Origin of the sequence: uncultured Porphyromonas sp., assembly GCF_938046015.1 — a bacterium.
Classification (GTDB): Bacteria; Bacteroidota; Bacteroidia; order Bacteroidales; family Porphyromonadaceae; genus Porphyromonas.
Window position 1 is genome coordinate 1 of the sequence record NZ_CALIXW010000007.1, and the last position, 57,671, is coordinate 57,671.

39 protein-coding genes (1 of these 39 running past the window's edge) are annotated in these 57,671 nt (G+C 61.1%); 15 read left to right on the forward strand and 24 right to left on the reverse strand.

The features are described 5' to 3' along the window. Nucleotides 1-308 precede the first annotated feature (308 nt). A complete protein-coding gene (locus tag Q0248_RS00790; protein WP_299318598.1) occupies nucleotides 309-785 on the reverse strand; it encodes a phosphohydrolase in 477 nt (158 codons plus the stop codon). A gap of 1,041 nt (nucleotides 786-1,826) precedes the next feature. On the opposite strand from Q0248_RS00790, the gene Q0248_RS00795 reads away from it, so the two are divergent. Further along, nucleotides 1,827-2,894: a hypothetical protein gene (locus Q0248_RS00795; RefSeq protein ID WP_299318600.1), complete on the forward strand. Its 1,068-nt coding sequence runs from the start codon at nucleotides 1,827-1,829 to the stop codon at nucleotides 2,892-2,894. A gap of 189 nt (nucleotides 2,895-3,083) precedes the next feature. On the opposite strand, the gene Q0248_RS00800 is transcribed toward Q0248_RS00795, so the two are convergent. The 16 genes from Q0248_RS00800 to Q0248_RS00875 all read right to left on the reverse strand — a co-directional run bounded on the left by Q0248_RS00800 (nucleotide 3,084) and on the right by Q0248_RS00875 (nucleotide 26,605). Further along, nucleotides 3,084-6,221: a TonB-dependent receptor gene (locus tag Q0248_RS00800; protein WP_299318603.1), complete on the reverse strand. Its 3,138-nt coding sequence runs from the start codon at nucleotides 6,219-6,221 to the stop codon at nucleotides 3,084-3,086. A 241-nt stretch (nucleotides 6,222-6,462) separates the two neighbouring features. Continuing rightward, nucleotides 6,463-7,008, reverse strand: a complete 546-nt coding sequence (locus tag Q0248_RS00805; protein ID WP_299318605.1) for a 30S ribosomal protein S16 — start codon at nucleotides 7,006-7,008, stop codon at nucleotides 6,463-6,465. Between the two features lie 312 nt (nucleotides 7,009-7,320). Next, nucleotides 7,321-8,442: a DUF4876 domain-containing protein gene (locus Q0248_RS00810; RefSeq protein WP_299318608.1), complete on the reverse strand. Its 1,122-nt coding sequence runs from the start codon at nucleotides 8,440-8,442 to the stop codon at nucleotides 7,321-7,323. A gap of 25 nt (nucleotides 8,443-8,467) precedes the next feature. Continuing rightward, nucleotides 8,468-9,877: a hypothetical protein gene (locus tag Q0248_RS00815; protein ID WP_299318609.1), complete on the reverse strand. Its 1,410-nt coding sequence runs from the start codon at nucleotides 9,875-9,877 to the stop codon at nucleotides 8,468-8,470. A gap of 36 nt (nucleotides 9,878-9,913) precedes the next feature. Continuing rightward, nucleotides 9,914-11,356 (reverse strand): hypothetical protein, encoded by a 1,443-nt coding sequence (locus Q0248_RS00820; protein ID WP_299318611.1) that lies wholly within the window; start codon nucleotides 11,354-11,356, stop codon nucleotides 9,914-9,916. 2 nt (nucleotides 11,357-11,358) lie between these two features. Beyond that, nucleotides 11,359-13,776 carry a TonB-dependent receptor gene (locus Q0248_RS00825; RefSeq protein WP_299318612.1) on the reverse strand — a complete coding sequence of 806 codons (2,418 nt, stop codon included), beginning with the start codon at nucleotides 13,774-13,776 and terminating at the stop codon, nucleotides 11,359-11,361. Between the two features lie 1,747 nt (nucleotides 13,777-15,523). After that, complete coding sequence (locus Q0248_RS00830; protein ID WP_299318614.1) at nucleotides 15,524-16,216, reverse strand: RNA pseudouridine synthase; 693 nt, start codon at nucleotides 16,214-16,216, stop codon at nucleotides 15,524-15,526. A gap of 10 nt (nucleotides 16,217-16,226) precedes the next feature. Further along, the gene (locus tag Q0248_RS00835) at nucleotides 16,227-17,024 is read right to left on the reverse strand and encodes a HEAT repeat domain-containing protein (RefSeq protein ID WP_299318615.1); all 798 of its coding nucleotides are present in this window, start codon (nucleotides 17,022-17,024) and stop codon (nucleotides 16,227-16,229) included. A gap of 19 nt (nucleotides 17,025-17,043) precedes the next feature. Beyond that, nucleotides 17,044-18,840 (reverse strand): chloride channel protein, encoded by a 1,797-nt coding sequence (locus Q0248_RS00840; RefSeq protein WP_299318617.1) that lies wholly within the window; start codon nucleotides 18,838-18,840, stop codon nucleotides 17,044-17,046. 18 nt (nucleotides 18,841-18,858) lie between these two features. Continuing rightward, entirely contained in the window at nucleotides 18,859-19,452 is a 594-nt protein-coding gene (locus Q0248_RS00845; protein WP_299318618.1) for an L-threonylcarbamoyladenylate synthase, read from the reverse strand. Continuing rightward, nucleotides 19,439-20,530, reverse strand: a complete 1,092-nt coding sequence (thiL, locus tag Q0248_RS00850; RefSeq protein WP_299318620.1) for a thiamine-phosphate kinase — start codon at nucleotides 20,528-20,530, stop codon at nucleotides 19,439-19,441. The genes Q0248_RS00845 and thiL overlap by 14 nt, the downstream gene beginning before the upstream one ends. A gap of 31 nt (nucleotides 20,531-20,561) precedes the next feature. Continuing rightward, nucleotides 20,562-21,668: a tetraacyldisaccharide 4'-kinase gene (lpxK, locus tag Q0248_RS00855; RefSeq protein ID WP_299318621.1), complete on the reverse strand. Its 1,107-nt coding sequence runs from the start codon at nucleotides 21,666-21,668 to the stop codon at nucleotides 20,562-20,564. A gap of 33 nt (nucleotides 21,669-21,701) precedes the next feature. Continuing rightward, nucleotides 21,702-23,465 carry a signal peptide peptidase SppA gene (gene sppA, locus Q0248_RS00860; protein ID WP_299318623.1) on the reverse strand — a complete coding sequence of 588 codons (1,764 nt, stop codon included), beginning with the start codon at nucleotides 23,463-23,465 and terminating at the stop codon, nucleotides 21,702-21,704. A 448-nt stretch (nucleotides 23,466-23,913) separates the two neighbouring features. Then, nucleotides 23,914-24,282 carry a DUF6122 family protein gene (locus Q0248_RS00865; RefSeq protein WP_299318624.1) on the reverse strand — a complete coding sequence of 123 codons (369 nt, stop codon included), beginning with the start codon at nucleotides 24,280-24,282 and terminating at the stop codon, nucleotides 23,914-23,916. A 361-nt stretch (nucleotides 24,283-24,643) separates the two neighbouring features. Further along, on the reverse strand, nucleotides 24,644-26,281 hold the full coding sequence (groL, locus tag Q0248_RS00870; RefSeq protein WP_299318627.1) for a chaperonin GroEL: 1,638 nt from the start codon (nucleotides 26,279-26,281) through the stop codon (nucleotides 24,644-24,646). Nucleotides 26,282-26,335: 54 nt separating this feature from the next. After that, nucleotides 26,336-26,605, reverse strand: a complete 270-nt coding sequence (locus Q0248_RS00875) for a co-chaperone GroES (protein ID WP_211788922.1) — start codon at nucleotides 26,603-26,605, stop codon at nucleotides 26,336-26,338. Nucleotides 26,606-27,189: 584 nt separating this feature from the next. Between Q0248_RS00875 and Q0248_RS00880 the strand changes: the two genes are divergently transcribed. The 11 genes from Q0248_RS00880 to Q0248_RS00930 all read left to right on the forward strand — a co-directional run bounded on the left by Q0248_RS00880 (nucleotide 27,190) and on the right by Q0248_RS00930 (nucleotide 45,423). Beyond that, entirely contained in the window at nucleotides 27,190-29,811 is a 2,622-nt protein-coding gene (locus tag Q0248_RS00880) for a valine--tRNA ligase (protein ID WP_299318631.1), read from the forward strand. Beyond that, nucleotides 29,811-30,683, forward strand: coding sequence for a 1-acyl-sn-glycerol-3-phosphate acyltransferase (locus Q0248_RS00885; RefSeq protein ID WP_299318633.1), 873 nt, complete (start codon nucleotides 29,811-29,813; stop codon nucleotides 30,681-30,683). The genes Q0248_RS00880 and Q0248_RS00885 overlap by 1 nt, the downstream gene beginning before the upstream one ends. Before the next feature lie 9 nt (nucleotides 30,684-30,692). After that, complete coding sequence (locus tag Q0248_RS00890; RefSeq protein WP_299318635.1) at nucleotides 30,693-31,691, forward strand: GNAT family N-acetyltransferase; 999 nt, start codon at nucleotides 30,693-30,695, stop codon at nucleotides 31,689-31,691. Next, the gene (locus Q0248_RS00895; protein ID WP_299318638.1) at nucleotides 31,649-32,059 is read left to right on the forward strand and encodes a YraN family protein; all 411 of its coding nucleotides are present in this window, start codon (nucleotides 31,649-31,651) and stop codon (nucleotides 32,057-32,059) included. The genes Q0248_RS00890 and Q0248_RS00895 overlap by 43 nt, the downstream gene beginning before the upstream one ends. Continuing rightward, nucleotides 32,060-33,028: a GSCFA domain-containing protein gene (locus tag Q0248_RS00900; RefSeq protein WP_299318639.1), complete on the forward strand. Its 969-nt coding sequence runs from the start codon at nucleotides 32,060-32,062 to the stop codon at nucleotides 33,026-33,028. It abuts the gene before it with no gap. Beyond that, nucleotides 33,025-35,526 carry a bifunctional UDP-N-acetylmuramoyl-tripeptide:D-alanyl-D-alanine ligase/alanine racemase gene (locus Q0248_RS00905; protein WP_299318642.1) on the forward strand — a complete coding sequence of 834 codons (2,502 nt, stop codon included), beginning with the start codon at nucleotides 33,025-33,027 and terminating at the stop codon, nucleotides 35,524-35,526. Before Q0248_RS00900 ends, Q0248_RS00905 begins: the two co-directional genes overlap by 4 nt. An 88-nt stretch (nucleotides 35,527-35,614) precedes the next feature. Next, nucleotides 35,615-37,852: a GH92 family glycosyl hydrolase gene (locus tag Q0248_RS00910; RefSeq protein ID WP_299318644.1), complete on the forward strand. Its 2,238-nt coding sequence runs from the start codon at nucleotides 35,615-35,617 to the stop codon at nucleotides 37,850-37,852. A gap of 483 nt (nucleotides 37,853-38,335) precedes the next feature. Beyond that, nucleotides 38,336-41,236, forward strand: coding sequence for an excinuclease ABC subunit UvrA (gene uvrA, locus Q0248_RS00915; protein WP_299318647.1), 2,901 nt, complete (start codon nucleotides 38,336-38,338; stop codon nucleotides 41,234-41,236). Between the two features lie 721 nt (nucleotides 41,237-41,957). Continuing rightward, nucleotides 41,958-42,662 (forward strand): succinate dehydrogenase/fumarate reductase cytochrome b subunit, encoded by a 705-nt coding sequence (locus Q0248_RS00920; protein WP_299318649.1) that lies wholly within the window; start codon nucleotides 41,958-41,960, stop codon nucleotides 42,660-42,662. 38 nt (nucleotides 42,663-42,700) lie between these two features. Further along, nucleotides 42,701-44,644, forward strand: a complete 1,944-nt coding sequence (locus tag Q0248_RS00925; RefSeq protein WP_299318652.1) for a fumarate reductase/succinate dehydrogenase flavoprotein subunit — start codon at nucleotides 42,701-42,703, stop codon at nucleotides 44,642-44,644. 23 nt (nucleotides 44,645-44,667) lie between these two features. Next, nucleotides 44,668-45,423, forward strand: coding sequence for a succinate dehydrogenase/fumarate reductase iron-sulfur subunit (locus Q0248_RS00930; protein ID WP_299318654.1), 756 nt, complete (start codon nucleotides 44,668-44,670; stop codon nucleotides 45,421-45,423). 483 nt (nucleotides 45,424-45,906) lie between these two features. On the opposite strand, the gene Q0248_RS00935 is transcribed toward Q0248_RS00930, so the two are convergent. From Q0248_RS00935 to Q0248_RS00965, 7 genes are all read right to left on the reverse strand, one after another. Further along, nucleotides 45,907-46,803 (reverse strand): lamin tail domain-containing protein, encoded by an 897-nt coding sequence (locus tag Q0248_RS00935; protein WP_299318657.1) that lies wholly within the window; start codon nucleotides 46,801-46,803, stop codon nucleotides 45,907-45,909. A 311-nt stretch (nucleotides 46,804-47,114) separates the two neighbouring features. Then, nucleotides 47,115-48,062: a tyrosine-type recombinase/integrase gene (locus tag Q0248_RS00940; RefSeq protein ID WP_299318660.1), complete on the reverse strand. Its 948-nt coding sequence runs from the start codon at nucleotides 48,060-48,062 to the stop codon at nucleotides 47,115-47,117. An 83-nt stretch (nucleotides 48,063-48,145) separates the two neighbouring features. Further along, nucleotides 48,146-48,796 (reverse strand): pyridoxamine 5'-phosphate oxidase, encoded by a 651-nt coding sequence (pdxH, locus tag Q0248_RS00945; protein ID WP_299318662.1) that lies wholly within the window; start codon nucleotides 48,794-48,796, stop codon nucleotides 48,146-48,148. 87 nt (nucleotides 48,797-48,883) lie between these two features. Then, nucleotides 48,884-49,516 carry an NAD(P)H-dependent oxidoreductase gene (locus Q0248_RS00950; RefSeq protein WP_299318665.1) on the reverse strand — a complete coding sequence of 211 codons (633 nt, stop codon included), beginning with the start codon at nucleotides 49,514-49,516 and terminating at the stop codon, nucleotides 48,884-48,886. A 60-nt stretch (nucleotides 49,517-49,576) separates the two neighbouring features. Further along, nucleotides 49,577-51,466 carry an amidophosphoribosyltransferase gene (locus tag Q0248_RS00955; RefSeq protein WP_299318667.1) on the reverse strand — a complete coding sequence of 630 codons (1,890 nt, stop codon included), beginning with the start codon at nucleotides 51,464-51,466 and terminating at the stop codon, nucleotides 49,577-49,579. Nucleotides 51,467-51,612: 146 nt separating this feature from the next. Continuing rightward, nucleotides 51,613-53,466, reverse strand: a complete 1,854-nt coding sequence (gene yidC, locus Q0248_RS00960; protein ID WP_299318670.1) for a membrane protein insertase YidC — start codon at nucleotides 53,464-53,466, stop codon at nucleotides 51,613-51,615. Between the two features lie 104 nt (nucleotides 53,467-53,570). After that, nucleotides 53,571-55,190, reverse strand: coding sequence for a CTP synthase (locus Q0248_RS00965; RefSeq protein ID WP_299318672.1), 1,620 nt, complete (start codon nucleotides 55,188-55,190; stop codon nucleotides 53,571-53,573). Between the two features lie 735 nt (nucleotides 55,191-55,925). On the opposite strand from Q0248_RS00965, the gene Q0248_RS00970 reads away from it, so the two are divergent. The 3 genes from Q0248_RS00970 to tpx form a co-directional block, all read left to right on the forward strand. Beyond that, nucleotides 55,926-57,218 (forward strand): hypothetical protein, encoded by a 1,293-nt coding sequence (locus Q0248_RS00970; RefSeq protein ID WP_299318674.1) that lies wholly within the window; start codon nucleotides 55,926-55,928, stop codon nucleotides 57,216-57,218. A gap of 23 nt (nucleotides 57,219-57,241) precedes the next feature. Continuing rightward, on the forward strand, nucleotides 57,242-57,400 hold the full coding sequence (locus Q0248_RS00975) for a hypothetical protein (RefSeq protein WP_299318677.1): 159 nt from the start codon (nucleotides 57,242-57,244) through the stop codon (nucleotides 57,398-57,400). A gap of 212 nt (nucleotides 57,401-57,612) precedes the next feature. After that, nucleotides 57,613-57,671, forward strand: the beginning of a protein-coding gene (gene tpx / locus Q0248_RS00980) for a thiol peroxidase (RefSeq protein WP_299318679.1). 448 nt of this gene lie beyond the right edge of the window; the window shows 59 of its 507 coding nt (coding positions 1-59); its start codon is at nucleotides 57,613-57,615; the stop codon falls past the right edge of the window.

The following is a 57,671-nucleotide window of genomic DNA, read 5'->3' on the forward strand; positions in this document are numbered from 1 at the left end:
CCTCGCTGCACTACCGCAGCGAGGGGGCGCTCCCCTTTTTCCCTTTCCTCCTTCTCCTTTTCTCCCTTCCCTCTCCACTCACCCTTCGTTCTCCTCGCTCCAGCGAGCTCTCCTCTCGCTATCTAAGTCGTTATCCCTTGGCTCTCCCTTATGAGGCGCAGTACTTCTTGTTTGCCCTTCGCTTGGCCATCAGTGCGCTCGGCGGAGGCACGGGCGGCGAGATCACCAGCGGCACCGTCCTCCGTCACATCTTCGCCCACTGCTGCATTGGTAAGTCTGGGGCAGCCGTTCAGCGGCGGAGAGACGTGCTAGCGAGAGGAGCGAGAGGATAGATAGTCGTACTCACGCTGATACCGTTCGCGTCTGGTGAGGTCCTTTGGTGAGGGGGAGGACAAGCGCGAAAGGTCCATATTGTGACGTAGGTCATGCAGCTTAACGGCTCTCGCTAGAGGATGCTCACCTATGGCCCGAATGTACGAGGCCCTATCGGGGGAATTATGATGATTGAGTAGGTGCAGAGCTGTGGCCAATTCCTCCCGGTCTTCTTTGCCTAATCGCTGTTGCGCCTCCTCCTCAAGTAAAGACAGGGTCTCCTCTACTGTGTGGGGCGTATCTTCACTGGCGTCATGAAGATAGCCCACCACGTGCTCTTGCCACGTCCTTCCCATAGAGGCAACCGTAGAGAGATGCCCCTCGAAGTAGTCCAGCCCAGCCTTATCGACCTGACCCTTATGCAAGCGCCTAGCTAGCGCTGCTGCTGATGTTATCCAAATGTTCTTCTCCATAGATCAACTTTTCTTAGGAAGCACCGCGATGAATGATGAGCAGGAGGCCTTAGGGATGACACCCAAGACTATTGCTTTTCTAGCGACAAAGGGTATCCCACTCATGTTGTAGGGCACCGAGTACTTGGGAGTAAAGCCAAGTATCTCCTGCTCGAGCTCGCTCAGAGGGCGCTATTGAGATTAGTTACCTATTCCTTGGGGATGTCCTAGGCTTAATGTGCGATGCTTATTCGTCGAGCCCCAGGGGAATTAACTTATCCTCTTGTCAGTGCTAGCAAATATAGGAATAGAAATCTATTACCTCCCCCGAGAAGGGATGTAGCCCCCAATCTACACCAGCGTTACACCCGAATAGCCAAACTTCTGGTCTTTACCTTGTATTATGCTCATCGACCAGTAGGAGCCAGCTAACAAGTAGCAGCGAAAAGGGGAAGACGCTCACCGCGAGCGTCTTCCCCTTTTCTTGGAGCCTTCTTCCTTAGCTGCATAAATGCCACCTATCCTAAAGGCTAGGCTCGTTAATACTGCATCTCTGCTACCCCTCTGAATCCCCATACACCGAAACCAGGATACGTACATGTCGAAGCGAAGCTAGCAAGGCAGCGCGAGACAAGCCCTGCGCCAATAAGCCCCGCACAGCAAGGGAAGGCCTCCGAGGGGTATCAGTCAGTGCGCTGAGTGCCGTCAGTCAGAGGCGTGAGGGATAGCAGTCAGCGAGCTGATGGATGCCCCTCGCGGAGCTGGAGCAAGGCAGTCAGGTCGCGGCGCGGCTGTTTACCCTTCGCTGTACTGCCTTTCTTCCTTTACTGAGCGACTTGGGGGAGCTTCGCAGCGTATACAGATCCTTGTTCGAGGTCATAGGTAAAGGTCGTTACCTTGCCTAGCACTGTGGTGCCCTTGGGTGAGGGGCGAGGGGCTCAAAGCTAGAGTACTCATACTTGTGACAAGTAGTCACACCACAGATGAGAACTAGAAGTCAAGAGATTTGATTACCTTCGAGACGTACATTCAACTTAATAGCTACTTATTCAAGACATAACTATGAAGCAACTCAAAGTACTAGAAAGCGACCTCGTAAATGAATGGTGCATGCCAGATGGGAGTCCTCTAGACGATAGCGATAGACAGCTGTTAGAACGCTTTATCGACAAGTACTATCGTGCTAAGTCTAAAGTAACAGTCTATCGAGGGACCTTTGATGTCAGTAGGTACGGTGTAGACTTAGATAATATCGGGCCATTATCTGATATGCTGTTCATGCTGGGGGAAAAGGCCAATCGCTACGCACGGGATAATGACTGGAAGTTTGATATAAACGATGTTAGCGACAACGTCTTCGCGGAGCTCTTCGACCGCTTACACGAGATTTTTACATCCTCAGCCGAGCCAGAAAGATATACCTCTAGAAAGGAATTCCTTAAGGAGAACCCAGGAATTAAAGGGTTCTTCGAGGCTCCTGGCAATAAAGATAAGTTTCTCAAGAAGATCAAGGGCTTAGCGTGTAGGGCAGATGTAAAAGACTATTACGTCGCACTGCTGCATGCCTTTGACGCAGGTAGGCAATTTCCTGCGTGCTATATGATCTCGACGAGCAAAAAGTATGAACAAGCTCTAAGCTTTCTTAGGGGGAAGACTAAGAAAGATGAAGGCATCCTTATCATTAGTTGGGTCCCAAGCTCAGAGCAGGATCGCTTCTTGAAATACCAAGATCTGAATGAATGCAACAAGCAGATCGAAAGCCTGGACTTACCTGTATACAAGTCTTCTCCCTTTCCCGAGGAAGACGAGATATGTATCAAGGCAATCATTCCTCCTCAGTATATACTTGGCTATATTCACACAGAGAAGAAGGCCTTTATCCCCAATCCTAACTTAATTGAGATGGTGAGAACATTATACCACCACCTTGATAGGAAATTAAGCAGAGCAGAAAGAGAAGATACGCCTAGAGGGAAAAAAGAAAGAGACCCCATAAGTGCTATAATCACTGAGGGTATACCCATTGATCAATCTGCCTTTATGAAGAGATTCGAGGAGGCAAAGTTCACAGGATATGCCTATATAGAAGGAGAGGGAAAATACAAGGAAGTTAAACGAGATCATAAATAAGCTACCCCTAAGTTCAAGACGTTTAGGGTATGCTTGCCTACCGTGCGAGCTTTGCCCTTGACGGGAGATAAGTAGCGCGGCGAGCAGCTAGGGCAAGCAGGACAGAGAAAGGCGTAGCGCCTCGTCCCCAGGTGGGGGCGAGGCGCTACGCCTTTTTGGGAGGCTCCCGCTGAGGGAGCGAGGGGAGGGCTAGAAGATGTACTTCAGACCGACCTGAGCACGCCAGCGAGAGTTGATGTCGCTGTAGCTCCAGGGCTGCTTAGTAGCGTGGTTGAACTCGTAGCTCCCGTCACGCAGCACGGTGATCGGCGTGATGCTGCTGTAGTTCACATAGGGCTCCATACCCCAGCCGCGGTTCAGCAGGTTCGTCAGGTTGATGACGTCGGCGTTGAGCTGCAGCGTGTGACGGCGGCCGCCTACGTTGACGAAGAAGTCCTGAGCGAAGTGCAGGTCTACCTTGTGGATGAAGGGAGCGACGAAGGCATTACGAGGTGCGATGCGACCTACGTACTGAGCGATGTCGGGATTCTCCTTGAGGAAGGTAGCGTAGTCCATCGCAGAGCGCGAGCTGGAGGCCATCGTCGAGGGCAGGTAGGCTAGGTCGTTGCTCGTACCATCGCCGTTGATGTCGCCATTGTAGAGGATAGAGTAGCGAGGACCCGACTGGCCGTTGTAGATGAGGCCGATCGTGGTGGCGAAGTGCTTGGCGTACTCGACGCGGTAGTTGAGCTGGGCGATCAGGCGGTGGCGAAGGTCGAAGCTGGAGTAGCTGACTTCGTCGGCGTTGATATCGTTCGAGTAGTTGAACTTCCAGTTCGACTCAGCCTGGCTGGAGAGCCCGTCATTGCCGACGACAGCCGCACCGTAGGTATAGGCTACCGAGGCATCGAGGCCGTGACCGAAGTCCTTGCTCAGCGTGGCGGTGAAGTTATAGGTGTAGCCCTTATTCGAGTTCTCCATCATGATGACGGAGGAATAGAGCTTGTCTTCGCGACGTGTATAGGTGGGACGCACCTGGCCAGGAGCGTGGGTGATCGCCTTGTCTGGGCTGAGGGCGAGGTTGCGGTAGCGGATGTTGTTCAGGTTCTTGGTGAACATCCCCTCGATCGACGCCTTGACACCCCAGGGAAGGTTAGCCTCGAAGGCGAGGTTGGTACGCCATACCTGAGGGTAGGTGAAGTTCTTCGCCACGAGGTCTACCTCAGTGGAGCCAGGGACGAAGTTAGCGTTGCTCTGGGCGCTACGTGGGTCAGCGCTGAAGCGGACAGAGCCGAGCGTCTTGTTGTTGCCCGCGTAGAGCGAAGTGCGCTCGACCTCGATGCCCGAGTTGGAGAAGCTATTGGAGATCCATACGAAGGGCACGCGACCGGTGAAGACACCCGTACCCCCGCGGATCGTGTAGCGGCGGTCCTCATCTACCGAGTAGCGGAAGCCGAAGCGGGGAGAGAAGAGGGGCTTGATGCTGGGGAGGTAGTGGTTGGTCACGTCGTACTCGCGAGCGATGTCGCCACTATTGAACTTCTTGTTCTCCGTAGGACGGTCGAGGAAGAAGGGAGCATCGACACGCAGACCGTAGGTCAGGCGCAGCTGGTCGTTGACCTTCCAGTCGTCCTGTGCATAGAGGCTGACCTGGCCAGCGTGGAACTGAGGCGACCAGAGGGGAGTACCCGTCACAGCGGTGTTGACGCGGGAGAGGTTGTAGGTCGAGGGACCCACTTCACCAGCCGTGCCTATGGTCATGAAGTCCACGAGCCCAGGCTGTACGATGGGACGGCCTCCGGCAGGGTTGGGAACCTCGCGGTTGCGGTACTCGTAGGTGCCGTAGAGGTTATTGATGAAGAGGTTGCGCATACGGAAGAACTCGTTATGCGTACCGAAGGTGAAGGTGTGGTTCCCAGCGCTGAGCGTGAGGTTGTCGGTCAGGGAGAAGATGTCCTGATCCAGCTCATTGGCCCCCGAGAAGGGGTCGGTACCGGCGAAGATACGACGGCCACCACTGAGGTTGATCGTCACAGAGGGGAAGGGCTTCCCAGGGAAGCTGCGCTTGTCACGGATACCGCTGTAGCTAGCACGCAGCTCGTTGGAGACGGTGCTGGAGAGGCGGGAGTTGAGCTCGGCGACGAAGGTGTTGGTGACGCTACGCTTGGTGTAGCCGTAGTTACTGAACTTGAGCTGCGTGGCGCTATTGCTGAAGACGTAGGGCTTGTCATCGATGTGGCTGTAGCGCAGGGTAAGGTGGTGGGCCTGGTTGATGTTCCAGTCCAGACGCAGCAGCCCCTTGTAGGTCTCCTCGGGGATATCCTGTGCCTTGTAGCCACCCGCGTCGTAGCCGAGCTCCTGGAGCTTCTTGGCTACCTGCTCAGCCTCCTCGACGGTGATACGGGAGAGGCCATCGCCAGGGATGAAGGTAGCGGGTGTGACCTTCTTGACGTACTCAGCGTTGGCGAAGAAGAAGAGCTTGTCCTTGATGATGGGCCCGCCGAGGGTGAAGCCGACGGTGTTCTCATACTGCTTGGACAGCTTGGTGCGCTTAGCCACATCCTTGCCTGCGGTCGATCCGTAGAAGTCCTGATTGTGGTAGAAGTCATAGACCGAGCCGTGCAGGCTGTTGGTCCCAGACTTGGTGATGGCGTTCATGCCGCCACCCGTGAAGCCCGACTGACGGACGTCGAAGGGGGCGATGACGACCTGTAGGGCATCGATGGCCTCGATGGAGATAGCGTTCTTGCCGCTCTGTCCGAGCCCGAAGACGTCGTTGTTGACAGCACCGTCGATCTGGAAGCTATTGAAGCGGCTGTTGGCGCCAGCGAAGGAGCCGTTACCGTTGGACTGCGGTGTGAGCCTGGCGATGTCCATGATGCTGCGTGATACGGTAGGCACGCGCTCGATGTTGCGGCGGGAGAAGCTCGTCCCAGCGCCCGTCTTCTGGAGGTTGAAGGCACTGCCCTTCTTCCCCGTGACGACGACCTCGGTGATCTGCGTCGCACCGTCCTTCAGCTTGACATTGATGGTCTCGGTCTCGCCGAGTGCGAGGCTGATGTTATTGAGGGTAAGGGCATCGTAGCCGATATAGGAGACGGTGATGCTGTAGGGGCCTCCAGGGCGCATCCCGACGATGCTGTAGTTCCCCTTGGCGTTGGTCACGGCGCCATAGGTCGTCCCCGAGGGGAGGTGCTTGGCGACGACACTTGCGCCGATGAGGAGTTCCTTAGAGGCCTGATCCGTGACCGTACCCGTGAGGGCCGAGGTCGTCACCTGCGCCCAGAGGCTGGACGAGGCAAGGCAGATCATCGCCAGGGCGAAGAGACGAAGTAGAGACTTCTTCATACGCTTGCTTTTGTGAAGTGGTGAGAGGTAAATTAGATGGTAGTGGCTACGCGCTCGCAGCCTATGCTAGGTGTGGGACGATGCGTCCTAGTCACTAGGAGTCATCGCCTGAGCCCCCGCCCTAGGACTAGAGGGGGGATAAGTAAAATACGGATACCCACACTCGTCTCCTAGTGGGGGCGAAGGTGTGGGTATCCGTCATATTAGATCGAGTACATCTCCGTGGAGCGTGAGGTCTCGATTATTCTGCGCTTGCTTCTTCCTGTGCGGGTGCTTCTTCCTGTGCGGGTTCAGCCTCTGCCTCGGCAGCAGCCTTAGCCTCAGCCTCAGCCTGCTTCTTAGCAGCTACGGCAGCAGCCTTAGCCTTGTTGGCAGCCTGCTCTGCCTCGAGGGCAGCCTTAGCAGCGTTCTCCTTGTTCTTAGCCAGGCTAGCCTTGACATTGCTCAGCTGGCCGTCCTTCTTAGCCTTCCAAGCCTCGAACTTAGCCTCTGCTGCTGCTTCGTCGAAGGCACCCTTCTGTACGCCGCCCTGGAGGTGCTTCTTCAGCAGGACGCCTTCGTGGGAGAGGATGCTACGAGCGGTGTCGGTGGGCTGAGCCCCCGTGTTGAGCCAATACAAAGCGCGCTCGAAGTTCAAATCTACTGTGGCAGGATTGGTGTTGGGGTTGTAGGTACCAATCTTCTCAATAAACTTGCCATCTCGTGGCGCTCTACTGTCTGCGACGACGATCTTGTAGAAGGCGTAAGCCTTACGACCGTGGCGCTGCAATCTAATCTTAGTTGCCATTTAGTTGAATCTAGGTTAGTAACTCTTGCTTACTTGCATTAGTCGCCGCAAAGATACTCCAAATACTGGAGATAGCAATACTCCCGTAGGGATGTGCCGCCGAGCTCCCGTGGCAAGGCCCCTTGGCTCGGGGGGCTGGGAATGGATAAGGCGCAGCGCAGCACCTAGCTAAGGGGAGCCGCCCTGAGGGATATCAGTCAGGTGACTGAGGGACGTCCGTAAAGCACGTGAGGGATACCAGTCAGAGGTACTGACTGGTATCCCTCACGGAGCGGGAAGCTAAGCGGGACGGTGAAGCCCCCTAGCTGCGGACTAGCGGATGATCTTGCCCTGGCTGTCCTTATTAGAGCGCGAGGCGACCTTGATCTCGAAGTCCGAGGTCGTATTGTCGTCGTCCACGAACTTACGCCCGTCCCAGCGGCGCGACAGCGCCAGCCCCGAGATACGGGGGTACTCGTTCTTCGGCGTATTGCGCGAGGCTACCTCCGTGACGGCGTTGTAGCCGCGGTCCAGCTTAGTGGGACGCATCTGGTAGAGGCGCTTGGGGCAGATGGTGATGCAGTCGATGACGTGGCTGAAGGGCACCTCGATGACGTAGAAGTCGGCGAAGCTGCTACTGGTGACGGTGATGTAGTGCAGGTAGCCGCGGTGTCCCTTGCTGTCCTTGTGGTTCTTGGCAAAGTCCTCCTTGGTCCACGGCAGGCGGATCAGCGCCAGCCCGCTACGCTCCGAGACGTCGTGGAAGTTGTAGGCGGGGGCGAGCTTCCCGTAGCTATCCGTATAGGTGTAGATAGCCTCGAGATCGGGTACCTTGGGGTTGTTCTTCCCCTTGGCATCACTGGAGAGGAAGGCGGCATTGGTCCACTCGAAGTCGGCCTTACTTAGGTCGAGGAAGGCCTCGTAGCCGTGGTACTCCTTGATGTCGAAGGGCTCATCGGGCTCGTCCTTGGAGGCCTCCTCGAGCTCGCGGACATAGTTCGCCTTGTGGTCGATGGCGTACTTGGCGATGACGACCTCCTGCTTGGGCTGGATGGGGTGGTCCTTGCCCGTGCCGGGGAAGCACATCATGCTGCCGACGCCGTAGTACTGGTTGACGAAGTTGTCCTTGGGGGCGAACTGCAGGCTCGTCGAAGGGTCGATGGCGTTGGAGCAGAGGGCCAGGCCGTCGAGGTACTTGACCTCGTCGGTGGGGTTGTAGATGACGATGTACTGATCGTCGTCGTACATCTGCTTGGGAGAGAGGTAGCCGTACTTCTTGGAGTCGCGCTGCCAGTAGTGCCCGATGTAGAAGACCTCCTTGATGATGAGGTGGTCGACACGGCTGCGGGCGTTGGATTGCTTCTTGGGCATCCCGTTGCGGGTACAGCTGCTGAGCCCTGCCACGAGGGCGAGCAGCAGGTAGAGGCCGTAGCGGGATAGGCTATGCTTGGTCATATATATACGGGGTTAGGGAGCTTGTCTAGAGGAACCAGTTGCCGAGGCCTGAGCCACCGCCCACGCCATGGGTCTGTACATTCTGCGCCGCCTCGAGGGCCTCCTCCGAGCGCAGACCGATCTCCTGCCCGAGGAAGTAGTAGAAGGGGTCGTTGGGATCGATCGTCGTCGGGTCGGTGTCGAAGCTGCTGCAGAAGACCTTGATCGGGATGTTGAAGCGCAGCACATCCTTCCACTGCGAGTCTGCACCGTACTCCTTCGCTTCGTCCGGGTTGTGCGCGTCGGCGCAGATGAACTTGCTGAGGAACTGGTAGGTCGAGTGGCGGCTGAGGTAGGTGTCGCGTGGGATGAGCGCCTTCTTACCCTTGGGACACTTCATGACACGCACGGAGAGGTAGAAGCGCGGCAGGAGGTAGGTGGGGCGCGTGTAGCGTCCGCCCTGCCCCGTTGTGGGGTCTACGCGGCGCGTGATCTCCAGCGGCCAGTCGCGGTGGGCGCGGTCGCTCTCGTCGGCCTCGATGTCGAAGTTGAAGTGTCCCTTCAGCCCGACGCGGTCCTGGTCGTAGGGGCCTACCGCCCAGTTGGCATCGTCCTTGGTCAGCGGCGGTAGGAGGCGCTGGTTGAAGAGCTCGCGCACACCGTCCCCCATGGCGTCATGCACCCAGGTATCGCGGTAGGTGTACTGGAAGATGCTGGGGGTCAGCTTCGCCCGATCCTGCCAGGTGGACTTACCCGCGAAGGTGGGTGAGGGGATGGGCTTGGGGTCGATCGTACCGCCCTTGACCCACTCGCCGAACTGGTCACGGCCTGGGCGCCAGGTGCCACGCACGTCCATCACCTCATAGGGCTGCCCCTTGTCGTCGACCTCACTGACGGTGAAGAAGATCTGGTACTGGTCGGACTGCTCGAGGATACGGTCGTTCATCAGGCGCCCCTCCTTATCGAAGAAGTAGAGGACGAGCCCCCAGCGCTTGAGCTTCCCACCTATGATGCGGATGTAGTCGGGGCCTTGCTTGCCCTCGCTCTGCTCGAGGTAGGTGACGGTGCTGCTGCGCTGGATATCGACCCGAGGCCAAGGCCCCATGCCGTTGTGGATGATGGCGAACTCCTCCTGACGCCAAGGGGCATTGTGGTAGACGAAGTTGCCGTGCACCATCCCTTCGCTGCCGTGGGAGTGGCCTTCCTTGAACATCACCAGGCAGGTCGCCCAGTCCTTGAAGGCGCCCTCAGGGTCGGGATTCTGCAGCGGCTCGCTGACCTTGACCTTCAGCAGGCTATCGACGTAGCGGTCGGCGCCGCTGTGCGGGACGGCCTTAGCATTGAGGGGGCTGTCCTCGTAGTCCACATGGACGTTGCCGAAGACGAAGCTATCGCAAGACGTGAGGAGGCTACAGAGCCCCAGCAGCGCCAGCGCGGATAGAAGTATTCTATTCATCTGATCTTCTCGGTATAGTGGGTGGAGGGGAGGTGACTACATGAGTACCACATTGTGCCGGTACTGCTGGAGGTAGCTCGCGGGCGAGGAGAGGAGCTGCCAGAGCTTCGTCTTGTCGACCTGGGGGTAGTAGCGCTTGACCGACTCGTAGCACTTCTCGGCTCCGTCCTTAGCGTCGGCGATCACGCGGATAGGCAGGGGGTAGTCGATGTCGAAGCTATCCCAGCCCGGCTGTAGCTGGTTGAAGTCCCAGAGGTAGCCTTCGTTGGAGTTAGCCACATTGCCGTACTTGGCGGGCTTCTCCGTCTCGCCGACGATGCGGGACACCTTATTCTGGATATGGCAGATACGCACCTGGAGCTGGAAGGCTAGGTTAGCCTTGCGGAACTGCATGACGCCCTTGAAGCCCAGTCGGTCGCGGGGTGTCCCCACGTCGAGGCTACGGCTCTGGCGCAGGAAGCCCACCGTCTCACCATAGCGCTGGCGTGGGGCGTCCGTGTCTGGGTCTACGAAGTCATCGCTGTAGCTGTCGGTGAAGGTCTTGCCCAGCTCCTCCTCTACGGGATCCGTGTCGCGGTACTCATAGGTGAAGAGCTCAGGGGTGAGCTTCCCCAACGTCTGTAGGTCGATGCCCTTGTAGAGGCGGTAGGTCTTGCCGTCCTTGGCCGTGTAGGGCTCGGCGTACTCAGGCTTGCCCGAGACCTCGATAGAGCGCCAGGCGAGCTCCTGGCTGTAGGGGACGAGGTTGCCGCCTAGGGTGTAGTTCTCTGGGGCAAAGATGTTGCTCGTGGAGAACTTAGAGGCGAGCTCGGCCTTCCCCCCCTTGTCGCGGAAGGTATAGCGGTCGTAGTACAGGGGTTGATCCCCGAGCGTACGGGGGTAGGCCAGGTAGGTGGCCTTGCGCGTCTCGGTCTTGCCGCCCGAGGTGAAGGCTTGGTTCAGCGAGCTATTACCTATGCCGAAGAAGTGCTGATGCACCAGCAGCGTGGCGTTATCCTCGTCAGGGATGGGATAGCCCTCCTTGCTGCGCTTGAAGGGATAGCCTGAGAACTGGTGGTTGATCAGCATCCCATTCTGGTCGTAGTACTTGAGCTCGAGGCCGTAGTAGAGGTTATCGGAGACGACGACGTCGAAGTGGTCACGCTCCGAGACGATGGTCATCTGTCCCTCATCGTCCTTGGCGATGTCGATCTCCTGCATCAGCGGGATGTTGTGCCCGTCGCCTACCACGTGGTAGCTGGCGTAGGTCTGGACCTGCTCGCTGCCGTCGGGGCCGACGCCGATGGTGGCGCCCTTGACCGCCACGCGCAGGATGGCATGGATGGCATAGATCTGCTCGTGGCCCTTGACATCACGCTCGATGGAGGAGGCGGGTGCCTGGATGAGGCCCTTGAAGAACTCATCCACGCGGTCCTCCGAGCAGCTCGTCAGCAGCAGTGCCCCGAGGGCGAGGAGCGATCCGTAGAGTGTCTTATTCATATCTAGAACTTGATGAGGGTACGTAGGGAGAGGTTGATACCACGCTCATGGGCGTAGTAGCGGAAGCGGTCGGTGTACTCCTTGTACAGCGCGTTGAGGATGTTGTCCCCGACGAGCATAAACTTGACCTCGCGGCGCTCAGGCAGTCGGATGCCGAACTCTAAGGTCCCGTTGAGCAAGAAGTAAGGGTCGGGCGAATCGGAGACCAGGTCCTTGTCGGGGTCGAAGCGCGTCTGCTTCGTCACGTAGAGCCCCGAGAGCGAGAGCGAGCCGTGGTACTTACCTCGCTGCCCGAAGCTCCGCTCGTAGGTCCCCGAGAGCCCATAGCGGTCGGAGGGCATGAAGGGCAGCCAGCCGCCACGCGTCCTATTGCGCGCTAGGATCCACTCGCCCTTGCCCACGAAGGTCAGCCCCGGCATCGCCTGCACCGTAGCCTCGATGTCGCCGCCGTAGAGGCGTACGTCATCCTGATCGTAGACGAACTTGGGGTACTTCCCGCTCGGGTGATTGTGATAGCGCTCCTTCCCCTGCCCTATATGGTCGTAGATATAGCTGTCGATGTGCTGGTAGAAGGCGCTTGGCTCGATGGAGAGCAAAGGCGTGCGGTAGCGTCCGCCGAGGACGAGCTTGTAGCCGCGCTCGCTCTCCAGGCTCTTATTCCCCACGACCCAGTACGAGCCTTCCTGCAGTCCGATGGCGTAGAGCTCGTTGATATCCGGTGGGCGCCACGACCAGCCGATATTGGCACGCACGTCCCAGTGGTCGTTGAAGGTATAGTGTGAGGCTAGGCTGCTGGTGAAGTTGCTATAGAGCTTGAAGTCGTCGTAGTAGGTATAGTTGCTGAGGCTCGTATAGCCATTGACGCTCATCACGCGGAAGTCGTAGCGCATCCCGAGGGCGCACTGCAGGGCGCCGAACTGTGCCTTGTGCAGCACGTGCCCACCCATGGTGAGGGCGGCGAAGTTCGGCACGAAGGCGGGCTGCTTCGTCCCTGGGTAGTTGTAGTTGGTCTGGTAGGTGCCTGCCGACCCTACATCGGTGGTCATGCCCCAGCGGTGCCAGCGTGCGTGCCAGCCTAGGTCGACCTTGAAGGTCTTGAGGATCAGGTCCTGCATCGGCACCCAGCTCCACTCGGTCTTCTTACGGTTCTCGAACTCCTGGCGGAGGTTCTCCTGGAAGGAGGCCGTGACGTCCACCTTGTGGTCATCATTGATCGTCCACTTCAGCTCTCCCTTGAGGGTGAAGTGCTGCGACTGCTGGAAGGGAGGCTTGATGGTATAGGAGAAGGGGTAGAAGCTCGAGGGATCGGGACGCCCGTACTCGAAGCGCTTGGTCAGCTGGTCCAGGTCCGACACCTTACTGGCGTAGTAGATGCCGCTGCGCTGATAGTAGAGGCTGGAGAGGAGCGTGGCGGTCACGCGGCTGCCGTGATAGCCGAGCTGCCCCGAGAGGCTGATGGTATTGTAGCCCGTATTGTTCAGTACATACTCTGCGGTGCTGTAGTCTCCGCCGCGCGTGTACATCCCGTGCAGGCGCAGCCCCCAGCGGCGGTAGCCCGTCTCGAGGGTCGTCGATCCGCTGAAGCCGCGGGCGTTGGTATCGTAGCCCACATTAGCCTTGCCGCTGAAGTGCAGGCGGTCCTGCCCATGTGGGAGCGGTGCGTCATTGAGCAGGACGACGCCCCCCATAGCCCCGAAGCCATAGCGTACACACTCGGCGCCCTTGACGACCTCGACCATGCTGGAGCTGGTGTAGTCGATCTCGGGGGCGTGGTCAGCGCCCCAGCTCTGACTCTCGAGGCGCACGCCATTATTCATCAGGAGGATACGGCTGCTGTGCATGCCCTGGATCACGGGCTTGGCGACCGTGCTCCCCGTGCTGATGGAGCTGACGCCTGGTATGGTCTCGAGCATCTTCGCCAGCGAGGTGGCGCCCCCCTTCTCCAGCTGCTCACTACTGATGCGTGCCGTCTGCTGGAGCTGGGTGGTATGGCGCTGTCGCGCCGTCACAGTGACCTTGTCGATCTCGCGTACATCTTCCTTGAGGAAGAGGGTGATGGGCTTGCCCTCGGTGGGCGTCAGGCTGCGCACCAGCTTCTTGTAGCCGACGGAGCTGACCTCTACACGGAGCGTCGTGGGGAGGCTGCGGAAGCGCAGCGTGCACTGCCCCTGCACGTCGGTAGAGTTGGGACTAAGCGCTCCAGAGCAGCGCACGATAGCGCCGATGATGGGCTCTCGAGTACGCTCGCTGCGTATGATGAAGGAGAGCTGGTGCTGCTCTGCCTTAGTCTCGAGGTAGCTCGCTGTCCCGGGGTCGGCTGCCAGAGGTAGTGGGCAGATCAGGGGCAGGGCTAGGAGCAAGCCACTGAGCCCGTAGAGACGAGTCCAGGGGATGCATTTAGGTACTTGTCTAGCTTGCATAGATATTCATTTCATGATGTTGCGACGATCGGTCCTGGTGGCTAGGGGCCAGGCGGTCTTGGTACGAGGGCAAAGATATCCCAAGGCTTTGAGCCGTTCAATACCCAGTAGTGGGTAATTTTGTCTCGCTTCCCCCCGCGGAGTACCAAGTAATGCCGATCCCCTGCGGCATTTTGCCCAAACAGCCCTCGCCGCCCCCTCCTCTAGCTCCCTTCCTTATCCTCCTCGCCAGCCCGTCTAGCCCCTACCCGCAGCCTCCGTCGAGGGGCGAGTGTGCTCCCTAGCGTGCCCAGACAGGGCAGCCCAGCACACCCTGCCTTCGCCGCCCCTCGGACACAGCGCGCGGACTGATATCCCTCACGAGGCTGAGGGACGTCCCTCAGCGTGCTGACTGACGACCCTCGTGAGGCTGACTGATATCCCTCAGCGCCCCTTCCCCGATAGACCAAGCCCCCGACAGCCTCAAGCTCCAAGCGGTATGACGCTACCCCACGGACGTTTTGAGGGTCGCCCCTGTAGGGCTTTATTCCTATTGATCTAACCTACCCAGGGTTTGGTCGCCCTTGCAGGGCTACGCACCCTGGGCTCTGATTGGGTCGCCCCGTTGGAGCTTCTCCAAACCATCTGAATAAGCCTTGTGCAGCTGTACAAGCCCCTAAAATCCGAAGCTATCCGAGAACTATCCCTAACGATCAGCTAAGGGCAAACAGCTGCGCAAGCCTCTGCGGGGCGACCCGTCCAGAGCCCAGGGTGAGGGAACGCTGTAAGCGTGACGGAACCCTGGGTAAAGCAGCCCCTTGCTTAATGAGCCCTACAGGGGCGACCCTCAAAAAAGTAAGACTAAGCTCCAAGCGGTATGACGCTACACTATGGACGTTTTGAGGGTCGCCCCTGTAGGGCTTTATTCCTATTTATCTAGCCTACCCAGGGTTTGGTCGCCCTTGCAGGGCTACGCACCCTGGGCTTTGATTGGGTCGCCCCGCAGGGGCTTCTCCAAGCCATCTGAATAAGCCTTGTGCAGCCGCACACACCCCTAAGATCCGAAGCTATTCGAGGACTATCCCTAACCATCAGCTAAGGGCAAGCGGGCCGCGCGAGCTCCCAACAGCATCAGCTCCGTCCGCAGAGTCTATCGGATGGCTAAGGGCAAGCGGCCGCACAAGCCCCCGACAGCCCAAGTTCCCTGCAGCCTATCCCTAACCATCAGCTAAGGGCAAGCAGCTGCGCAAGCCCCTGCGGGGCGACCCGTCCAAAGCCCAGGGTGAAGGAACGCTGTAAGCGTGACAGAACCCTGGGTAAAGCATTCCCTTATTCAGCGAGCCCTACAGGGGCGATCCTCAAAACAAGGAAGACCAAGCGCACAGCGGTATGATGCTACACCGCGGACGCTTTGCGGGTCGCCCCTGTAGGGCTTTATTCCTATTTATCTAGCCTACCCAGGGTTTGGTCGCCCTTGTAGGGCTACGCACCCTGGGCTTTGATTGGGTCGCCCCGCAGGGGCTTCTTCAAGCCATCTGAACAAGCCTTGTACAGCCACACAAGCCCCTAAAATCCGAAGCTATCCGAGGACTATCCCTAACTATGAGTTGAGGGTAAGCAGGCCGCGCGAGCTCCCGACAGCGGCGTCCCGCTCCGTCCCTAGTGGGGACGAAGCGGGATATAAGAAAAGCCTCGGGGGCTGACCGTACTGGTCAGCCCCCGAGGCTCGTAGTCTTAGGGCTAGGTCGAGACGAGGCAGGCGAGGCAGCTACTCGCCTGAGAGGGCGTGCCACAGCGGCTCGTCGGGCACGGGCGCCGTCAGATCCAGCGCTATCCCGCTGACGGGATGGACGAAGGTCGTGCGGCGCGAGAGCAGGCTGATGCTGCCGTCGGGATTGCTGCGCGCGGCCCCGTACTTGAGGTCGCCCCGTATAGGGCAGCCGATGGCCGCCAGCTGGCAGCGTATCTGATGGTGGCGGCCCGTATGCAGCTCGACCTCCACGAGGTGATAGCGATCGCCCGAGGCCAGCAGGCGGTAGCTCAGGCGTGCCAGCTTCGCCCCCGGGCGGTCGGGACGCTGCGCCACATAGCTCTTGTTCTGCTGCTCATTACGCACGAGGTAGTGCTCCAGCGTGTCCGACTCCTTCGGCGGGCGGGCGGTGACGATGGCCCAGTAGCGCTTCTGCACCTCGCCACGGCGGAAGAGCGCGTTCATACGGCTCAGTCCCTTGCTCGTCTTGGCAAAGACGACGAGTCCTCCGACGGGGCGGTCGAGGCGATGGACGACCCCGAGGAAGACATTGCCGGGCTTCTGATACTTCTCCTTGAGGTAGCCCTTGAGGGCTTCGCTCAGCGGTTCGTCGCCCGTCTTATCTCCCTGGACGATCTCGCCAGGGCGCTTGCTCACCACCAGCAGGTGGTTATCTTCGTAGATTAGGATAGGGGTGTATGGATGAGCCATAGGAGTGGGGTCATTTATGGAGACTACGTAGGGCGCGCTTGGTGATGTACCTTGTCTCGGGGCAGTCCTGCTCCTCGAGCCAAGCCGCGCATAGGCGCTCGACGAACTGCGGCTGGGTCTTGGAGGCATCGTTGAGCCAATTCCCCACACTATTCTGTACATAGCGCGAGGGGTCTCTACGCAGGGGTGTCAGGATGGGCAAGCCCAGCTCGGGCTGCTCCTTGAGCCGTGTGCTGTGTGCGCACCATACCCCACAAGGGCGCGTAGCCTCAGAGGCAAAGCGGCGAATATACTCACTCTCATCCGTCCTCGCCCAATGTGCTAGCGCGGGGATCGCCTCGTCCAGCTCGTCTATGATCTGCTGACGAAGGGCGAACCAAGCGACCTCCCGCACGCCGAAGTGTTCGTCTCGAGCGAAGGGGTATATATAGCGCAGGGCCTCCTGCAGACTCGTCGAGGGTTGGGCATAGGCCGCCCAGCAGCGGAGCATATCGGAGGGGTGTGCGGCCAGCTCCTGGAGTAGGGCTTTGTCTCCCTGCTGGCGAGTGAGCTGGCCGAGGCTACGACCTATCACGCTGCAGGTACTGTGGGTGGAGGGCTTCCTCTGGGCACGGATCTGAGCTAGGAGCTCAGGGAGATAGTCGCTCCGCCCGAGGAGGTGGAGCTGGTGCTCGAGTAGGGCTACCTGGTCTACAGCTAGCCACTCGGTGAGGTTGGCCGTCTCGGCCTCGCCTCGATTGATCTGCTCGAGTAGGTCTGTAGGGATCTGAGCGACCGAGCGTGCGCCTACACGTTTGGCTTGGGTCATGTATGGGTAACTACTGGGCTTAGTCGCCGATGAAGGTCGCATTGAGCACCTCGCGGTAGCTATTGAAGATGGCACTCTTGGAGATGAAGCCTAGGTAGTGACCCTCATCGTCGACGACGGGCATCTTCCACGCCTTGGTCTCGTCGAAGAGGCGCATTACCTTGGTCATTGGCATCGAGGCATAGACTTTGACCTCGGGCGTGACCATGAAGCGGCGCACGCGGTAGCGCTCGTAGAGCTCGGGGCGGAACATGATGTTGCGTACATTGTCCAGCTCCACGATCCCCACCAGCAGCCCCTGGCTATCGACGACGGGGAAGGAATTGCGATGGCTGACGCTGATGACGCGCACCATCTCCCCGAGGGTCATGTCGGGACTGACGCGCTCGAAGTCCTGCTCCAGCACGTGCTCGACATTCATCAGCGTCAGCACAGCCGTATCCTTCTGATGCGTCAGCAGCTTGCCCTGCTCCGCCAGGCGCAGCGAGTAGATACTGTGCGGCATGAAGATACGTATCGTGGCGAAGGAGGTCAGCGACACCAGCATCAGCGGCAGGAAGAGGTTGTAGCCGCCCGAGAGCTCGGCGATGAGGAAGACCCCCGTCAAGGGGGCATGCATCACCCCAGCCATCAGGCCCGCCATCCCGAGCAGGATGTAGTTCTTCGGCGAGATAAAGACCTGCAGCGAGGAGAAGTAATTGACAAGGTAGGAGAAGATAAAGCCCGTGAGGCCGCCAGCAAAGAGCGTGGGGGCGAAGAGACCACCGCAGCCGCCGCCCGAGTTCGTCGCCACCGAGGCGAAGACCTTGAAGAGCAGCGTCAAGAGGAAGAAAGCAAAGACGACCCAATAGGAGCCGGCGAAGCCCTCGAAGAGGCTCCCCTCGAGGAGCTCGATATACTGCCCGTCCAGCAGCGTATTGATCGCATCATAGCCCTCGCCATAGAGCGGAGGGAAGAGGAAGATCAAGAGGGAGAGGATGGCTGCGGAGATGAAGTAGCGACGGCGACGGCTCTCCACCCGCTTGAAAGCACCCTCGATGCGGAACATCGTCTTGGAGAAATAGAGCGAGATCAGCCCACAGAGGATCCCCAGAAGGATCATCAGCGGGATGCGCTCTATATGATAGGGGTCTGTGGGGATGAACTGGAAGAGAATCTCCTTACCCGTGAGGATATAGGCCACAGCGGCCGCGGAGACCGAGCTCACCAGCAGCGGCAGCACCGAGGCCATCGTCAGGTCCAGCAGCAGCACCTCGATGACGAAGACCAGCCCCGTGATGGGCGCCTTGAAGATGCCCCCAAGCGCACCAGCCACACCGCAGCCGATGAGCAGCATCAGGTTGCGCTGCTCGAGGCGGAAGAGGCGGCCGAAGTTCGACCCAATAGCCGCTCCCGTCAGTACGATGGGCGACTCTGCCCCGACCGAGCCCCCGAAGCCGATGGTGATAGCACTGGCCAGCAGCGAGGACCAGGTATTGTGGGGCTTCAGCCGACTCTTGCGCTGGGAGATGGCACTCAGTACCTTCGTCACGCCGTGACTGATGTCATCGCGCACTACGTAGCGGACGAAGAGCAGCGACAGCAAGATCCCCAGCGCGGGTAGGATCAAGTAGAGGTAGCTGTGCTCGTCGATACCGAGCAGCAGGAAGCGCTCTATATGATGGATGATGAACTTGAGGAAGGCCGCCAGCAGCGCCATCGTGACGCCGATGGAGAGGCTAAGCAAGAGGATGAAGTAGCGCTCGCTGATATGCTGCTCGCGCCAAACGATGAGGCGCTCCAGCAGTGTGCGGCCTGTGGCTAGTCCGAGCTTCATGAGGCGATAGCTAGCGGGCTAGGGACGGATGACCTTGACCTCTCCCGAGGGACCCAGCATGATGATCTGCGAGGGCTGGCTAGGGGTCTTATCCGTCTGACGATAGCGTACGACGTAGTCCACGCCCTCGCGGATCGCGGGGCTAATCCCGTCGAAGAAGAGTGGCGTAGGGTCGCCGCTGATATTGGCCGAGGTCGAGACGATGGGACGACGTAGGCGGCGACAGAGGGCGGAGGAGAACTTCTCCCGGCTCTGCCTAATGCCGAGGCTCTGCCCCTCGCCTAGCAGCGAGGGCGCCACCCCCTTAGCTCCCTGATAGATGATGGTGATGGGACGCACCGCCAGCTCCATGAGGTCGTAGGCCACATCGGGCACGGGACCGACGATGGACTCCAGTGGGTAGGTCTCGTCGATGAGTACGAGCATGCTCTTGCTATCGGCACGCTGCTTGAGCTCATAGATGCGGCGCACGGCCTCCTCATTGGTCGCGTCGCAGCCGATGCCCCATACCGTATCGGTAGGATATAGGATGATACCGCCGCGGCGCAGCGTCTCTACGGCCTGCGCTAGGTCCTCGGGGGCGTAGAGCTCCTCGTCCTTAGTCTTCTTCATGAGCCTTGTCTGTAGCTTGGTCCTTAGTATCGATAGCCGTCACGCCCGCAGCCTCCTCAGGCCAGCCCTGGGCGCGTAGCTTGATCTCTGCCCCATCGGGCGTGACGAGGTAGCAGCCTGCTGCAGCGTCCGTGACGTGCCCGATGACATGTACCCCCTCCAGCGTGCGGATGCGGTCCAGCTCGCCGAGCGGCAGGGTGAAGATGAGCTCGAAGTCCTCGCCGCCGCTCAGGGCGACGGTCGTCGTCGACATACCGAGCTCCTCGGCCATGCTGGCCGTCTCGACGTCGATGGGCAGGCGCTCCTCGTAAATGCGTATCCCTACGCCGCTTTCCTTAGCTAGGTGAAGCAGTTCGCTCGCCAGACCATCGCTGCTATCTATCATTGCGGTCGGGCGCAGTCCCCCCTCCTGCAGCTGGCGGATGATGTCCTGCCGTGCCTCGGGGCGTAGCTGGCGCTCTAGGATGTACTCGCGCCCAGCGAAGTCAGGGTCAAAGTCGCCCGTCTGCCCCGCGAAGACGCGCTTCTCACGCTCCAGCAGCTGCAGTCCCATGAAGGCCGCACCAAGGTTCCCGCTGACGCAGATGAGGTCGGTAGGCTGTGCCCCGCTGCGACGCGTCGCCTCGCCCTTAGCCACGATGCCGAGGCAAGTGATGCTCAGGCACAGCCCCGTGAGGCTGGAGCTGGTATCGCCGCCGATGAGGTCCACCCCATAGCGGTCGCAGGCTAGGCGTAGCCCCGCATAGAGCTCCTCTAGATCCTCCAGCGCGAAGCGCGCCGACACGCCGAGCGAGACGGTGAGCTGCTGCGGGTGCCCGTACATCGCGTAAATATCGGAGAAGCTGGAGACGGCAGCCTTGTATCCGAGGTGCTTCAGCGGGGTGTAGGTGAGGTCGAAGTGGATGCCCTCCAGCAGGAGGTCCGTCGTGACGAGGGTCTCGGTGCCCTCGGGGTAGGCTACGATGGCGGCATCATCGCCGACACCGAGCACGGTCGTGTCGTTATGCTTGGGCAGCCCCTGAGTCAGGTGGCGTATAAGGCCGAACTCCCCGAGCTCGGCCAACTCTGTTCTCTGCATCTAGATGCTTGACTTACTTAGTTCGTACTGCTCAGCGTCTGAGCGCTGGCGGGAGAGCACTGGCCGCACGCTGCAGCATCTGCTCGAAGGCCTCCCGCTGGTAAAGGATCTCCGTCCGTATGGGGAGATAGTATAGGTGGTCGACCAGCTCGTCGGGCAGCTTGTCCTGAAGCTCCACGAGACGTACGGCATCCTTCTCCGTCGTCATCAGGTAGAGCGGGTCGGGACTCTCGGCACGCAGCGCCTCATAGCGCTGTGCGATGGCGGCGAGGTCCCGCGAGCGGTAGCTGTGGTGGTCGGGATAGACGAGGCGCTCGACGAGGCGGTACTTGCTCTCGAGGTAGCTATGGAAGCTCTGCGGCGCGGCGATCCCCGAGAGGGCCACGAGGCGCACTCCGTCGGGCAGCTCGCCGCCGCGATGGGAGGAGGCCGTGCCCGCTAGGCTGCGTAGCCTGTGGGGACGATGGTAGCAGATGTGCGAGAAGAAGATCTGCTGATGCGGATAGAGCGCGAGGTTGCGCTGCATGATACGCATCTGGATGGGCGACATATCCTCGGGGCACTTCGTCATGATGATGCAGTCGGCACGGTAGCGGGCTGAGGCAGGCTCACGCAGATTGCCTGCGGGCAGCAGGGCGTCCTCGTGCAGCTCGCGGCTGGCATCGACCAGGAGGATGCTGAAGGACGGGTGCACGTAGCGGTGCTGGAAGCCATCGTCCAGCAGTACCACCTCGGGGCGCTCGGCCTCGGGCAAGGCCATCAGGTAGCGCATCGCCCTGCGGCGGTCGCCGTCGACGATGAGGCGCACCTCAGGATACTTGAGGCTCAGCTGCTTCGGCTCATCGCCTATCTGCTGCACGCTGGCCCCTGGAGTGACGTCCTGCAGCCCGCGGCTGGAGCGCTTGTAGCCGCGACTGATGACGGCCAGGCGGTAGCTCGGACGCAGCAGCTCGATGATCAGCTCGATGTGCGGCGTCTTGCCCGTGCCTCCGACAGTGATGTTGCCTACACAGATCAGCGGGATGTCGTAGTGGTGCTCCCGCAGCAGCCCGCTATTGAAGAGGTAGTTGCGGAGGCTTACCCCAGCGCCGTAGACGAGGGAGCAGAGCTTGAGGATGGGGTTATCGCGGCGCTGCATAGCAGGAAGCTGTGGGGGCTAGCAGGCTAAGGCTTAGTAAGGTGTCGTGCCGTAGGGCAGACGAGCCTGGATGCCTGAATAGGTGGTGAGCTGACGCATCAAGAGGCTGACGCGGCGCTCTTCCTCGGTCATGAACTTAGCACGCAGGCGGGCCACGAAGCTATCGGAGGTCTCGCTGGAGAAGAGCTGCTCCCAAAGGCTGCGGGAGGTCTCCCCATAGTTCACACGGTAGTTCTTGCTGATGCCAGCGAGCTTGGCGGCCAGCTGGATGGCAGTGTCGAGCCCGCCGAGCTCATCGACGAGGCCAAGCTCCTTGGCCTTCGATCCCAGCCATACGCGACCCTGACCGACTTTATCCACCGAGTCAATGGGCATGTCACGCCCCTCGCTGACACGGCTGAGGAAGGTGCGGTAGCCACGCTCGACCATACGCTGCACAGCGCTCCGCGCCTCGGGACTAAGCCCCTGCAGCTGGAAGCCGAAGAAGCTCGCATCGAGTACCCCTGCATAGGGAGAGGTCTTGACGACGTCCATCGACAGCCCAAGACGCTGCGCCAGCGCCGAGGCGTCAGGGATGATGCCGAAGATACCGATCGACCCCGTCAAGGTCATGGGGCTAGCGACGATGGCATCCGCTGCCGAGGCGACGTAGTAGCCCCCCGAGGCTGCGAGGTCTCCCATGGAGACGACGACGGGCATCTTCTTCTTGAGGCGGCGTATCTCGTGCCAGATAGCCTCGCTGAGGAAGGCACTACCGCCAGGGCTGTTGATACGCAGTACAAGGGCCTTCGCCTTGCCCTCCTCGGCGACTCGCTTGAGGTCCTGAGCCAGCTGCTCACCGATCCCCTCACCATAGGAGCTGCCCGACATGATGTCGCCCTCGGCATAGAGGACGGTGATCTCGGGAGCATCACGTAGCGGACGACGCTCCTCGGGCTGCGCTACGAGATCCGCGAGACTGACCTGGTGCAGGGCCTTGGGGGACTTGACCCCTACAAGGCGGCTAATGATGTCCTCCATATCGAGGCGGAAGACTAGGCTATCGACAAGACGATAGCGCAGTAGCTCACGTGCCTCATCGAAGGCGCGTCCCATACTGGCAAAGGTCTGCAGGCTCTCGACCGAAATACGCCGTGCAGACGCAATCCCCTGAAGCATGTGCTCCCATACGCCCTCGAGGTACACGCGCGTCTGCTCCTTGTTGGGCTCGCTGCGCTGATCGAGGATGTAGGGCTCGACGGCCCCCTTGTAGGTGCCCACCTTGAAGACCTCGGCCTTGATCCCGAGCTTGTCCAGCGCCTGACGCATCATCACTGTGCTGCTGGCGAGCCCGACGAGGTTCACCGAGCCCTCGGGGTTGATGTAGATCTTGTCCGCTGCCGTAGCTAGGTAATAGGCGCGCTGGTCGTAGCTGTCGCCATAGGCGTAGACGAACTTCCCCGATTTCTTGAAGTCCTGGAGTGCCGTACGCAGCTCGTCGATAGACGCCAGTCCCGCGTTGAGGGACTCTACGTTGAGGTAGATCCCCTTGATCTTATCGCTAGCCTTAGCCCTACGTATTCCCTCGATGGCCTGTGTCAGTGAGACGGGCTGACTGCCTTTCTTGCCAGGCAGGTACTGCATCCAGTCATCGGTGGTCACGATCTCCCGTAGGTCCGCCAGGTCAATGCGCAGAACGCTGTTAGACGCCAGCTCAGGCACCCGTGAGGAGGGACTCGGGATCATCATCGCAATAAGGACGAAGAAGAACACGATCGCCAGCCCACAGGCGATGATGTGTGCACCGAGGAAGCCCAAGAAGGCAGCTAGGACCGTTTTCCCAAAGCTGAGTGGTTTACGTGGAAGTGGGGTTATATCCATGATCAAAGGGGCATAAATGCGTGTGTACAAATATACTGATTTATCCCTATAGTCCTTATCACCCTGCTCTGAGCTAAGGCTCCATAAGCACTAGGGTAAGAGAGCTCCCCTTTGGAATTTATGGATGGGTTCAAGAGCAAGCTCAGCAGCCCCGACTTCTGACTTACCTAGGCAAGGAGCAGCAACACTAGCGAGTAAGCGGCGACAAGCTGGCTGGAGAGGTGAGGTAATCGTAGGTCAGCACCACCAAGCCATAGGGCTGAATGAGCAGAGTAGTCTGGGGCGCGGAGTGCAGAGATTGGGCAGGACGACGTAGTGACTGATACGAGGGCTTGGCAAGCAGCTGGGAGAGCCCAGTGAGGGCTTTGCTGGCGGGGTGGGGTGGCTAGAGGGAGAGGCGGCCGTCGAGAAGGCGCCAGAGGACAAAGTCCTGCCAGTCGGTGAAGATATGTAGGCACAGACCTACCCCCAGCACCCGTAGCCACCACGGCCAGCCGAGGCGCCCGTAGGGCAGCACACAGAGCAGCGCGTACAGCAGCACAAAGGGCCAGGAGTGCAGCAGGTGGAAGCCCACACTACAGCGCTCAGGGTCGAAGATCGGCCGCACCAGCAGATGATCGAGGTCGATCGCCATCGTCGCGAGCAGCAGCAGATATACGCGGAGGCGCGAGCGCTTGGGCCACAGCGCGGCTAGGAAGTAAGGTGCGACGAGGTGCAGCCCGTAGTGGGCGAGGAGCTTGAGTAGTGGGAGCATAGATGGGGCTATTGCTTAGGCTTCGTACCAAAGATACGCAAGATGCACTATAGCGCTGAGCGGACGACGCTCTTTGCCTAATGCTTAGGACTTGGAGGACGGTGCGTAAGATGTATCATAGCACGTAGGGGCTGGTACCCTTTGCCTCGTGTTTAGGGCTGGAGACTGTGCGTAAGATGCGCCATAGTGACGAGCAGGCGGCATCTCTTACCTTAATATATAGAGCTAGGACGAAAGGGGGGCCGCAAGTACTCCTTATATGTCCAGCTAGGGAAAAGCAGCACCGCGGGCGCTCGCAGAGGCCTCGGGAGAGGACTAGGCGAGCGCCCGCGGCGCTTAGCGTTTTGGGGTCGGGGAGGGACTACATCATGCCGCCCATACCCCCCATAGCGGGGTTCATGGCAGGCATAGCAGAGCCTTCCTCCTTCTTGTCAGCGATGACGCACTCCGTCGTGAGGAACATGCCCGCGATGGAGGCTGCGTTCTCCAGAGCGACACGCGTGACCTTAGCAGGGTCGATGACGCCCGAGGTGTAGAGGTTCTCGAACTTGTCCTGACGCGCGTTGTAGCCGAAGTCACCTTCGCCATCCTTGACGCGCTGTACGATGACAGCCCCTTCCTTACCGGCGTTGGTCACGATCTGGCGCAGGGGTTCCTCGATGGCGCGGCGGATGATCTCGATACCCGTCGTCTCGTCTTCGTTCTCTCCGACGAGGCCTTCAAGGGCACGGACAGCACGCAGGTAGGCCGTACCGCCCCCAGGGACGGTGCCCTCCTCGACGGCGGCACGCGTAGCGCTGAGCGCATCGTCGACGCGGTCCTTCTTCTCCTTCATCTCTACTTCGCTAGGCGCACCTACGTAGAGGACAGCCACGCCACCAGAGAGCTTGGCTAGGCGCTCCTGGAGCTTCTCACGGTCGTAGTCGGAGCTGGTGTTAGCGATCTGAGCCTTGATCTGAGCTGCGCGCTCGCGGATAGCCTCCTTGTCACCTGCGCCGTTGACGATGGTCGTATTGTCCTTGTCCACGCTGACCTTCTCTGCCTTGCCGAGCATCTCGAGGGTCACAGCGTCGATCTTCAGGCCAGTCTCCTCGCTGATGACTACGCCGCCCGTGAGGATGGCGATATCCTGAAGCATAGCCTTGCGGCGGTCGCCGAAGCCAGGAGCCTTGACGGCACAGACCTTGAGGCCACCACGCAGGCGGTTCACGACGAGCGTAGCCAGCGCCTCGCTATCGATGTCCTCGGCGATGATCAGTAGGGGACGGCCCGTCTGGACGGTCTGCTCGAGGATGGGGAGGATCTCCTTGAGCGTAGAGATCTTCTTGTCGTAGATGAGCAGGTAGGGGTTCTCCAGCTGCGCCTCCATCTTCTCGGAGTTGGTCACGAAGTAAGGGGAGATGTAGCCGCGATCGAACTGCATGCCCTCGACTACCTCTACGGTCGTCTCGATGCCCTTGGCCTCCTCGACGGTGATGACACCTTCCTTGCTGACCTTGCGCATCGCCTCGGCGATGAGCTGACCGATCTGTTCGTCACCGTTGGCCGAGATCTTAGCCACGTGCTCGATCTTCTCGAAGTCGTCGCCGACCTCCTGTGCCATGGAGCGGATCTCGCTGACGATCTTCGCTACGGCCTTATCGATACCGCGCTTGAGGTCCATGGGGTTGGCCCCTGCGGTGACGTTCTTGAGCCCGACGCCGATGATACTCTGGGCGAGGATGGTGGCGGTCGTGGTGCCGTCACCCGCATCGTCGTTGGTCTTCGAGGCTACCTCCTTGACGAGCTGAGCGCCCATGTTCTCGAAGGGGTCCTCCAGCTCTACCTCCTTGGCCACGGACACGCCGTCCTTGGTGATGTGGGGTGCGCCGTAGGTCTTGGAGAGGATGACGTTGCGCCCCTTGGGGCCGAGGGTTACCTTGACGGCGTTAGCTAGGGCGTCTACGCCACGCTTGAGGCTCTCGCGAGCCTCTATGTCGAACTTAATTTCCTTTGCCATGATCTTGTATGCTTGGATAGCTGTGTACTTCTATGTGTCTGCTGTGCTGCGGGGCTAGAGCGTAGCGAGGACGTCGGACTGACGCATGATGAGGTACTTCTCACCCTCGTGCTCGATCTCGGTGCCCGCGTACTTGCCGTAGAGGACGGTGTCGCCTGCCTTGAGGACCATTTCCTCGTCCTTGGTGCCGCCGCCGACGGCTACGACTTCGCCCTTGAGGGGCTTTTCCTTGGCGGAGTCGGGGATGATGATCCCGCTGGTGGTCTTCTCTTCCTGTGCAGCAGGGCGTACGAGGACGCGGTCTGCCAGTGGCTTGATGCTCATAGTTTGTATTCTATTAGATGTTATTTGTCACTTGTATCGGTGGGTGCGGCCCTGAGGGCGAGCGCTCGACCATTGAGGGCGTGGGCAAAGGCTATGCCAAAGAAGCGAAGCCTCGCTGTCGGCTGCCAAGATGTCAGACCCATCGCCGAGCTCTCCGCTCCCTTAGGTCAGAAGGTCGGTAGGGACGGCTCTTGCTGCCGAGGCAACTTGCCTCCTCGCCCCGTCCCGAGCGAAGCTTCGGGTGGCTGCGGGCTAGAGTGGGGTGCCCCTTAGGGATATCCCTCAGGTCGCTGAGGGGTATCAGTGGGCGCCGTGAGGGACGTCCGTCAGGAGGCTGAGGGATATCAGTCAGGACACCCGTGATGGGGTGGGGGAGAAGCGCTGTCGTGAGGGGAGCGGGGCGAAGGAAGGGACGGAGCGGCCCTAGGAGGCGGAGCCGCCGCGCGCGTGACGCGTCCCTGCTCTACGTAGAAATGCGTAAATTTGTACCCTCTAGCGTGCTGGGGCTAGGGCCTCCCGCCCTGACCCTAGCGCGTCTGACATGCGTATACATATATAATATATATAGACCTCACGAAGCCATTATGGACTTAGCTACGAAGTACAGCCCCGAGGCTGTGGAGAGCCGCTGGTATCAATACTGGATGGAGCACAAGCTCTTTCACTCGAGCCCCGATGCTCGTCCTGCCTACACCATCGTCATCCCTCCGCCCAATGTGACGGGGGTGCTGCACATGGGGCACATGCTCAATAACAGCATCCAGGACATCCTGGTACGCCGGGCGCGTATGCGTGGCTTCAACGCCTGCTGGGTCCCTGGTACCGACCACGCCTCCATCGCTACGGAGGCCAAGGTCGTCGGGCGTCTGGCTGCTCAGGGCATACAGAAGACCGATCTGACGCGTGAGGCCTTCCTCGAGCACGCCTGGGACTGGACGCGTGAGCATGGGGGCATCATCCTCGAGCAGCTCAAGCGCCTCGGCGCCTCCTGCGACTGGGAGCGCACGGCCTTCACCATGGACGAGGAGCGCTCGCAGAGCGTCATCGACGTCTTCGTAGACCTCTACCGCAAGGGGCTCATCTATCGCGGCGTGCGCGTCGTGAACTGGGACCCCAAGGCACAGACGGCGCTCAGCGACGAGGAGGTCATCTATCAGGAGCAGCAGGGCAAGCTCTACTACCTCCGCTACTTCGTCGAGGGCGAGGATCGCTACGTGGTCGTAGCTACGACGCGCCCCGAGACGATCATGGGTGACACTGCGGTGTGTATCAACCCCAATGACGAGCGCTACCGCGACCTCAAGGGCAAGCGCCTGATCGTACCCCTGGTAGGCCGCTCGGTGCCCATCATCGAGGACGAATATGTAGACATAGAGTTCGGTACCGGTTGCCTCAAGGTGACGCCTGCCCACGACATCAATGACTATATGCTCGGGCAGAAGCATCAGCTCGAGACGATCGATATCTTCAATAATGACGGGAGTCTCAATCAGCACGGCGGGGCCTATGCTGGGATGGATCGCTTCGATGTGCGCAAGCAGATCGAGCTCGACCTCCAGGCAGCTGGCCTGATGGAGAAGGTCGAGGCCTATACCAATAAGGTAGGGCACTCCGAGCGTACCTTCGTTCCCATCGAGCCCAAGCTGTCGATGCAGTGGTTCCTCAAGATGGAGACCCTTGCCAAGCCTGCCCTCGATGCGGTGATGCAGGATGAGATCAAGCTCCACCCCGCGAAGTTCAAGAACACCTACCGCTACTGGATGGAGAACATCAAGGACTGGTGCATCAGCCGTCAGCTCTGGTGGGGGCATCGCATCCCAGCCTACTACCTCCCCAGCGGGAGCTTCGTCGTCGCGGCGAGCGATGAGGAGGCGCTGCGTCTGGCGCAGGAGCAGGATCCCAGCCTCACGGCTGCAGACCTTGTCCGCGAGAGTGACTGCCTGGATACCTGGTTCTCCTCTTGGCTGTGGCCGATCACGGTCTTCGCCCCTGCACTGAGTGAGGGGGATAAGGAGCTCGACTACTACTACCCGACCTCCGACCTCGTGACGGGTCCCGATATCCTCTTCTTCTGGGTGGCGCGTATGATCATGGCGGGCTACGAGTTCCAGGGCAAGAAGCCCTTCGAGAACGTCTATCTGACGGGGATCGTGCGCGACAATCAGGGCCGCAAGATGTCCAAGACGCTGGGCAACTCCCCCGACCCGCTCGACCTGATCGACAAGTACGGCGCCGACGGCGTGCGTATGGGCCTCATCATGAGCGCGCCTGCGGGTAATGACATCCTCTTCGATGAGAGCCTCTGTGAGCAGGGGCGCAACTTCTGCAACAAGCTCTGGAACGCCTTCCGCCTCGTCAAGGGCTGGACGGCAGACGCTGTCGCAGCTCCGCAGCCCGAGGCCTCGCGTCTGGCGAGCTACTGGATGCGCCAGGTCCTCAACGAGGCGGCCACCGAGCTGGAGGACCTCTTCGCCAAGTACCGCATCAGCGAGGCGCTGACGCTCGTCTACAAGCTCATCCGCGACGACTTCAGCTCCTACTACCTCGAGCTGATCAAGCCCGCCTACGGCACTCCCATTGACCAGCAGACCTGCCAGGAGGCGCTGGACTTCTTCGACGAGGTACTGCGTATCCTGCACCCCTTCATGCCCTTCATCACCGAGGAGCTTTGGCAGAGCCTCAGCCCACGTGCCGAGGGCGAGAGCATCATGTACGCCCAGCAGCGTGCCGCCGAGGCTGCCGACACGGCCTTCCTCAGTCGCTTCGCTGCCGCACAGGAGGTCATCACCGCCGTGCGTAGCCTGCGCACCAGCAAGAACCTCTCCCCACGTGAGGAGCTGACCCTTGAGGTCGCCCCCAGCTACAGCACGGAGCTGGATGAGGTGCTGACCAAGATGGCAGGCCTAGCGACCATCGACCGCTCGGGGCAGCGTAGCGAGGGCGCAGTGAGCTTCATGGTCGGGACGGACGAATTCGCCGTGCCCATGGCTGCCTACATCAATGTAGAGGAGGAGCTGGCCAAGCTGCGTGCCGACCTCGAGTACCAGCAGAAGTTCCTCGCTGGCGTGACGAAGAAGCTCAGCAATGAGAGCTTCGTGGCGAAGGCGCCCGAGGCCGTCATCGCCCTCGAGCGTAAGAAGCAGGCCGACTGCGAGAGCCGTATCGCCTCCATCGAGCAGAGTATCCGCCAGCTGGAGGGCAAGTAATGCAGACTCCACTCACCGAGCATCCCGACTACACGTCCCAGCACCACCCCTTGGCTATCCATATAGGGGAGGTGCTGGAGGCAAAGGTCGGGAAGCGCCTGCCACGCCCTATCCTCCGCACGCTGGAGCATATCATCCACCAGCGGGAGATCAATGACGTCCTCTATCGCTACGGGCATCTCGAGGGTCGGGACTTCCTGGCGGGGCTGATGCAGGAGTTCCGCCTGACGACCGAGTGGGTACACCCCGAGCGCCTGCCCGAGAATGGGCGCTGCATCTTCGTCTGCAACCATCCCCTCGGTGGCATGGATGGCATCACGCTCTGCCACATGCTCGGGGAGCGCTACGGAGCCGTGCGCTACATGGTCTCGGACCTGCTCTACTACCTCAAGCCGCTGCAGCCTGTCTTCCTCCCCGTCAATAATCGGCAGGGCACGCAGGCCCGCGGCGCCATCCAGCTGATGCAGGAGGCGCTGGAGGGCGATGCGCCCATCGGCAGCTTCCCCGCAGGCTCCTGCTCGCGTATCTTCGATGGGCGACTGCAGGACAGACCTTGGCACAAGACCTTCGTCAGCCAGGCCATCAACTACCAGCGCGACGTGGTGCCGCTGCACTTCGTCGGGCGCAACTCCCGCCACTTCTACTGGGTGTGGCACCTCAAGAACGCCTTGCGCATGAAGTTCGACCCAGGGCAGGCCTTGCTCCCTGACGAGCTCTTCCGCGCTCGGGGCAGCCACTATACCGTCCTCGTCGGGGAGCCCATCTCCTGGCAGAGCCTCCGAGACAGTGCTCTGACACCACAGCAGGAGGCCCAGCGCATACGCGCCCTGAGCTACCAGCTACGCGAGGAATACGACCGCACGCACCGCTAAGTGCATACTATGTACACCACACCGATCATCACACCCATAGATAAGGCGCTGATACGTGCCGAGCTGACGCCTGACAAGCTCCTGCGCCAGACCAACAAAGGGGGCAACGAGCTCTACGTCTTCCATGCCCTGAGCGCTCCGCATACCATGCGTGAGATCGGGCGCCTACGTGAGGAGGCCTTCCGCTACTACGGCGGCGGCACGGGTAAGGATTGTGATATTGATAGCTTTGACCTAGACCCCGAGGGCTATCGACAGCTCATCGTATGGGATCCCGCAGAGGAGGCCATCCTCGGCGGTTACCGCTTCGTCTTCGGCGACGAAGTGGGCTATGATGCCGCCACGGGCAAGCCACGGCTCGCGACGGCAGAAATGTTCGACTTCAGTCCGCGCTTCCTCAGCGAGTACCTACCTTATACTATAGAGCTGGGTCGCTCCTTTGTCTCGCTGCCCTACCAGTCTACGCGTATGGGGGCCAAGAGCCTCTTTGCCCTCGACAACCTCTGGGACGGGCTGGGCGCACTGACGGTGCTCAACCCCGAGATGCGCTACTTCTACGGCAAGGTGACGATGTACAAGGACTACGATCGGCACGTGCGCAACCTCATCCTCTACTTCCTCTCGCAGCACTTCCCCGACCCTGAGCAGCTCGTCACGCCGACTGAGCCGCTGCCGATAGAGGTCGATGAGGCGGAGGTGCGGGAGCTTTTCCAGCTCGAGGACTTCGCCTCGGACTACCGCTCCCTCAACTGTGCGGTGCGTGCTCTAGGGCTCAACATCCCGCCGCTGGTCAGTGCCTACATGGCGCTCTCCCCCGAGATGCGCGTCTTCGGCACGGCGATCAATCATGAGTTCGGCCTCGTCGAGGAGACGGGCATACTCATAGCCATCGACACCATTATCCCCTCCAAGCGGAGCCGACACATAGAGACCTTCGAGCCCGCGGAGGCACAGAGTGACCTGCTATGGACGAACATCTCAAGACGGGTGCGCTTGGTGAAGAGCTAGCCTGCCGCTACCTCGAGGCCAAGGGCTACAGCATCCTGGAGCGCAACTGGCGCTCGGGGCACCGCGAGCTGGACCTCATCGCTCAGCGCGGAGGCACGCTGGCCATCGTCGAGGTCAAGACCCGCAGCGCCGGCAGCCTCCTCAGGGCTCGCGACAGCGTCAGCCAGCGCAAGCAGTCCCTCATCATACAGGCTGCCGACCACTACGTACGTACCCGAGGCCTCGAGCTGGACGTACGCTACGACATCATCGCCATAGATATCGCCAGCGACCGGAGCTACACGCTAGAGCACATCGAGGCTGCCTTCTACCCGCGTCTAGGCAGTCACCGCCGCTCCCGTCGCCCGTCGACTAAGCCCCACAAGTAGATGATCGCGCTCTCTACCCCCGTCAGCCTCCCGCCCTCCCCGCCTAGACTCAGCTACGGGCAGGCGGTGATGAGCCTCGGCTCCTGCTTCAGCCAAAGCATCGCCACGCGCCTCAGAGCCGGCGCACTGGACGTCCTGGTCAATCCCTTCGGTATTCAGTACAACCCGCTCTCTATCGCTGCTGCGCTGGAGCGTATCCTCGAGGAGCGTCCCTTCGAGACGGACGAGCTCGTAGAGACCAGCGGTGGCTACGCCTCGCTCCTGCATCACGGCAGCTTCACCCGCCGCCGACGGGAGGACGCGCTGGAGCTGATGAACTCCAGCCTTGAGCGTGCTGCGGCTCAGCTCCAGCGCCTGGACTTCCTCCTCCTTACCTGGGGCACGAGCTACGTCTACCGCTGGGGCGAGACGGGCCGTGTGGTGAGCAACTGTCATAAGCTCCCCGAGCGCCTCTTCCACCGCCAGCGCGTGGGCCTCGACGAGCTCGCGGCGTGCTGGCTGCCCCTGCTGGAGCGCCTCTTCACCCTACGCCCCGAGCTCCAGATCATCACTACGGTCAGCCCGGTGCGCCACCTGCGCGATGGAGCAGTGGGTAATGCACGCAGCAAGGCCACGCTCCTGCTGCTCTCCGAGCTCCTCGCGGAGCGCTACCCCGAGCAGCTGCACTACTTCCCCTCCTACGAGCTGATGATGGACGAGCTGCGGGACTACCGCTACTACGCCGAGGACATGACGCACCCCTCGGAGCTCGCTGAGCGCCTTATCGCCGAGCGCCTCACCCAGTGGTGGCTCAGCCCCGAGGCGCAGCGAGGCATCGCCGAGGCCGAGCGCCTCCTCAGCGAGCTGCGCCACCGTCCCCTCTCCAGCGAGCCCGAGGCGCACCGTGAGCGGCTGGAGCGCCTTGAGGCTAAGCTCGCCGCCTTCTACCGCAAATATCCCTCCGCCCTAGACCTAGCAGCCCTTGTATGAACTCCTCCCTAGCCCCCAGCCTTAGCCCCCAGCAGATTGTCCAGCTCCTCGGTGCCAGGACCGAAGCCCTGCCCTACGAGCGCCCCGTGCAGTGGCTGCTCACTGATAGCCGCTCGCTGACGGCGCCCCGCGATAGCCTCTTCGTCGCGCTGCGCACGGAGTCGGGCGACGGGCAGCGCTATGTCGCCGAGCTCTATGAGGCGGGCGTCCGCCACTTCCTCCTGCATGAGGGGAGCCTCGAGGCCAGCGCCTATCCCGAGGCCAACTGCTACTTCGTCCCCGACACGCTGGCGGCGCTGCAGCTTTTGGCGGCGGCGCATCGTGCCTCCCTCCCTCAGCTGCAGCTCGTGGCCATCACGGGTAGCTACGGCAAGACCATCGTCAAGGAGCTCCTCTATCAGCTCCTCTCGCCGCACTACAGCTGCTACCGCAGTCCGCGCAGCTACAATTCGCAGCTCGGTGTGGCACTCTCGCTGCTGGGGCTGCGTGCCGAGCATGAGCTGGCCTTCATCGAGGCGGGCATCTCGCAGCCTGGGGAGATGGCGGCACTCGCGGCGATGATCCGGCCCGAGGTAGGCGTCTTCACGGGGCTGGGCAGTGCCCATCAGGAGCACTTCGCCTCCATGGAGGAGAAGCTCGAGGAGAAGCTCCAGCTCTTCGCCTCCGCCCGCTGCATCATCTACCCTAAGGATAAGGGCTGGGTCAGCGAGCGTATCGAGGAGCACTACCCCGCGGAGCGCCTCCGCAGCTGGAGTTACCTCGATCCCAAGGCTACGCTCTATATCCCCCATAGCCTCACCCAGGCCGATCGCTGCGAGCTGACCTGCATCCACAGGCAGCAGGCCTACGAGCTGGTGCTGCCCTTCACGGACGCTGCCTATATCGAGGATGCGCTGACGGCACTCTGTCTCGTGGCGGAGCTCGCCCCCGAGCTCCTCAGCGAAGCGAGCCTCTGCAGTACCCTGCGCCCCGTGAGCATGCGCCTCGAGGTCAAGGAGGGTGCGCGAGGCTGCACGCTGATCAATGACTACTACAGCTGCGACCTGCAGAGCCTGCCCATCGCGTTGGACTTCCTGCGTCGCCGTGCCGATAGCTCGGGCATGCGCCGCGTCCTCGTCCTCTCCGACATAGAGGGCAGTGGGCTGAGCGATGAGGAGCTCTACGGAGAGGTGGCCCGCTACCTCAGGGACTACGAGGTCCAAGAGCTCTATCTGGTCGGGCCGCGTAGTAGCGGGGAGGCGAAGCGCTTTGGCTTCATCCCCTGCTCCTGCTATCCCGATACGGAGACGCTGCTCGGCTCGCGCGTGCTGGAGCAGCTCTCGGGCGTCTGCCTGCTGCTCAAGGGGGCACGGCGCTTTGCCTTCGAGCGTCTCTACCGCAGCCTTTCGGCGCACGTGCACCAGACGGTGCTGGATGTCGACCTCAGCGCTGTCGTCTCCAACCTCAATCACTACCGCAGCCTCTTACCTCCAGGCCACCCGCTGATCTGCATGATCAAGGCCGACGGCTATGGCGTCGGAGCGGTCGAGCTGGCCCGCACGCTCCAGGAGCACCGCGTGGACTACCTCGCCGTGGCGGTAGCCGATGAGGGGCGCGAGCTCCGCGAGGCGGGCATCAGCACGCACATCATGGTGATGAATCCCGAGCTCAGCACGGCCGATACCCTCTTCGAGCAGCGCCTCGAGCCCGAGGTCTATAGCTTCGCCCTCCTCGAGGGGCTGGCGCGTGCCGCCCAGGCGCACGGGCTCAGCGACTACCCGATACATATCAAGGTGGATAGCGGCATGCACCGCCTCGGCTTCTCGGCCGAAGAGATCCCCGAGCTGGCTGCGCGTCTCAGGGAGCTCCCTGCACTGAGAGTCAGCAGCATCTTCTCCCACTTCGCCGCCTCCGACGAGGGCGAGCCCAAGCGCGCCTTTACCGAGGGGCAGTACCGCTACCTGCTGGGGGCGGCCGAGGAGCTCAGCCAGCGGCTAGGCTACCGCCCCCGCTACCATATTCTCAATACGGCGGGCATAGAGCGCTACCCTGAGTACGCGCTGGATATGGCGCGCCTCGGCCTCGGCCTCTACGGCATCAGCCCCACGCAGCTGCCTGGCACGACGCCTATAGCGCGCCTCTCGACCATCATCCTGCAGCTGCGCTCGCTGCCCGCGGGCGAGTGTGTCGGCTACGGCTGCCGCGGCCTCACGCAGCGCCCCGCACGCATCGCCGTCATCCCGATAGGCTATGCCGATGGCTTCAGCCGTAGGCTCAGCAATGGCGCCTATGCGGTCTCCGTGCACGGCGTCCTCTGCCCGACCATAGGCAACGTCTGTATGGATGCCTGCATGATCGACGTCACCGAGGTGCCCGAGGTCGCGGAGGGGGACGAAGTCCTCATCTTCGGCGAAGAGCCTCGCCCCATCCAAGCCCTCAGCGCAGCCCTCGATACCATCCCCTACGAGGTGCTGACGACGCTCTCGCCCCGCATCCAGCGCCGCTACTGGCGCGAGTAGCCTAGGGCGCTGACGCTGCCCCTCGGCGCGGTGCTGCCCCTCGTCGTCCCTTCCTCCCGCTTTGCTCACTACACCTATATACCATACGATGCAGCTCCCTAGTCCCCTTCGCCGCCTAGGCCTAGCCCTTGCTGTCCTAGGCCTCGCCCTCGAGGTGCTGGCTCAGAGCCCTATGGCTCCGCGCCCCTCCTATGCCGAGCTCGTGGATCCCCTCACGGGGACGCTGAGCAGCTACGAGCTCAGTGCGGGCAATACCTACCCCGTCATCTCTCGCCCCTGGGGGATGAATAGCTGGACGCCCCAGACGGGCAAGATGGGCGACGGCTGGCAGTACACCTACACGGCTCAGAAGCTCTGCGGCATCAAGCAGACGCACCAGCCCAGCCCCTGGATCGGAGACTATGGCCAGTTCGCCTTCCTCCCTATGGTCGGCGCCTCCCCGCGCTTCGGCGATGAGGAGCGCGCCTCCTACTTCAGCCACAAGGCCGAGCGGGCGCATCCCTACAGCTATGAGGTCTACCTGGCGGACTATGATACCCAGCTGCGCCTAGCGCCTACCGAGCGGGCTGCCGTCTGCGAGATCACCTACCCGAGCTATAGCAAGCCCGAGGAGCGCTGGCTCATCATCGACGCCTACGATGGGGGGAGCGAGCTCACGCAGACCTCGCCGCGGACGCTCGTGGGCGTCAGTCGGCGCAATAGCGGGGGCGTACCCGCGGGCTTCGGCTGCTACTTCATCTTCACCTTTGAGGAGCCTATTAGCCTCGTCCAGTTCAAGGAGATCAAGGGTGAGGGAGGCACGCGGGCGCTCGCTGCCGTACGGCTTTCCTCCACCAAGCCCCAGCTGCGTCTCTGGGTCGCCTCCTCCTTCATCAGTCCCGAGCAGGCGGAGCTCAACCTCAAGGAGGCTGCAGGGCGCGACTTCGCCACCATCGCCCGCGAGGGCAAGGCCGTGTGGGATGAGCTGCTGGGACGCCTCGCCGTAGAGGACGAGCACCCCGAGCGGATGCGCACCTTCTACAGCATGCTCTACCGCTGCCTGCTCTTCCCACGTCGCTTCTGGGAGCGTAACGCGGCGGGTGAGATCGCCCACTACAGCCCCTACAATGGCAAGGTACTGCCCGGCTACATGTACACCGACACGGGCTACTGGGATACCTTCCGCGCGCTGATGCCGCTGATCAACCTTGTCTACCCCGACGAGGCAGGGCCCATGGCTGAGGGGCTGATGAATGCCTACCGCGAGAGCGGCTTCCTGCCCGAGTGGGCGAGCCCCGGGCATAGGGACTGCATGGTGGGCAATAACTCCGCCTCCGTCCTCGCCGATGCCTTCCTCAAGGGGCTGGGTCGCCTCGAGGGGAGGGAGGTCGTCGCGGCGCTGCTGCATGGGGCCAATGCCGAGCACCCTACGATCAGCTCCACGGGGCGCAAGGGCTATCAGTACTACAATAGGCTCGGCTACATCCCCAGCGATGTGGGGATCAAGGAGCACGCTGCCCGTAGCCTCGAGTATGCCTATGCCGACTGGTGCATCGCTGAGGTGCTCCGCCGCACGGGGGCACCGAAGAAGCTGGAGGCCCTCTACCGCTCGCGCAGCCAGAACTATCGCAAGCTCTACAACCCTACCCTCGGGTGGATGCAGGGACGCAAGGCCGACGGCAGCTGGCAGCAGCCCTTCTCGGTCTATAAGTGGGGCGATGCCTTCACTGAGGGCAATGCGCTGCACTACACCTGGTCGGTCTTCCACGACGTCCCAGGGCTCATGCAGCTGATGGGCGGTGCTGCGGGCTTCACGGCGCACCTGGATAGCATCTTCTCCCTGCCGCCCCTCTTCGACGAGAGCTACTACGGCTTCGTCATCCACGAGATCCGCGAGATGCAGCTGATGAATATGGGCAACTACGCCCACGGCAATCAGCCCATACAGCACATGATCTACCTCTACGACTATGCGGGTAGACCGCAGCGCACGCAGTGGTGGGTGCGCGAGGTGATGGACCGCCTCTATAGCGCACGCCCTGATGGCTACTGCGGCGATGAGGACAACGGCCAGACCTCGGCCTGGTACGTCTTCTCTGCCCTCGGCTTCTACCCTGTTAATCCCGTCTCGGGCGAATATGCGCTGGGCATCCCTTACTTCCGCCGCGTCCGCCTGCAGCGCCCTGGGGCAAAGCCCTTCGTCATCACGGCTGACCGCCCCGAGGGGCGCTACGTACGGCGGACGCTCCTCGGGGAGCAGCCGCTAGCGAAGCCCTTCCTCAGCTATCAGAGCATCCTCGAGGGCGGGCGCCTGTACTTCGAGCTCGAGCCGCAGCCCAATCCCTAGCGTACTCCCGCCCGCAGCCCCTAGGGGGCTCTATCCTAGGGGAAGGCCTTCCTCCCCCTAGTGCGAAGCCCGCGACTGGACGTCTCCAGCCGCGGGCTTCGCTTGTCTTGGCGCTGCTCTACTCGGCCTAGGAAAAGCCTGCCGCGTGCCTGGCCGCCTAGCGCGCGGCAGAGGGGGAGGGGGCTGAGGGATATCCCTCAGCTCCTTGAGGGACGTCCATCAGGCGCGTGAGGGACATCAGTCAGGCCGCTGAGGGATATCCCTCAGTACGGCTCGGATAGGGTGCCCCGCTCGCTGCGCCCTCGGGGAGGGGAGGTGCGCCCCTGGGGTGAGGCCTACGGGAGCGGCCTTGGCGGCCAAGCTGAGGGGCAGGATGAGGCTCGAGAGTCAGCCGCAGCAAGGTGCAGTGGGGGACTTTTCGTATTTTTGCCCCATGCGCCAGATTGCTTGAATCCTCCCTAGCGCAGCACGATAGACGACCCAATGGCAAAGACTACCCCCAGCAGCAAGCAGGCTGCCCTGAGCGGCGACCGCCAGGATACGAGCACCAGCATCCTCCTTCACCACGTACGTGTCAATAACCTCAAGAATATAGACCTCGAGATCCCCCGCGGCAAGCTCGTCGTCGTCACCGGGGTTAGCGGCTCGGGCAAGAGTTCGCTGGCCTTCGACACGCTCTATGCCGAGGGGCAGCGCCGCTATGTGGAGAGCCTCTCGAGCTACGCCCGCCAGTTCGTCGGCCGCATGGCTAAGCCCGAGGCCGACTGGATCCGTGGGCTGCCGCCAGCCATCGCCATCGAGCAGCGTGTCGTCAGCCGCAATCCCCGCTCCACCGTAGCGACCTCGACCGAGATCTACGAGTATATGCGCCTCCTCTGGGCGCGTGTGGGGAAGACCATCTCCCCGATCTCGGGGCAGGAGGTGCGTAAGCATACCGTCCCCGATGTGCTGGGCTACATTCGTCAGCTGCCCGTGGGGAGCCGTGTCTACCTCATCACGCCGCTCATCCTGCCGAAGGGGCGTAAGCTCGCCGCCCACCTCGAGATCCAGCTGCAGCAGGGCTACAGCCGTCTGTGGCGCAGTGATCAGGGCGTCGTGCCCATCGACGAGGCGCTCGTATGGCCCGACAAGGAGGCCAAGAACTGCTGGCTGCTCATCGACCGCCTCGCCGTGGGGGATGACCTCAGTGCGGTGGACCGCCTCGGGGAGTCGGTAGAGACGGCCTTCTTCGAGGGACGCGGTAGCTGTAGCCTCGCCGTAGAGCGTATGGAGGGCGGCGAGCGCCAGGAGGCCGTGCTGGTGCCCTTTAGCAATGTCTTCGAGGCCGACGGGCGCGTCTTCCAGGAGCCGAGCCCCGAGATGTTCAGCTTCAATAATCCCATAGGTGCCTGCCCCGAGTGTGAGGGCTTCGGCATGGTCGTCGGCATCGATGAGCGCCTGGTGATCCCCGATCCCACACTCTCGGTCTACGAGGATGCCGTAGCCTGCTGGCGGGGTATGGTCTCCTCGGAGTGGAAGAACTTCTTCATCAGTCTATCGGATCAGGAGGGCTTCCCCATTCACAAGCCCTACAAGGACCTCACGGCTCGGCAGCGTGAGCAGCTGTGGGAGGGCCTGCCGAGTAAGCAGTACGGCCCCGTAGGGATCAACCCCTACTTCGCTGCCCTGCGTAGCCAGCTGCACAAGATCCAGAACCGCGTCCGCATCGCCCACTTCACGGGCAAGACGGTATGCCCGAGCTGCCACGGTGGACGCCTCAAGCCCGATGCCCTCTGCGTGCAGGTGGGCGGGAAGAACATCGCCGAGGTCGTCAGCCTGACCCTCTGGGAGGCACGGCGCTTCTTCGATGAGCTGGAGCTAAGTCCCGCGGATCAGCTCATCGCCAAGCGCCTCCTGCACGAGATACGCTCCCGCCTCGGCTTCCTCGACGAGGTAGGCCTCGGGTACCTCACCCTAGACCGCCTCTCCAATAGTCTCTCGGGCGGGGAGAGCCAGCGCGTGACCCTCGCGACCCAGCTCGGCAGTAGCCTCGTCGGCTCGCTCTACGTGCTCGACGAGCCCAGCATAGGCCTGCACCAGCGCGACACCGAGCGGCTGATACGCGTCGTCAAGCGTCTGCGTGACCTGGGGAATACGGTGGTCGTCGTCGAGCACGATGAGGAGATGATGCGCGCCGCCGACTACATCGTGGACATAGGCCCCGATGCGGGTATCCACGGCGGCCAGGTCGTCTACGCAGGCGATGCCTCGGCCATCACGCGCGAGACGCCTGGCTACACGGCGGCCTACCTCACGGGGCGCGAGCAGATCCCTCTGCCCAGCGTGCGCCGCGGCTGGACGAGCTTCCTCGAGGTCAAGGGCGCCCGTCGGCACAACCTCAAGGAGGTGGATGTGCGCTTCCCTCTGCATACGCTCACCGTGGTCAGTGGCGTCAGTGGCTCGGGCAAGAGTACGCTGGTGCGTGACCTCTTCTACGAGGGCGTCAGCCGCAAGCTAGGACGCGAGCCCATGACGGAGCTCGAGCTCACCTCCATCACGGGCGACTGGCGCGAGATCGAGCAGGTGGAGTACGTGGACCAGAACAACATCGGCCGCAGCTCCCGCTCCAATCCCGTGACCTACGTCGGTGCCTTCGACACCATACGTGACCTCTACGCGGGCCTCCCCCTGTCCAAGCAGATGGGCTACAAGCCCTATTACTTCAGCTTCAATAAGGAAGGCGGACGCTGCGAGACCTGTCAGGGCGCTGGTGAGATCACCATCGAGATGCAGTTCATGGCCGATATTCACCTCACCTGCGAGGCTTGCGGCGGCAAGCGCTTCCGCAAGGAGCTCCTCGAGGTCGAGTACTGCGGGACGAATATCTCCCAGCTGCTGGAGCTGAGCGTCGACGAGGCCGTGGACTTCTTCGCCGAGCACCGTGAACAGTCCCCTCTCTCGGATCGCATCATCAATCAGCTGCGTCCGCTGCAGCGCGTAGGCCTCGGCTACATCAAGCTCGGGCAGTCGGGCTCCACGCTCTCGGGCGGGGAGAACCAGCGTGTCAAGCTCGCCTACTACCTCGGTAAGGGGAAGAAGTTGCCGACGCTCTTCATCTTCGACGAGCCGACCACGGGCCTGCACTTCCACGATATACGCACGCTGCTGGGCTCGCTGGAGGCACTGGTCGACCAGGGGCACTCGGTGATCGTGGTCGAGCACAACCTCGAGGTCATAAAGGCTGCAGACTGGGTCATCGATCTCGGCCCCGAGGGGGGTAAGGGTGGTGGCTACATCGTGGCCGAGGGGACGCCCGAGGAGCTGGCCGCCCATCCCGACTCGGCTACGGGACGCTACCTCCGTCCGCTGCTGGAGGCGACAGGTAGCGTGCTGAAGGCTCGCTAAGGCGGCGCTGCCCCGCTGGGGTGTAGTGCTCGTCCGCTGGGGAGTAGTTATCCAAAAAAACAAGCCCTATAAGGGCGTCCGCGCTGAGGCTCAGCGTGTGGGACGCCCCTATAGGGCTTAGCTGTCTTATGTCGATAGGTGGGGTGAGTTTTCTTATAGTATATTTCCCCGAATCTTATATTAGTTTTCGCTAGATCTTATATCATTTTCTGTGACTTCTTATATTATTTTCTTCCGCATCTTATATCACTTAGCTCCCTCTCCCTAGGCTCGGAGCGTGCCGCGCCTTAGCTCGGGGCTGCCTCCCTCCTTGCGCTTGGTAGCCTTCCCCTTATCCCTCGGCAAGCTCCCTCCGCGCGCTCGGCAGTCTCCGTGAGGCTGCTGCCCTAGCTCAGCTTTACCCTTGCTCGGCCTGCCGAGCCTCCTCGGGGTGCGCTGCTACACCTATGTAGCTAGCTATATATAGGTATAGAAAAGGGATCTTCCTCTTGGTTGTGGCTATTCTATACCTACTTGTAGGGAGCTGTGTTGGGACGATTACGCCTTTTTTTCGCCAATAATGGTGCTTCATATACCTAATTGAGTTATCTTTGTAGCGGCAAGGCACTGCCTAGCGCCTAGGCTCTGCTTAGGGGATACCACGGAGCCTACTGCACCTCGGCTCTATAGCGCCTGCCGACAAGGTCATAAACTAAGTAGAATCAAACTAATAAGAAACTCTATGTCGTGGTTAATCAAATCCTCGATCGGCCGTAAGCTCGTGATGAGTATCTCAGGACTTGCGCTGATCCTGTTCCTGACCTTCCACATGTCGATGAATCTGGTAGCTCTCTTCAGCGAGGAGGGCTATAACGCGGTATGTGAATTCCTCGGAGCTAACTGGTACGCACTGGTAGCCTCAATGGGGCTGGCCGCACTCTTCGTCGTGCACATCGTCTATGCCTTCATCCTGACGCTGCAAAACCTCAAGGCACGTGGCAACGACCGCTACGCCGTCATCGACAAGCCTAAGGGCGTCGAGTGGGCCTCGCAGAACATGATGGTACTCGGTGTCGTCGTCGTCCTCGGGCTCCTGCTGCACCTCTTCAACTTCTGGGCGAAGATGCAGCTGGCAGAGCTCCTCGGGCAGCATGACCTCGGGATCGCGGGCGTCAGCGGGCCTACCGACGGTGCTGGCCTTATCCGCTATACCTTCTCTAATCCTATCTTCGTAGTCCTCTACCTCGTATGGCTGGGTGCTCTGTGGTTCCACCTCTCGCATGGCTTCTGGAGCTCGCTGCACACCATCGGCTTCGATAACAAGATCTGGTTCGAGCGCCTGCGTTGCATCTCCAATGTCTACACGACGATCATCGTCCTCGGCTTCGCAGTCGTGGTCGTATGGTACTACCTGCAGAGTCTCTGCGGTGGGGTCTGCCCCTTCTAATGCCTGTAGTTATCCACTCCAGTACCTATATATAGCATATGTCTAAGATAGATTCCAAGATCCCTGCCGGCCCATTAGCTGACAAGTGGACAAATTATAAAGACCATCAGAAGCTCGTCAACCCCGCCAACAAGCGCCGCCTCGACATCATCGTCGTCGGTACCGGGCTCGCTGGTGCATCGGCTGCCGCATCGCTGGCAGAGATGGGCTTCAACGTGCTGAACTTCTGCATCCAGGACTCGCCCCGTCGTGCGCACTCCATCGCTGCACAGGGGGGGATCAACGCTGCTAAGAACTATCAGAATGACGGGGACTCGGTCTACCGCCTCTTCTACGATACGATCAAGGGGGGGGACTACCGTGCTCGTGAGGCCAACGTCTACCGCCTGGCAGAGGTTGCTAATAATATCATCGACCAGTGCGTAGCACAGGGCGTACCCTTCGCTCGTGAGTACGGCGGTCTCCTGGATAACCGTTCCTTCGGGGGTGCTCAGGTATCACGTACCTTCTATGCCCGCGGTCAGACGGGACAGCAGCTGCTGCTCGGCGCTTACTCCGCCCTTAGCCGTCAGGTCGGCAAGGGCTCGGTCAAGCTCTACACGCGCCACGAGATGCTCGACGTCGTCATCATCGACGGACGTGCCCGAGGGATCATTGCCCGTAACCTCGTGACGGGTAAGATCGAGCGCTTCGCAGCACACGCCGTCGTCATCGGTACGGGCGGCTACGGTAATGCCTTCTTCCTCTCGACGAACGCTATGGCCTCCAACGGCTCGGCTGCCTGGCAGTGCTACAAGAAGGGCGCCTACTTCGCGAACCCCTGTATGGCCCAGATCCACCCGACCTGCATCCCCGTACACGGAGAGTTCCAGTCCAAGCTGACGCTGATGTCCGAGTCGCTGCGTAACGACGGCCGCATCTGGGTACCCAAGAATATCGAGGATGCCAAGAAGTTGCAGGCAGGTACGCTCCGCCCCACCGAGATCAAGGAAGAGGATCGTGACTACTACCTCGAGCGCCGCTACCCTGCCTTCGGGAATCTCGTGCCTCGTGACGTGGCGAGCCGCGCGGCCAAGGAGCGCTGCGACGCTGGCTATGGGGTCAACAACACCGGCCTAGCCGTCTTCCTCGACTTCTCCTCCGCCATCCAGCGCCTGGGTAAGGACGTCGTAGAGGCCCGCTATGGTAACCTCTTCCAGATGTACGAGAAGATCACCAACGACAATCCCTACGAGACGCCGATGATGATCTACCCTGCCATCCACTACACCATGGGCGGTATCTGGGTAGACTACGAGCTGATGACCTCCGTGCCCGGGCTCTTCGCTATCGGGGAGGCCAACTTCTCTGACCACGGTGCCAACCGCCTCGGGGCTTCGGCACTGATGCAGGGTCTGGCTGACGGCTACTTCGTCCTGCCGTACACGATCCAGAACTATCTGGCGGACCAGATCCAGGTTCCCCGCTTCAGCACGGACCGTCCAGAGTTCGACGAGGCAGAGAAGGGCATCCAGGACCGCATCGCTCGCCTGATGAGCATCAAGGGCTCACAGTCTGTCGACAGCCTGCACAAGAAGCTCGGCCACATCATGTGGGACTTCGTCGGCATGGGTCGTGAGCGCGAAGGCCTAGAGAAGGCAATCGTAGCGCTCAAGGAGCTGAAGAAGGAGTTCTGGAGCGACGTGCGCATCCCCGGTAAGGCTGATGACCTCAACGTCGAACTGGAGAAGGCACTGCGACTGGCTGACTTCATCGAGATCGGCGAACTGATGGCCCGCGACGCTCACGACCGTGAGGAGAGCTGCGGTGGTCACTTCCGCCTCGAGCACCAGACGCCTGAGGGCGAGGCTCTGCGTCACGATGACCAGTTCGCCTACGTCTCCTGCTGGGAATACCAGGGCGAGGATCAGGATCCCGTCCTCCTCAAGGAGCCTCTGGACTACGAGTTCGTCGTCCGTCAGCAGCGTAACTACAAGAACTAACCCCAAGCCACTCAATCGGTACAATGGACAAGAATATCAATATCAAGGTAAAGGTCTGGCGCCAGCGCGGTCCCGAGGCAAAGGGTGCGTTTGAGCTGTATGACCTCAAGAATATATCCCAGGGCAGCTCGTTCCTAGAGATGCTCGACATCCTCAATGAGCAGCTGGTACGCGAGGGCAAGGAGCCCGTCGTCTTCGACCACGACTGCCGTGAAGGGATCTGCGGTATGTGCTCGCTCTACATCAATGGGCACCCCCACGGGCCCGATGATAGCATCACGACTTGCCAGCTCCACATGCGTCGCTTCGACGAAGGGGACACGATCACCATCGAGCCTTGGCGCTCGGCGGGCTTCCCCATCATCCGTGACCTTATGGTAGACCGCTCGGCCTACGACAAGATCATCCAGGCGGGGGGCTTCGTATCGGTCAATACGGGTGGTGTGCCTGACGCCAACGCGATCGCCATCCCCAAGGCGGATGCTGATATGGCTATGGACGCTGCTGCCTGCATCGGCTGTGGCGCCTGCGCTGCGGCATGTAAGAACGGCTCGGCTATGCTCTTCGTCTCGGCGAAGGTCAGCCAGCTCGCACTCCTGCCTCAGGGTCGTGTCGAAGCTGCTCGCCGTGCTAAGGCGATGGTCGCGAAGATGGACGAACTGGGCTTCGGGAACTGTACCAACACCCGTGCCTGCGAGGTAGAGTGCCCCAAGAACATCTCTATCTCGAACATCGCGCGCCTCAACCGCGAGTTCCTCTCCGCTAAGTTCAAGGACTAGTCCGACGTAGCATGCGCCGCCTGTGCGGCTAGTGCTGCCTCCCAATACCAGCCGCGCCTGCGACCATCTCCGATGGCTGCAGGCGCGGTTCTTTTTTGTGCCTCGGGGAGCGAGCTCGCTCCTCGAGACTTGTCGTAGTGGGGCAGTGGAAAAGGGTGGAAGGGGAGGAGGTGAATGTCGAGGCTAAGGGGTGCTGCTGTACCTGCTGCGGCTGGGTGATCTTCGGATATAAGGTGTTGGGCTGCTCGTCCCGAGGCTGGGTGAGTTTGTGGCCTAAGGCTGGACTTACTCCTTGCACTAGGGTAGGTGCTAAGGAATAATGGTAGCCTTGGTCGTCACGAAATGGAAGCCTTGGCTCGCTCGCAGCTGGGGATGCAGCTTCGTAACGGGTGGAAAGGAAGGCGGGTTAAGTTGGCCGTGCGTGCTGAATTAAGGGGGAGTGTGCAGGAGCGGAAGGGGCAAGAAGGCCGAGCGAGGAGCGTGCTAGGGGCGGGAGATGAGGAAGGCGTAGGCGAGAAGCTCGGTGCCCGACTCTTCGCATCGGATGGAGAGGAGGTAGGAGCTACCCGCGGGGAGGCCGAGGCGGTCGAAGAAGCTCCGTGGCTCGGTGCAGAGGACGTCCAGCCAAGCGTGGCTTCCGCTGCTCTCGCCCTGATGGATCGTTTGCCCCGTGAGCTCGTAGACGATCCAGCTGCAGCGGGCCGCGGGGTGCTGCTCCAGCCAGCTGCGGAGTGCCCGTGGACTACGCTCCTCCGTCTCGGCCTCTAGTTCGCCCCGACCTCCCGTACTGGGGGGCTTGGGCTGCTGCTGGCGCTGGAGGCTGACACTATTGGGCTGTCCAGGGCTGGCATAGCCTGCTGCGGCCAGCGCGGGGAGCCACTGCGCCGACTCCCAGGGGGCGCTAAGATCGACCCGCTCCCAGGCGACATCCTTCTTCGTCTTGAGCCCTCGCGGGAGGCTGCTGTTGTCGTAGGCAAACTTATCCACCACGAGTTCCTCGCCCTCCTTGATCAGCGCGACGACACCCCGACTATTGACTAGGCGCGGCAGGGCAAGGCGGAGGACTTGGTCTGGCGCGAGGCGAGGATAGCGCTCGGTGAGGCGCTGGGGCTCGGCGCAGAGGACGATGTAGCTGTGTGGCGGGAGCTTGACGTCGGGGAGACGGACGCCCTGGACGCGCGTCTCCTCCTTGCCGACGGCGAGTAAGTAGTCCCCGATCGGGCAGGGCTGATCGCTCGGGTTGTAGAGCTCGACGTACTCGGCGCTCGCGGGGCTGGGTGCGGCCATCACTTCGCTGAGTAGGGGATGCGCTAGGGCGAGTTGGGGGAGGGCGAGCCCGAGGCTAAGGAGGAGACTGCGGGCGTGCATGGTGTGGGTCATGTGATAGAAGGTAAAGCAGTAGGTCAGAGGTAAGGTCGAGCAAGCTATGTGCCTGCTGCAAGCTACGCGAGGGATATCCCTCAGCGGGCTGACTGATAGCTCTCAGGCGTGTGAGGGACGTCCCTCAGTCTCGTGACTGATATCCCTCAGAGGGCCTCCCCCTTGTGGTGGCCTTTTGCTGAGAAGAGGGCGCCCTTCGCCTAGATCAAGGTAAGGGAGGTGATGAGGAAGGTATTGGCGGTCAGCTTGGATGCTGCTAGGGCTCGCGGCGAGATGCCCTAACGAGGCTCGAGGAGCAAGGCGCGGACGCCTTAGTCCTCCTTGGTCGGGGCGTCCTCGGGTGCGGCGTCCTTGGGCGGACTTGAGGCTCGGGGGTGGGCGGCGTAGAGCTTGCGCAGCTGCTCGAAGGAGGTATGCGTGTAGCGGACGGTGGTGGAGACGGAGTTGTGCCCCATCAGTTCGCGTAGCAGCGTGAGGTCGCCCCCAGCGTTGAGCATGTCGGTGGCGAAGGAGTGGCGCAGGGCGTGGGCTCCGCGACGGGTGAGCTTCGGCACCTCGCTTAGGGTGGCGTGCACCACGCGGTAGATGGCGCCGTCGGAGAGGGGCTTGCCCCGCGAGGAGAGGAGGAAGTGCGGGCTGTGGCCGAAGATCTGGGTGCGCTCGCGCCGCCAGTGCTCGATGGCCTCCGCCAGCTGCTCGCCGAAGGGTACGATACGCTCCTTGCGCCCCTTACCCAGCACCTTGAGCTGACGCTGTCGGGTGTCGACATCGCTGTCGGCGAGGCCTGCCAGTTCGCTGCGTCGCAGCCCGCACTCGTAGAGCATCGCCAGGATCAGGCGGTCGCGTACGGCCTGCCAGTCCTCGGTCTGCTCTTGAGGCTCGTCGATGAGGCGGTTGAGCTCCTCGGTGGGGACGTAGACGGGGAGGGGTTTGTCGGCCTTCGGGGGGCGCAGCTGCTGGATGGGGCTTCGGCGTATGATGCCGAGCTTGAGCAAGTAGCGGTAGAAGCTCTTCACCGAGGAGAGGTATTTGCCCACGGAGGAGGCCTTGACCCCTGCATCGAGGCTGGAGGAAAGCCAGCCGCGCACCAGGTCGAGGTCGCCCTCGCTCGGGGTGAAGGGCTCGGAAAGGCACTCCTCGGCATAGCGGCGGTAGCGCTCCAGGTCACGGCTGTAGCTGGACACCGTCCTGGGGGAGGCGTCCAGCTCGTAGCGCAGGTAGTCCTCGAAGCGCTGGAAGAGATCGGGCTCGGTACTCATCGGAGGGGTCGGGGAAAAGGGTAGGCGAGGGACGAAGGGCGGCCAAGGCAGGGCGCTTCGTCCAAGCCTAAGCCTTCGCGCAGCTAGGGGGCGACGCGGGTGAGGCTCCAGCTGCCATCCTCCTGCAACTCGTAGACGAAGCGGTCGTGCAGGCGGCTGTCGCGTCCCTGCCAGAGCTCGATGCGGTGGGGCGTCACGGCATAGCCTCCCCAGCTCTCGGGGCGGGGCACCTCGCGGCCGACGAACTTGAGGCTCTCGGCAGCAAAGCGCATCATGATCCACTCGCGCGAGGGGATAGGCTGGCTCTGTGGGGAGATGCGCGCGCCGATACGGCTCTTGTAGGGGCGCATCGCGAAGTAGGCGTCGCTCTCGGCGGCAGGGAGGCGCTCGATCGTGCCCTCGACGTGGATCTGACGCTCTAGCTCGTGCCAGAGGAAGGTCAGCGCTACGCGTGGGTTGGCGGCGATCTGTTGCCCCTTGCGGCTCTCGTAGCCGGTGTAGAAGACGAAGCGTCCGCCGAGGACTTCCTTCAGCAGGACGGTGCGTATACTGGGCTGGCCCTCGGGGCTCGCTGTGCCCACGAGCATGGCCGTAGGCTCGTAGACGCGGCTCTCTATGGCCTCGTGTAGCCAGCGCTCTACCATGGGGAGGGGCTCGGCGGGGAGCTCGCTGCGGCTCAGGCTGCGGCTGGAGTACTCGCGTCGGATATGCTCGAGGTGAAGATCTTCGTTCATGTCTGTCCTTGGTCTAGGTAGGGGAGCAAAGCAAGCAGGGGATAGCACCGAGCGCTCGGTGCTATCCCCTGCCTATGCTGGTCGCTATTAGATGAAGGTGGCGAACTCCTCCATAGAGTTGCGCACCTTCTTCATCTGGCCCAGCCAGTCGCGCTCGGGATCAGCGTAGCCTAGGTAGAGGAGGCAGACGCTGCGTAGGCCCTTGGAGGGCAGGTCAAGCAGCTCATCGACGAGCTTGGGGTCGAAGCCGCCGATGGGCGTGCTATCGATGCGGAGCTCTGCAGCCTGTGCCAGCGCCATCCCCAGGGCGATGTAGGCCTGGTTCGCAGCGTGCTGGTACTGCTCCTCCTTGTCCATCTCGCCGAACTTCTCCTTGAGCATGTCTGTGTAGCGCTTGAAGCGTCCGCGCACCAGCCCGCGCTCGTCGGTCGTCAGGTCATAGATGGCGTCGATGCGCTCGGGCGTGTATTCGTCCCAGGCGGCGAAGACGATGACGTGGGAGCACTCACGCATGCAGTCGGGGTTGAGGGCGCCTGCGACCATCTTCTCCTTGAGGTCCTGGTCGCCGACGACGATGAGGCGGAACTGCTGCAGCCCCGAGGAGGTGGGGGCGAGGCGTGCGGCCTCGACGATCTTCATCAGATCCTCCTGGGAGAGCTTCTTCGTGGGGTCGTATGCCTTGACGGCGTGCCGCCAGTGTAGGTCTTCGATAAGTGACATAGTCTACTGTATTTAATGATGGATGATGTAGTCTAGGGAAGAGGCCGCGGTCGGGGCGGGCTAGAGGTGCTGGGGGTGGTCCTGCTCGACGTAGTCGATGAAGGCCTTGTTCACCAGATGGGAGCCGCCAGGGGTGGGGTAATCGCCGCTGAAGTACCAGTCGCCGTGATGGTGCGGGATGGCCTCATGCAGCCCCTCGAGGCTCTGGAAGATCAGCTCGACCTCGGCACGAGTGTCTTCGGGGCGCAGGAGCTCGACCATCTTGGCCGAGATCTCCTCGGGGCTGAAGGGGGCGTAGATCGTCTTGACGACATTCTCTACCTCCTCCGTCTCGGGGCGCTGGCGCAGCTCGAGGGCACGCTGGTACTGCTGCTCGATGAGGGCCTCCATACCGCGCTCCTTGATCAAGGCGATGGCGGCGCGAAAGGCGATGAACTCCTTCATCTTGCTCATGTCAATGCCGTAGTAGTCGGGGTAACGTACCTGCGGGCAGCTGGAGACGATGACGATCTTGCGTGGGGAGAGGCGGTCGAGGATGCCGATGATGCTTTGGCGCAGGGTCGTCCCACGGACGATGCTGTCGTCGATGACCACGAGGCTATCGAGGCCAGGGCGTACCGTGCCGTAGGTGATGTCGTAGACGTGGGCGGCGAGCTCATTGCGGCTCTTGCCCTCGGAGATGAAGGTGCGGAGCTTGATGTCCTTGATCGCGACCTTCTCGCTGCGGATGCTCAGGGCTAGGATCTGACGTAGCTCCTCGGTGCTCAGCTGACGGCCTGACTGCAGCAGGCGTAGCTTCTCCTCGTTGAGGTGGGCGTTGAGTCCCTCGAGCATGCCGTAGTAGGCGACCTCGGCGGTGTTGGGGATGAAGGAGAAGACCGCGTGCTCGAGGTCTCCGTCCAGGGCGCGGAGGATGGCGGGTGTGAGCAGGCGGCCGAGGGCCTTACGCTCCTGGTAGATGTCCTTATCACTGCCGCGGGAGAAGTAGATGCGCTCGAAGGAGCAGGCCTGCTGCTGCCGTGGGGGGACGATCTGCTCGAGACGTACCTCGGCCTGGCGATTCACCAGGAGCGCCTGCCCGGGCAGCAGCTCCTGGACCTGCTCGCTGGCGATATTCATCACCGTCTGGATGACGGGGCGCTCGGACGCCAGCACGACGATCTCCTCATCTATATAGTAGAAGGCGGGGCGTATGCCCCAGGGGTCGCGCATGGCATAGCTCTCGCCGCTGCCTGTCTGCCCGCACATGACGAAGCCTCCGTCCCATAGCGGGGCGCACTGGCGCAGGACGTTCGCCATGTCGATACGCTCCTCGATGTAGTGAGTGATGTCCATGCCCTCGAGGCCGAAGGTACGGCTCTGGACGAAGAGACGCTCTACCTCGCGGTCGAGGCGGTGCCCGATCTGCTCCAGCAGGATGTGCATGTCGGAGACGTGACGCGGGTGCTGGCCTACGGAGGTGATGGCGTCGAAGATCTGTGAGACGTTGGTGAGGTTGAAGTTACCGCAGATCGTCAAGCACTTGGCCCGCCAGTTATTGCGGCGGATCATGGGATGGACGAAGGTCAGGCCGCTCTTGCCCGTGGTGCTGTAGCGCAGGTGTCCCATCATGCAGTTGCCAGCATAGGGGAGGCGCTCCTCGGCGTAGATGGGGTCAGTGAGCTGCTCGCGGGGAACGGCTCCGAGTGTGCTGTGCACGGTGTCGAAGATCTCCTGGATGGCTCCTGTGCCCTCGGCGCGCTCACGGAAGAGGTACTCCTCACCGGGCTGGGTGCCGAGCTTGACCACGGCGAGGCCTGCACCCTCCTGCCCTCGATTGTGCTGCTTCTCCATCAGGAGATACAGCTTGTTGAGTCCATACATCCAGGTGCCGTACTTCTCCTGATAGTAGGAGAGGGGCTTGCGAAGGCGTATCATGGCTACGCCACATTCATGCTTGAGCGGTTCCATCGTCGGTCTGTCCTTTGGCGCTTGTCTCTTAGTGTTTAGGTCAGCAAGCGGCAGCTGCTCGCCCTCGGTAGGGCTGGAGTAGCGTGCCGCTTGCTGTCATTGGGCTTATCTAGGGATTGAGGTGTCTGTCTTGTCCTTGAGGAAGGCTAGCGCTTGCGCTGTGCCTTGCGCTGCTGCTCCTGCTGTAGGCGCTGTGCCTCCTCGAGGCGCTGCATCCACTTGCTCTTCTTGCGAGGCTTCTTCTTGTTCTCCTCCAGCTGCGCCAGGAGCTTGTCCTCGTTGAGTGTCCAGCGGAAGGCGAAGTACTGCGCGATGGTGATGAGCGTGGAGACGAAGTAGTAGTAGCTCAGCGCCGAGGCGTTCTGGTTGAACATGAAGAAGAACATGATGCTCATGATGTAGGGCATCATCTGCATCCCGGCCATACCCTCGCCCGAGGTCGGGGACTGCGTCATCGTATAGCGGGTATAGACGACGTTGGTCACGGTCATCAGCAGACAGAAGAGGCTGAGGTGGTTGCCGAGGAAGGAGGAGATGATGGGGATGTTGGCATTCCACGATACGATGGCGTCGTAGGTGGAGAGGTCATCCGCCCAGAGGAAGCCCTGGCCGCGCAGCAGGATGGATGTAGGGAAGTACATGTAGAGCGCGATGAGGAAGGGCATCTGTAGCAGCATCGGCAGGCAGCCACTCATGGGGCTGGCTCCGGCCGAGCGGTAGAGGTTCATCGTCTCCGTCTGGCGCTTCATCATGGCCTCCTGCTCCTTGCCGGGGTACTTGGCATTGATGGACTCGATCTGTGGGCGTAGGACGCGCATCTTGGCCTGCGAGAGGTAGCTCTTGTTGGTGAAGGGCCAGAGGAGCAGCTTGATGGCGAGCGTCATCAGGAAGATGATGAGGCCCCAGTTCGATAGATAGCGGGAGAGGAAGGTCACCAGCGGGATGATCATGTACTGATTGATCCAGCGGAAGAGGCTGATCCCGAGGTAGACGAGGTGATCCAGCTGGAGCTCCTCGCCTTCGACGGCACCAGCATCGTAGCCCTTGAGGAGCTCGTAGTCGTTGGGGCCGAAGAAGAAGGTAAGGGGAGCGGTAGGCTCGCTGTTGCGGAGGCTGAAGGGGATGGAGGTCTGGAGCTGTGCGCGGCGCACGTAGCCCGAGCCCTCGGCCTCAGCCTGTAGCGTCAGCTGGTTGCCCTCGAGGCCGCCCTGCTGCTGGATGAGCACGCTGCTGAAGTACTTGTCCTTGAAGGCTACCCACTGCAGGCGCTGCTGTACCTCCTGGTGCTCCTCGCTGCTGGTCTCTAGGCGCTCTACGTCTCCCTTAGGGAAGTGGTAGTAGATACCGCTGTACTGACCCTCGAACTTCCACGACTGCTCCTGCTGGGGCATACGCTGCGACCACTCGAGCTCCTGCATCGTCATGTTGGCAGGCAGGAGGTGATGGAGAGCCTTGCCCTCGAGGCGCAGCGAGAGGCGGTAGTCGTCCTTAGCTAGCGTATAGATGTAGTCAAGGTAGGCGGTCGAGTCGATGCGCATACGCAGCACGGCGCTGCTGTCGCTGTGGCTGACGAGCTCGAAGGAGGCGTCGGCTGTGTTGACGATCGTATTCGACAGCGTGCGTAGGGGGAGGTTGAGGCGCGCGTCGCCCTTACGGAAGAGCTGCACGGGCTTCTTGGCCTGGTCCTTATACTTGGCTAGCGTAGCCTCTATGGGGGCGGCTCCCTTGGTGGAGAGCTTGACCGAGAGCAGTGCATTGCGTAGCTCTACGAGCTGCTCAGGCTGGGGCGTGAGGTAGGGGGGGCGCACGCTGGTGCTGTCAGCACTCGTCGTGGCGAGGGCCTGCTGCTGGTGGGCGGCGGGCTGTGCGGGCTTCTTGGCCGTGGCCTGCTCGCTGCGCTGACGCTCGGCGATCTGCTCCGGCGTGGGCTGCTGGAGCCAGGTGAAGCCGATGAGGACAAGCCCGATGAGGAGGGCTCCGATCAGTGTATTTCTATCCATTAATCTAACTAAGGCCTGCAGCCACCGCCCCGACGATCGAGGGGGCGGCGTGCTGTAGCACTAATACTATCTAAAGCCGTTTGTCGGCTCCTTTGTTCGCGTCCCTAGCCTAAGACCTCCGTGTGGTAGTCGATGGCTGCGCGGACGAAGCTCATGAAGAGGGGACTGGGGTGCAGCACCGTGCTGCTGTACTCGGGGTGGTACTGCACGCCGACGTACCAGCGATGCTCGGGGAGCTCGACCGTCTCGACGAGCCCCGTGTCGGGGTTCTCCCCAGCGCAGAGCATGCCCGCACGCTCGAAGTCCTCGCGGTACTGGCTGTTGAACTCGAAGCGGTGGCGGTGGCGCTCACGGACGAACTCCTTGCCGTAGGCCGCAGCGATCTTCGACCCAGGGCGTAGGACGCAGTCGTAGCCGCCGAGGCGCATAGAGCCGCCGAGCTCGGAGACCGTCTTCTGCTCCTCCATCAGGTCGACGACCTTGTGCGTCGAGGAGGGGTCGATCTCCGTGGTGTGGGCATCGGCCCAGCCGAGTACGTTGCGTGCGTACTCGATGACCATGCACTGCATGCCGAGGCAGATCCCGAGGGTGGGGATATTATGCTCGCGCGTGTAGCGCAGGGCGACGAACTTGCCCTCCACCCCGCGCGCACCGAAGCCGGGGGCGATGACGACGCCGTCGAGGCCCTCCAGCAGCTCGGCCACGTTCTCGGGCGTCACCTTCTCGCTGTGGATGGAGATGAGGCGGAGCTTGCGCCCGTTGTAGGTCGCTGCCTGCAGCAGGGATTCGTCGATGGACTTGTAGGCGTCCTGTAGCTCCACGTACTTACCTACGAGCCCGATGCGTACCTCCTCGGTGGCCTGCTCGCGCAGGGAGAGGAAGTGCTTCCAGGGCTTGAGCTCGGGCGTGGACTCCTCGGGGGTGATGCCGCACTTCTTCAGTACGATCTCGTCGAGGTGCTGTGCCTGCAGGGCCAGTGGTACCTGGTAGATGGTGGGGACGTCGACGCTCTGCACGACGCTCTCGGGGGAGACGTTGCAGAAGAGCGCGACCTTGCGCAGGATGTCGCTGCCGAGGCTGTGCTCGGTGCGCAGCACGAGGATGTCGGGCTGGATACCCACCTCCTGCAGCTGCTTGACGGAGTGCTGGGTGGGCTTGGTCTTGACCTCACCTGCGGCAGCGATGTAGGGCACGTAGGTCAGGTGCAGGCAGAGGCAGCTCTGCCCCAGCTCCCACTTCAGCTGGCGTACGCTCTCTAGGAAGGGTAGAGACTCGATGTCGCCGACGGTGCCACCGATCTCGGTGATGACGAAGTCGTACTGCTTCTTGAGGCCGAGCAGCTTGACGTTGCGCTTAATCTCGTCGGTGATGTGGGGGATGACCTGTACGGTCTTGCCGAGGTAGTCGCCCTGACGCTCCTTGCGGATGACGTTCTGGTAGATGCGTCCCGTGGTGATGTTGTTGGCGCGCGAGGTGGCTACATCGAGGAAGCGCTCGTAGTGCCCGAGGTCGAGGTCGGCCTCATGTCCATCGTCCGTGACGTAGCATTCGCCGTGCTCGTAGGGGTTGAGCGTCCCTGGGTCGATATTGATGTAGGGGTCAAACTTCTGTATCGTGACGCTGTAGCCACGTGCCTGGAGTAGCTTGCCCAGAGAGGCGGCTACGATCCCTTTACCCAGGGAGGAGACGACGCCTCCCGTGACGAAGATGTACTTTGTTTCCACTGCCGTTATGCGCTATATATAACAATGAGTAGTCGCTTGGGCGGGCTGCGGGGAGCCTTCGCTCACCTATCATCTACCCAAGATACGCCACAAAGATACATCATTGTCGTGAGTCCTAGCCCTCCGAGCGGCCTTGCCCGCCGTGCCTTCATAAGGCGCTTCCCGTGCTCTGCCCTCGCCCGCACCGAGCTGAGGGATGAGCTGCTCCGATGCTCCGCCTGGGCTCGCAGCACCGCGTGTCCTAAAGGGGGACGCGGTTTATTATATAATATCCCGACGAATATGATATTATTTTTGACCAAATGTTATATAACTTCTGCTCCGATATTATATAATATTCCTCGAGATATAATATTATTTTTCTCCCTCCCACCTAGCTGTCGGCTCCGCTTCACACGTGTCGCGCCTCCTTCCCACATAGCAGGATTTAGGTGGAGCCGAGAGGCTAAGGGCTGCAGCTTGTCCTTTGGAAGGCCTGTCCACAGGAGCCTAGGACTGCAGCCCCGAATGAGCCTTGGGCGGAGGCTGTTTTGTGTGGTGCAAAAGTTTGATGCGTGGAAGATGCTGCTTGTTAAAAATATTTATCGTAACTTCGCGCCCTAGAGAGCGTGCTTACTAACTGACTTCATCCTTCACCGTGCTTTACCAAGCAACTGGCAACTGGCGCAAGCCGTATGGAGTCCGTGGAAGTACTCTAAAAAAAGAAGATTACATTAGTCACTAAACAATCATTCAATGAAAGCAACAAGACCCCTACTATTGCTTGCTCTGTTGGCGGTATTTGGATCCTGCTCCAAGGCCACCGATGAGCCTGTAGCCCCAAGCCCTAGCTCCAGCGATCAGCCGCTCAAGATCGCCCTGAGCGGTGAGATCGAGATGCCCGAGGTCGATCCTCAGACGGCGCGCGACCTGATCCTGACGGAAGGGACAACCAGCTCTGGTAAGCGCATTATTAGTCCTTATTTCACCGATAGCCGCCTCCCTGCTATCCTCTGCATCTATGATGACTTCGGGGGGATGAGCCTCTCGCGTGTCTTCATCGATGTTACCCCTGCTACGAGCAGCAATGGTAAGACGGTAAGTCGCTTCCGCTACTATGGTGCCCTTGATCAGGGGAAGTTTAAGGTCCGCGGTGCGAACCAACAGTTCAAGTCTGGTGATAAGGTCTCCTACAAGCAAGATCCAACTAACTCTGGAGTCTACGTAGGCCTCTTCGTCGGTCTTGACCCTAATGGCGGTGAAGATACCTCCCTTAATATCGGTGAGGGTAGCATAAGCTATACCCACGGTGGCTGGGAAACCAAGCTCGGTCAAGCTGTAGACTATACGTCTGTCGGGCCTAACCGCAGTGCTACCCGCATCATCTTCGGTACGACGAGCGAGCGTAAGGGTACCGAAACTGTCGAGATTGCTGGAGAAAAGGTCACCCGTGTTCTCTATGAGCATCATCCTCTGAAGTTCGCTTTCGACAAGACCATCTTCGACAAGGCTCCTGATGCCCGTCATCCTAACCCTGACACCCGCGATAATGTCCTCACGGTAAATGACCTCAAGCTCACTATGCGCGGAGCCCTCCTCGAGGTCGAGGTAGAGAACTGGGGTACGGCTGGCGTCAATGTCGGTGGTGTACGTGTCGGCACATTCGGCGGTGGTAAGGTTGAGTTCTCTGCCCCTACCGCGAAGAAGATCACGCGTAAGAATCAGTACGGCCAGACGAATACCTTCTGGGAAGTAGATACGCCTCCTATGGTGACTCCCGCTACCACTACGGGGAAGTACGATATCAAGTTCTACGAATCTGTCCGTCTAGAGGGTAAGGATCCCAGAGGGGGGAATGTCGCTTCTATGAAGAAGATCGTCTACCTGCCCTTCGTCAACACCGTAACGGGCCGCAAGCAGATCCCAGGTACCCTCGAGATCTTCTACAATCAGACGACGGGTTCTACCGAGCAGAAGACGGTAAGTGCAGCTGTCCGTGCGCTGAAGAATCAGGGGATCCTTGTCACGAAGAAGTTCATGATTAACTAGTAATGAAGATACACGCAAGAGATATGAAGAAGCAAGTCTATACGCAGCCCGAGATCGAGCTCCTCAAGCTCCAGGGTGAGCCTAGTCTTCTCGTGGACTTCTCCGTCGGAGGCATCCTTGACGATATCGAGGATGCAGGGGAATGGGATGATAACACCTACGCTCCAGGCCAAGGCTGGTAGTCCTCTCCACACGAAGAAAGTAAAGAGCGCGGGGCGCTACCTCCATCTGGGGGTAGCGCCCCGCCTGCTTTAGGGAGCCGCCCACACCCGTCCTTGGCCTTGTCGCCCTGTGTGGGACGCCCTCGTCCCTCCACCTGCTGCGGGGCGCGAACTATCTCGGGGGACGGGCTGTTCTACCCACAGCTAAGTAGCTCACCTAAGACAAATAGAATATGGCAACAGTAACGTTCAAGAATCAGCTCACCGTCACCCTCAACGGTCAGCTCCCCGC

What these genes read in the sequence shown, in the direction of transcription:
- Q0248_RS00910 (WP_299318644.1), top strand. Translation starts at nt 35,615, where the DNA reads ATGCAGCTCCCTAGTCCCCTTCGCCGCCTAGGCCTAGCCCTTGCTGTC.
- Q0248_RS00935 (WP_299318657.1), bottom strand. Translation starts at nt 46,803, where the DNA reads ATGACCCACACCATGCACGCCCGCAGTCTCCTCCTTAGCCTCGGGCTC.
- yidC (WP_299318670.1), bottom strand. Translation starts at nt 53,466, where the DNA reads ATGGATAGAAATACACTGATCGGAGCCCTCCTCATCGGGCTTGTCCTC.
- uvrA (WP_299318647.1), top strand. Translation starts at nt 38,336, where the DNA reads ATGGCAAAGACTACCCCCAGCAGCAAGCAGGCTGCCCTGAGCGGCGAC.
- Q0248_RS00790 (WP_299318598.1), bottom strand. Translation starts at nt 785, where the DNA reads ATGGAGAAGAACATTTGGATAACATCAGCAGCAGCGCTAGCTAGGCGC.
- Q0248_RS00800 (WP_299318603.1), bottom strand. Translation starts at nt 6,221, where the DNA reads ATGAAGAAGTCTCTACTTCGTCTCTTCGCCCTGGCGATGATCTGCCTT.
- lpxK (WP_299318621.1), bottom strand. Translation starts at nt 21,668, where the DNA reads ATGCAGCGCCGCGATAACCCCATCCTCAAGCTCTGCTCCCTCGTCTAC.
- Q0248_RS00815 (WP_299318609.1), bottom strand. Translation starts at nt 9,877, where the DNA reads ATGAATAGAATACTTCTATCCGCGCTGGCGCTGCTGGGGCTCTGTAGC.
- Q0248_RS00975 (WP_299318677.1), top strand. Translation starts at nt 57,242, where the DNA reads ATGAAGAAGCAAGTCTATACGCAGCCCGAGATCGAGCTCCTCAAGCTC.
- pdxH (WP_299318662.1), bottom strand. Translation starts at nt 48,796, where the DNA reads ATGAACGAAGATCTTCACCTCGAGCATATCCGACGCGAGTACTCCAGC.
- Q0248_RS00925 (WP_299318652.1), top strand. Translation starts at nt 42,701, where the DNA reads ATGTCTAAGATAGATTCCAAGATCCCTGCCGGCCCATTAGCTGACAAG.
- Q0248_RS00905 (WP_299318642.1), top strand. Translation starts at nt 33,025, where the DNA reads ATGAACTCCTCCCTAGCCCCCAGCCTTAGCCCCCAGCAGATTGTCCAG.
- Q0248_RS00970 (WP_299318674.1), top strand. Translation starts at nt 55,926, where the DNA reads ATGAAAGCAACAAGACCCCTACTATTGCTTGCTCTGTTGGCGGTATTT.
- Q0248_RS00875 (WP_211788922.1), bottom strand. Translation starts at nt 26,605, where the DNA reads ATGAGCATCAAGCCACTGGCAGACCGCGTCCTCGTACGCCCTGCTGCA.
- Q0248_RS00840 (WP_299318617.1), bottom strand. Translation starts at nt 18,840, where the DNA reads ATGAAGCTCGGACTAGCCACAGGCCGCACACTGCTGGAGCGCCTCATC.
- Q0248_RS00900 (WP_299318639.1), top strand. Translation starts at nt 32,060, where the DNA reads ATGATCGCGCTCTCTACCCCCGTCAGCCTCCCGCCCTCCCCGCCTAGA.
- Q0248_RS00895 (WP_299318638.1), top strand. Translation starts at nt 31,649, where the DNA reads ATGGACGAACATCTCAAGACGGGTGCGCTTGGTGAAGAGCTAGCCTGC.
- Q0248_RS00885 (WP_299318633.1), top strand. Translation starts at nt 29,811, where the DNA reads ATGCAGACTCCACTCACCGAGCATCCCGACTACACGTCCCAGCACCAC.
- thiL (WP_299318620.1), bottom strand. Translation starts at nt 20,530, where the DNA reads ATGCAGAGAACAGAGTTGGCCGAGCTCGGGGAGTTCGGCCTTATACGC.
- Q0248_RS00810 (WP_299318608.1), bottom strand. Translation starts at nt 8,442, where the DNA reads ATGACCAAGCATAGCCTATCCCGCTACGGCCTCTACCTGCTGCTCGCC.
- Q0248_RS00805 (WP_299318605.1), bottom strand. Translation starts at nt 7,008, where the DNA reads ATGGCAACTAAGATTAGATTGCAGCGCCACGGTCGTAAGGCTTACGCC.
- Q0248_RS00880 (WP_299318631.1), top strand. Translation starts at nt 27,190, where the DNA reads ATGGACTTAGCTACGAAGTACAGCCCCGAGGCTGTGGAGAGCCGCTGG.
- Q0248_RS00820 (WP_299318611.1), bottom strand. Translation starts at nt 11,356, where the DNA reads ATGAATAAGACACTCTACGGATCGCTCCTCGCCCTCGGGGCACTGCTG.
- Q0248_RS00845 (WP_299318618.1), bottom strand. Translation starts at nt 19,452, where the DNA reads ATGAAGAAGACTAAGGACGAGGAGCTCTACGCCCCCGAGGACCTAGCG.
- Q0248_RS00920 (WP_299318649.1), top strand. Translation starts at nt 41,958, where the DNA reads ATGTCGTGGTTAATCAAATCCTCGATCGGCCGTAAGCTCGTGATGAGT.
- Q0248_RS00865 (WP_299318624.1), bottom strand. Translation starts at nt 24,282, where the DNA reads ATGCTCCCACTACTCAAGCTCCTCGCCCACTACGGGCTGCACCTCGTC.
- Q0248_RS00955 (WP_299318667.1), bottom strand. Translation starts at nt 51,466, where the DNA reads ATGGAACCGCTCAAGCATGAATGTGGCGTAGCCATGATACGCCTTCGC.
- Q0248_RS00795 (WP_299318600.1), top strand. Translation starts at nt 1,827, where the DNA reads ATGAAGCAACTCAAAGTACTAGAAAGCGACCTCGTAAATGAATGGTGC.
- Q0248_RS00835 (WP_299318615.1), bottom strand. Translation starts at nt 17,024, where the DNA reads ATGACCCAAGCCAAACGTGTAGGCGCACGCTCGGTCGCTCAGATCCCT.
- Q0248_RS00940 (WP_299318660.1), bottom strand. Translation starts at nt 48,062, where the DNA reads ATGAGTACCGAGCCCGATCTCTTCCAGCGCTTCGAGGACTACCTGCGC.
- Q0248_RS00950 (WP_299318665.1), bottom strand. Translation starts at nt 49,516, where the DNA reads ATGTCACTTATCGAAGACCTACACTGGCGGCACGCCGTCAAGGCATAC.
- Q0248_RS00890 (WP_299318635.1), top strand. Translation starts at nt 30,693, where the DNA reads ATGTACACCACACCGATCATCACACCCATAGATAAGGCGCTGATACGT.
- Q0248_RS00830 (WP_299318614.1), bottom strand. Translation starts at nt 16,216, where the DNA reads ATGGCTCATCCATACACCCCTATCCTAATCTACGAAGATAACCACCTG.
- Q0248_RS00825 (WP_299318612.1), bottom strand. Translation starts at nt 13,776, where the DNA reads ATGCAAGCTAGACAAGTACCTAAATGCATCCCCTGGACTCGTCTCTAC.
- groL (WP_299318627.1), bottom strand. Translation starts at nt 26,281, where the DNA reads ATGGCAAAGGAAATTAAGTTCGACATAGAGGCTCGCGAGAGCCTCAAG.
- Q0248_RS00930 (WP_299318654.1), top strand. Translation starts at nt 44,668, where the DNA reads ATGGACAAGAATATCAATATCAAGGTAAAGGTCTGGCGCCAGCGCGGT.